Origin of the sequence: Mesorhizobium sp. CA14 (assembly GCF_020165195.1) — a bacterium.
GTDB lineage: Bacteria > Pseudomonadota > Alphaproteobacteria > Rhizobiales > Rhizobiaceae > Mesorhizobium.
This window is the reverse complement of record NZ_JAIUHR010000027.1, coordinates 53,904-94,894: the sequence shown is the minus strand read 5'-3', so window position 1 is coordinate 94,894 and position 40,991 is coordinate 53,904. Positions and strand designations below refer to the sequence as shown.

38 protein-coding genes (1 of these 38 only partly in view) are annotated in these 40,991 nt (G+C 64.1%); 20 read left to right on the top strand and 18 right to left on the bottom strand.

What is annotated here, in order from left to right:
• Nucleotides 1-114: 114 nt before the first annotated feature.
• Entirely contained in the window at nt 115-1,134 is a 1,020-nt protein-coding gene (locus tag LB565_RS23815; RefSeq protein WP_224588365.1) for an LLM class flavin-dependent oxidoreductase, read from the bottom strand.
• 250 nt (nt 1,135-1,384) lie between these two features.
• Between LB565_RS23815 and LB565_RS23810 the strand changes: the two genes are divergently transcribed.
• Together LB565_RS23810 and LB565_RS23805 are read left to right on the top strand one after the other, a co-directional pair.
• Nucleotides 1,385-2,140, top strand: coding sequence for a COG4280 domain-containing protein (locus LB565_RS23810; protein ID WP_224588364.1), 756 nt, complete (start codon nt 1,385-1,387; stop codon nt 2,138-2,140).
• Nucleotides 2,137-2,352 carry a hypothetical protein gene (locus LB565_RS23805; RefSeq protein WP_224588363.1) on the top strand — a complete coding sequence of 72 codons (216 nt, stop codon included), beginning with the start codon at nt 2,137-2,139 and terminating at the stop codon, nt 2,350-2,352. Before LB565_RS23810 ends, LB565_RS23805 begins: the two co-directional genes overlap by 4 nt.
• Nucleotides 2,353-2,511: 159 nt before the next feature.
• On the opposite strand, the gene LB565_RS23800 is transcribed toward LB565_RS23805, so the two are convergent.
• Nucleotides 2,512-3,144: a methyltransferase family protein gene (locus tag LB565_RS23800; RefSeq protein WP_224588362.1), complete on the bottom strand. Its 633-nt coding sequence runs from the start codon at nt 3,142-3,144 to the stop codon at nt 2,512-2,514.
• A gap of 201 nt (nt 3,145-3,345) precedes the next feature.
• Between LB565_RS23800 and LB565_RS23795 the strand changes: the two genes are divergently transcribed.
• The 5 genes from LB565_RS23795 (at nt 3,346) to LB565_RS23775 (ending at nt 7,377) form a co-directional block, all read left to right on the top strand.
• The gene (locus tag LB565_RS23795; RefSeq protein ID WP_224588361.1) at nt 3,346-4,131 is read left to right on the top strand and encodes a hypothetical protein; all 786 of its coding nucleotides are present in this window, start codon (nt 3,346-3,348) and stop codon (nt 4,129-4,131) included.
• Nucleotides 4,132-4,258: 127 nt separating this feature from the next.
• On the top strand, nt 4,259-4,618 hold the full coding sequence (locus tag LB565_RS23790) for an ArsR/SmtB family transcription factor (protein ID WP_224588360.1): 360 nt from the start codon (nt 4,259-4,261) through the stop codon (nt 4,616-4,618).
• Nucleotides 4,602-5,105 carry an SRPBCC domain-containing protein gene (locus tag LB565_RS23785; protein ID WP_224588359.1) on the top strand — a complete coding sequence of 168 codons (504 nt, stop codon included), beginning with the start codon at nt 4,602-4,604 and terminating at the stop codon, nt 5,103-5,105. Before LB565_RS23790 ends, LB565_RS23785 begins: the two co-directional genes overlap by 17 nt.
• 178 nt (nt 5,106-5,283) lie before the next feature.
• Nucleotides 5,284-5,961 (top strand): winged helix-turn-helix domain-containing protein, encoded by a 678-nt coding sequence (locus LB565_RS23780; protein WP_224588358.1) that lies wholly within the window; start codon nt 5,284-5,286, stop codon nt 5,959-5,961.
• Nucleotides 5,962-6,006: 45 nt separating this feature from the next.
• Entirely contained in the window at nt 6,007-7,377 is a 1,371-nt protein-coding gene (locus tag LB565_RS23775; RefSeq protein ID WP_224588357.1) for a sensor histidine kinase, read from the top strand.
• Between the two features lie 21 nt (nt 7,378-7,398).
• Here LB565_RS23775 and LB565_RS23770 read toward each other — a convergent pair whose 3' ends face one another.
• Complete coding sequence (locus LB565_RS23770) at nt 7,399-8,268, bottom strand: helix-turn-helix domain-containing protein (protein WP_224588356.1); 870 nt, start codon at nt 8,266-8,268, stop codon at nt 7,399-7,401.
• Between the two features lie 106 nt (nt 8,269-8,374).
• On the opposite strand from LB565_RS23770, the gene LB565_RS23765 reads away from it, so the two are divergent.
• From LB565_RS23765 to LB565_RS23745, 5 genes are all read left to right on the top strand, one after another.
• Nucleotides 8,375-9,643 (top strand): ABC transporter substrate-binding protein, encoded by a 1,269-nt coding sequence (locus LB565_RS23765; RefSeq protein WP_224588355.1) that lies wholly within the window; start codon nt 8,375-8,377, stop codon nt 9,641-9,643.
• 177 nt (nt 9,644-9,820) lie between these two features.
• On the top strand, nt 9,821-10,681 hold the full coding sequence (locus LB565_RS23760) for a carbohydrate ABC transporter permease (RefSeq protein WP_224588354.1): 861 nt from the start codon (nt 9,821-9,823) through the stop codon (nt 10,679-10,681).
• Nucleotides 10,678-11,514 carry a carbohydrate ABC transporter permease gene (locus tag LB565_RS23755; RefSeq protein ID WP_224588353.1) on the top strand — a complete coding sequence of 279 codons (837 nt, stop codon included), beginning with the start codon at nt 10,678-10,680 and terminating at the stop codon, nt 11,512-11,514. Before LB565_RS23760 ends, LB565_RS23755 begins: the two co-directional genes overlap by 4 nt.
• A gap of 66 nt (nt 11,515-11,580) precedes the next feature.
• Nucleotides 11,581-12,666 (top strand): ABC transporter ATP-binding protein, encoded by a 1,086-nt coding sequence (locus tag LB565_RS23750; protein ID WP_224588352.1) that lies wholly within the window; start codon nt 11,581-11,583, stop codon nt 12,664-12,666.
• Nucleotides 12,667-12,719: 53 nt separating this feature from the next.
• On the top strand, nt 12,720-14,753 hold the full coding sequence (locus LB565_RS23745) for an aldo/keto reductase (RefSeq protein WP_224588351.1): 2,034 nt from the start codon (nt 12,720-12,722) through the stop codon (nt 14,751-14,753).
• Between the two features lie 242 nt (nt 14,754-14,995).
• Here LB565_RS23745 and LB565_RS23740 read toward each other — a convergent pair whose 3' ends face one another.
• Nucleotides 14,996-15,424, bottom strand: coding sequence for an Lrp/AsnC family transcriptional regulator (locus LB565_RS23740; RefSeq protein WP_095769876.1), 429 nt, complete (start codon nt 15,422-15,424; stop codon nt 14,996-14,998).
• Between the two features lie 129 nt (nt 15,425-15,553).
• Between LB565_RS23740 and LB565_RS23735 the strand changes: the two genes are divergently transcribed.
• Nucleotides 15,554-16,657, top strand: coding sequence for a saccharopine dehydrogenase family protein (locus tag LB565_RS23735; protein ID WP_224588350.1), 1,104 nt, complete (start codon nt 15,554-15,556; stop codon nt 16,655-16,657).
• A 168-nt stretch (nt 16,658-16,825) separates the two neighbouring features.
• Here LB565_RS23735 and lpdA read toward each other — a convergent pair whose 3' ends face one another.
• The 4 genes from lpdA to LB565_RS23715 all read right to left on the bottom strand — a co-directional run bounded on the left by lpdA (nt 16,826) and on the right by LB565_RS23715 (nt 22,058).
• Complete coding sequence (gene lpdA / locus LB565_RS23730; protein WP_224588349.1) at nt 16,826-18,223, bottom strand: dihydrolipoyl dehydrogenase; 1,398 nt, start codon at nt 18,221-18,223, stop codon at nt 16,826-16,828.
• 196 nt (nt 18,224-18,419) lie between these two features.
• Nucleotides 18,420-19,808 (bottom strand): dihydrolipoamide acetyltransferase family protein, encoded by a 1,389-nt coding sequence (locus LB565_RS23725; protein WP_224588348.1) that lies wholly within the window; start codon nt 19,806-19,808, stop codon nt 18,420-18,422.
• Between the two features lies 1 nt (nt 19,809).
• Complete coding sequence (locus tag LB565_RS23720; protein ID WP_224588347.1) at nt 19,810-20,823, bottom strand: alpha-ketoacid dehydrogenase subunit beta; 1,014 nt, start codon at nt 20,821-20,823, stop codon at nt 19,810-19,812.
• A gap of 2 nt (nt 20,824-20,825) precedes the next feature.
• Nucleotides 20,826-22,058, bottom strand: a complete 1,233-nt coding sequence (locus LB565_RS23715) for a 3-methyl-2-oxobutanoate dehydrogenase (2-methylpropanoyl-transferring) subunit alpha (protein ID WP_224588346.1) — start codon at nt 22,056-22,058, stop codon at nt 20,826-20,828.
• A gap of 435 nt (nt 22,059-22,493) precedes the next feature.
• Here LB565_RS23715 and holA point away from each other — a divergent pair, with 435 nt between their 5' ends.
• Nucleotides 22,494-23,540 carry a DNA polymerase III subunit delta gene (gene holA, locus LB565_RS23710; RefSeq protein ID WP_224588345.1) on the top strand — a complete coding sequence of 349 codons (1,047 nt, stop codon included), beginning with the start codon at nt 22,494-22,496 and terminating at the stop codon, nt 23,538-23,540.
• Between the two features lie 98 nt (nt 23,541-23,638).
• Here the strand turns inward: holA and LB565_RS23705 are convergent, their stop codons facing one another.
• From LB565_RS23705 to mnmE, 7 genes are all read right to left on the bottom strand, one after another.
• A complete protein-coding gene (locus tag LB565_RS23705) occupies nt 23,639-24,424 on the bottom strand; it encodes a DUF2182 domain-containing protein (protein ID WP_224588344.1) in 786 nt (261 codons plus the stop codon).
• Between the two features lie 34 nt (nt 24,425-24,458).
• Nucleotides 24,459-25,091 carry a DUF1326 domain-containing protein gene (locus LB565_RS23700; RefSeq protein WP_411970687.1) on the bottom strand — a complete coding sequence of 211 codons (633 nt, stop codon included), beginning with the start codon at nt 25,089-25,091 and terminating at the stop codon, nt 24,459-24,461.
• Nucleotides 25,092-25,773: 682 nt separating this feature from the next.
• Entirely contained in the window at nt 25,774-26,667 is an 894-nt protein-coding gene (locus LB565_RS23695) for a ParB/RepB/Spo0J family partition protein (RefSeq protein ID WP_224588342.1), read from the bottom strand.
• 62 nt (nt 26,668-26,729) lie between these two features.
• Nucleotides 26,730-27,527, bottom strand: coding sequence for a ParA family protein (locus LB565_RS23690; protein ID WP_224588341.1), 798 nt, complete (start codon nt 27,525-27,527; stop codon nt 26,730-26,732).
• Nucleotides 27,528-27,531: 4 nt separating this feature from the next.
• Nucleotides 27,532-28,185, bottom strand: coding sequence for a 16S rRNA (guanine(527)-N(7))-methyltransferase RsmG (gene rsmG, locus LB565_RS23685; RefSeq protein WP_224588340.1), 654 nt, complete (start codon nt 28,183-28,185; stop codon nt 27,532-27,534).
• Nucleotides 28,182-30,056, bottom strand: a complete 1,875-nt coding sequence (mnmG, locus tag LB565_RS23680; protein WP_224588339.1) for a tRNA uridine-5-carboxymethylaminomethyl(34) synthesis enzyme MnmG — start codon at nt 30,054-30,056, stop codon at nt 28,182-28,184. Before mnmG ends, rsmG begins: the two co-directional genes overlap by 4 nt.
• Before the next feature lie 248 nt (nt 30,057-30,304).
• Nucleotides 30,305-31,612 carry a tRNA uridine-5-carboxymethylaminomethyl(34) synthesis GTPase MnmE gene (mnmE, locus tag LB565_RS23675; RefSeq protein WP_224588338.1) on the bottom strand — a complete coding sequence of 436 codons (1,308 nt, stop codon included), beginning with the start codon at nt 31,610-31,612 and terminating at the stop codon, nt 30,305-30,307.
• A gap of 138 nt (nt 31,613-31,750) precedes the next feature.
• On the opposite strand from mnmE, the gene LB565_RS23670 reads away from it, so the two are divergent.
• Nucleotides 31,751-33,766, top strand: coding sequence for a thioredoxin domain-containing protein (locus LB565_RS23670; protein WP_224588337.1), 2,016 nt, complete (start codon nt 31,751-31,753; stop codon nt 33,764-33,766).
• Nucleotides 33,767-33,917: 151 nt separating this feature from the next.
• On the opposite strand, the gene rho is transcribed toward LB565_RS23670, so the two are convergent.
• The 3 genes from rho to hemE all read right to left on the bottom strand — a co-directional run bounded on the left by rho (nt 33,918) and on the right by hemE (nt 37,007).
• Nucleotides 33,918-35,183 carry a transcription termination factor Rho gene (gene rho, locus LB565_RS23665; RefSeq protein ID WP_127230347.1) on the bottom strand — a complete coding sequence of 422 codons (1,266 nt, stop codon included), beginning with the start codon at nt 35,181-35,183 and terminating at the stop codon, nt 33,918-33,920.
• Nucleotides 35,184-35,436: 253 nt separating this feature from the next.
• Nucleotides 35,437-35,964, bottom strand: a complete 528-nt coding sequence (gene hemJ / locus LB565_RS23660; RefSeq protein WP_224588336.1) for a protoporphyrinogen oxidase HemJ — start codon at nt 35,962-35,964, stop codon at nt 35,437-35,439.
• Between the two features lie 14 nt (nt 35,965-35,978).
• On the bottom strand, nt 35,979-37,007 hold the full coding sequence (hemE, locus tag LB565_RS23655; RefSeq protein WP_224588335.1) for a uroporphyrinogen decarboxylase: 1,029 nt from the start codon (nt 37,005-37,007) through the stop codon (nt 35,979-35,981).
• A gap of 401 nt (nt 37,008-37,408) precedes the next feature.
• Here hemE and LB565_RS23650 point away from each other — a divergent pair, with 401 nt between their 5' ends.
• The 5 genes from LB565_RS23650 to dnaQ form a co-directional block, all read left to right on the top strand.
• The gene (locus LB565_RS23650) at nt 37,409-38,230 is read left to right on the top strand and encodes a pyruvate, water dikinase regulatory protein (RefSeq protein ID WP_224588334.1); all 822 of its coding nucleotides are present in this window, start codon (nt 37,409-37,411) and stop codon (nt 38,228-38,230) included.
• Between the two features lie 248 nt (nt 38,231-38,478).
• The gene (locus tag LB565_RS23645; RefSeq protein ID WP_224588333.1) at nt 38,479-39,078 is read left to right on the top strand and encodes a Maf-like protein; all 600 of its coding nucleotides are present in this window, start codon (nt 38,479-38,481) and stop codon (nt 39,076-39,078) included.
• Nucleotides 39,071-39,907 carry a shikimate dehydrogenase gene (locus LB565_RS23640; RefSeq protein ID WP_224588332.1) on the top strand — a complete coding sequence of 279 codons (837 nt, stop codon included), beginning with the start codon at nt 39,071-39,073 and terminating at the stop codon, nt 39,905-39,907. Before LB565_RS23645 ends, LB565_RS23640 begins: the two co-directional genes overlap by 8 nt.
• Nucleotides 39,904-40,497 carry a dephospho-CoA kinase gene (gene coaE, locus LB565_RS23635; RefSeq protein ID WP_224588331.1) on the top strand — a complete coding sequence of 198 codons (594 nt, stop codon included), beginning with the start codon at nt 39,904-39,906 and terminating at the stop codon, nt 40,495-40,497. Before LB565_RS23640 ends, coaE begins: the two co-directional genes overlap by 4 nt.
• An 86-nt stretch (nt 40,498-40,583) precedes the next feature.
• Nucleotides 40,584-40,991 carry the 5' portion of a DNA polymerase III subunit epsilon gene (gene dnaQ, locus LB565_RS23630; RefSeq protein WP_224588330.1) on the top strand. 297 nt of this gene lie beyond the right edge of the window, so 408 of the gene's 705 nt are visible here — the first part of the coding sequence; its start codon is at nt 40,584-40,586; its stop codon lies off the right edge, out of view.

Sequence of the window (40,991 nt, the reverse complement as noted above, 5' to 3'; positions counted from 1 at the left end):
TTGCGACATCGTTGGCGCGAGCCACCTCGAAAGCGCAAGTTTCAAGCCATGCCAAAGCTATCTTAGCGCATATGCCCTTGCGGGGGAGATTACGCGTTTTGCCGTTTCGCCACCTCACCGCCAGCCCAGAGCCGGCGCGACGTGCTTCAGGATCGACTCGATGACATGGGCATTATAGTCGACGCCCAACTGGTTGGGCACGGTGAGCAGCAGCGTGTCGGCCTCGGCGATCGCCTCGTCCGCCTTGAGCTGCTCCACCAGCTTGTCCGGTTCGGCGGCATAGGTGCGGCCGAAGACGGCGCGCTTCTCCGGCTCGATATAGCCAAAGTGGTCCTCGCCCTCGCTGCCGCCGAAATAGGCGCGGTCCATGTCGTTGACCAAGGCAAAAATGCTGCGGCTGACCGAGACGCGCGGCTCCCTGGCATGGCCTGCTTCCTTCCAGGCGGCGCGGTAGGCTCTTATCTGCTTGGCTTGCTGGACATGCAGCGGCTCGCCGGTCTCATCGAATTTCAGCGTCGAGCTTTGCAGATTCATGCCGAGCTTGGCCGCCCAAACCGCAGTGGCGTCGGTGGCCGCGCCCCACCAGATGCGCTCGCGCAGGCCCGCCGAGAAGGGTTCGAGCCTGAGCAGGCCGGGCGGGTTCGGGAACATCGGCCGCGGATTGGGCTGGGCAAAGCCTTCGCCGCGCAGCAGGTCGAGGAAAATCTCCGAATGCCGGCGCGCCATGTCGGCGTCGCTCTTGCCCTCTTCCGGCACGTAGCCGAAATAGCGCCAGCCATCGATCACCTGCTCGGGCGAGCCGCGGCTGATGCCGAGCTGCAAACGCCCGCCGGCGATGAGGTCGGCAGCACCCGCATCCTCGGCCATATAGAGCGGGTTCTCGTAGCGCATGTCGATGACGGCGGTGCCGAGCTCGATGCGCTTGGTCTTGGCGCCCGCGGCGGCAAGCAACGGAAACGGCGAGGCGAGCTGCCGGGCAAAATGGTGGACGCGGTAATAGGCGCCGTCGGCGCCGAGCTCCTCGGCCGCGACCGCGAGGTCGATCGATTGCAGCAGCGCGTCGGCGCCCGAGCGCGTGCCCGATTGCGGCGAGGGCGACCAATGCCCGAACGACAGAAATCCGATCTTCTTCATGGCTCCGTTCCTGCTGGAGCGGCCCATCGACCGCTTAAAACTTCTTTTGCTCCAGCAGATAGCCAGGGCAGTGCCGCGATACAACGGACACCGAACGGATACAGACCATCAATGAGTTCTCCAATAGTCCGCTGCCGCCGCCTCGCCTCACGCGGGACCAGATCGGATCATCTGCGGCGTTCTCGCCGGCGCCGGAGCGCTGTATCGTTCCCGCCGACCGGATGATTCCCGAGCATTGGACGAAGCCTGCATGCATGGTCTGACACCCATATTTTCCACCGTGACGGCCTCGTTCCTGGCCTCCTTCGTTGAAGTGGTCGAAGCCTTCACCATCGTGCTCGCCGTCGGCGTGACGCGCAGCTGGCGTCCGGCGCTGACCGGTGCGGCGCTGGCGCTCGCGCTGCTGGCGGCGCTGGTGCTTGTTTTCGGGCCGCTGCTGGCGCTCGTCCCCATCACCGTCCTGCAATTCGTGGTCGGCCTGCTTTTGATCCTGTTCGGCATGCGCTGGCTGAGAAAGGCAATCCTGCGCAGCGTCGGCGTCATAGCGCTGCATGACGAGGAGCAGGCCTTTTCCAAGGAGACGGCCGCCTTGCAGCGGCAGGCCGCGGACCGCCGCGCCGACTATCTGGCGGCCGTCGCGTCGTTCAAGGCGGTGCTGCTCGAGGGCGTCGAAGTGGTGTTCATCGTCATTGCCGTCGGCGCCGCGCATGGCCAGACGCTCTATGCCGGCCTCGGCGCGCTGGCGGCCTTTGTGCTGGTGATGCTGATCGGCCTTGCCGTGCACCGGCCGTTGGCACGTGTACCCGAGAACTCACTGAAATTCGTCGTCGGTCTGATGCTGACCAGCTTCGGCGTGTTCTGGACCGGCGAAGGCCTCGGCGCCGAATGGCCGGGCGCCGATCTCGCTCTGCTCGCCATCTTCGCCGTCATTGCCGTTGCATCCTTCGCCATCGTGCGCTGGTTGCGCGGCGCTCACCCGGCGCCTGCCGAAGGTGTAGTCCGATGACCGTGATCCGCCTCGTCTTCAAGGAACTCGTCGGCATGTTCGTCGACGACGGCAGCCTTGCGCTGCTGGCGCTGATCCTGATCGCGCTGATCGCTGCGGCGGTTAAATTGCTGGCGCTGCCGCCGCTCGTTGGCGGTTTCCTGCTTCTCGCCGGCTGCCTAGCAATTCTCCTGGAGAGCACCCGCCGCGCCGCGCGCGGCAGGGCGCGTTGATGAAACCAGACCGCTAAAGGTGTGTTGAGATTCAGGTCAGGCCGAGTCGAAAATGATGGCTTCCGAGAACCGGAGCGGGAGCGTACTTAGAGTACGCGAGCACCGGAAGCGCAGGGGGCCATCATTTGCAGGCCGGCCTCACCTGAAGATCAGCGCACCTTAATAGACCGTGAAAAGCGTTGGCAGGTCCCCGCTGAGGCGCAAATACTCGACCGCCTCGATCACCGGAAACAAAGCCAGGAAATAGAGCCCGTCGCGGAACGTGTTCCGCAGCGCGCCCGTCGAGAACAGCCACTGCGCCTCGTCGCGGTAAAGCAGCGGATTCGGCCAGAAGGACGGTGTGCGTTCGGCATAGGCCGCGTAAGCCGCACCGAATTTGCCGGCGAGATACTCGGCCTCCTTGCGCGCGGTGAAGCGGAAGACGAGGAAGCTCGCCAGGCCGAGCATGACAGCCGCCAGCACCGAACCGAACATCAGCCCGATGCCGGCTGTGCCGACGGTCGAGAAGAAATAGAGCGGGTTCCGGGTCATAGAGAACGGGCCGGACACGACCAGCTCGTCATTCTTCCTGCCGCCGACGAAGAGGATGCTCCACAGCCGGCCGAGGAAGCAGATCAGCACCATCACAAACCCGATCGTCTCCAAGGCTTCGTGTCCGTTCGATCCTTCGGCCAGCGCCGGCTTGCTGAACAGGAGCAGGATTACGGCAAGCACGGCGGCCACCTGCACGACGATCAGTCGCTTATGCTGGTCGAACGCTTTCGGCGCCGATTTGGGAGATGTGTAGGCCATTCCTTCTCACCGCTCCGGTGCCGGCAAGGGCACCGAGGCTTCTCTAGCTTCTCTGCCGCGTGATGGCGAGGCCCGGCGGATGTTTTTGGCGGATCTTACGAATTTGTAAGGGCGCGGACAGGCTGCGGTGAATTCGCCTGCCTAGTCTGACGATCGCTGCCGAACGCAATTTTTCGGGCGCGAATGGAGACGGACATTGCCATGACCGCGACAATCATCGAACACGACTCCGAATTGAACCGTGTCCCGGACGTCACCATCGATTTCTGGCTGATCAAGATCATGGCAGTCACCATGGGCGAGACCGCCGCCGATTATCTCGCCGTCAATCTCGGCCTCGGCCTTACCGTCACGTCGCTCATCATGGCCGGCATTCTGGTCGTCGCCCTCGCCCTGCAATTCGCGCAGAAGCGCTACGTGCCCTGGGCCTATTGGCTGGCGGTTGTCCTGATCAGCGTGGTCGGCACGTTGGTCACCGACAACCTGGTCGACAATTTCGGCGTCCGGCTGGAGACGACGACGATCGTCTTCTCGGTCGCCCTCGCACTGACTTTCGCGGTCTGGTACGCCAGCGAAAAGACGCTGTCGATCCACACCATCTTCACCACCAGGCGCGAGATCTTCTACTGGCTGGCGATCCTCTTCACCTTCTCGCTCGGAACGGCGGCCGGCGATCTCGTGGCCGAGCGCTTCGACCTGGGCTATCTCGCCACCGGCCTCATCTTTGGCGGCCTGATCGCGGTGATCACGCTTGCCTGGTTCTTCCTCGGCCTGAACGCCGTCCTGGCCTTCTGGCTTGCCTATATACTAACCCGGCCGTTCGGCGCCTCCTTCGGCGACCTGCTCTCGCAGCCGGTGGAATATGGCGGCATGGGCTTCGGCACCACCTTCACCAGCCTGACCTTTCTCGGCTGCATCGTCGCCATCGTTCTCCACATGACGCTGAGAAAACTGATCGACGAAGACGAGCAGGCGCTCCTCGACTAGGGCATGTCGAGATTCACCGTAAGTCACAGCAGCGAGACGGCCTTGGTTTGGGCGGAGACGGCCGGCAGCGCCCTACGCCCGCCATCCCCTTGCGCGCCGCTCATTCATGAGCTAGATACTGAACCAAATGGTTCAGTATTCGAAGCCCCGCCTCGATGTCTCGTTCGCCGCGCTCTCGGACGCCACACGGCGCGGCATTCTGGAGCAGCTCGGACGCGCGGAAGCCTCGATCACGGACCTTGCCGAGAAATTCCACATGACCCTCACGGGCATGAAGAAGCACATCGGCATCTTGGAACAGGCAGGGCTCGTCACCACCCGGAAAGCCGGGCGGGTGCGGACCTGCAAGCTCGGCCTGCGTGGACTGGAGGAAGAGGCGGCCTGGATCGAGAGCTACCGCCGGCTTTGGGACACACGCTTCGAAGCGCTGGACGAGGTTGTCGAGGAACTGAAACGGAAGGAGGAAGTCGATGGAAGAACGGAGTGAGCCCGCTCGCACGACGGTGGAACGGAGGTCCGACCGTGAGCTGGTCGTTACGCGAACGTTCGACGCCCCGGCGCGCATCGTGTTCGAGGCGTGGACCAAGCCCGAACTGTTCCGGCGGTGGTGGGCGCCGAACTCGATGGGCATGATCCTGCGTTCCTGCGAGATGGATGTTCGCGTCGGGGGCGGGTACCGTTTGGCGTTCGGCCATGATGCCTCGAACCCCGCCGAGTTCTTCGGCAGGTATATCGAAGTGGTGCCGTACTCGCGCCTCGCCTGGACCAATGACGAAGGCGGCGACGGTGGACCCGTCACCACGGTGACCTTCGAGGAAAAGGGCGGCAAGACGCTGCTGGTCATGCACGAGCTCTATCCCTCGAAAGAAGCTCTCGACGCTGCCGGCACCGGGGCGGCCGATGCGATGGACGAGACCTTCGGGCAACTGGACGAGCTTCTCCTCACCCTGGGCGCGAGCGCGGGACGACCATGAAATTGTCGCTCTCACGGCCGGCAGCCTGGTTCTTCGCCGTCGTCCGGTCGCGACGGATACCAGGTCGGTCTAGGGTGTGTTGAGATTCAGGTCAGCGTAAGCGCCCTCTCGCAAGAATGTGTAGCGGTGTTCGGTCTGAAAGTTCGTAAAAACAAGGTGGCAAGGACAGTACCGGGCGATGCGACTTCTGCTTGTTGAAGACGATCCGAGAACCGCCGACTATATCGTCAGGGGGCTGGCCGAGGCCGGCCATGTCTGCGATTTGCTGCGCGACGGCCATGACGGGCTCTTCGCCGCGACCCGCAACGCCTATGACGTGATCGTCGCCGACCGCATGGTGCCCGGCCTCGACGGCCTGTCGATGATCAAGGCGGTGCGCGCCGCCGGCATCCGCACGCCGGCTATTTTCCTGACCTCGATCGGCGGCGTCGACGACCGCGTCGAGGGCCTCGAAGCGGGTGGCGACGACTATCTGGTCAAGCCCTTCGCCTTTTCCGAGCTGCTTGCCCGCATCCATGCGCTCGGCCGCCGGCCGGCGGCGCAGGAGCAGAAGACCAACTTACGCGTCGCCGATCTCGAAATGGATCTGATCCAGCGCCGCGTAACCAGGCAGGGCCAGCCGATCGACCTGCAGCCGCGCGAGTTCAGCCTGCTCGAAGTGCTGATGCGCGGCGAGGGCCGCGTCATCACCCGCACCATGCTCCTGGAACGCGTCTGGGATTTTCACTTCGACCCCAAGACCAGCGTCGTCGAGACGCATATCAGCCGGCTCAGGGCCAAGGTCGACAGGCCCTTCGACGTGCCGCTGATCCACACCGTGCGCAACACCGGCTACAGCCTGCATGTTCCGGCCTGACATCGCATCCGCAATTGCGGGGCGGCCAATCCACTTCGCGGTCACATGAACGGGACGCGCTCCAGCCTGCTGCGCAGCACGCCGTTCAGGCTGGCGCTGACCTTCGCCTTCCTGTTCCTGCTGGCTTTCATCCTGTCCGGCGCGATCGTCTATCAACTGATGAGCGCCTCGCTCGCCAGGCAGCTCGATCAGTCGATCAAGGAGACCTATTCGCTCATCGCCGCGACCTATGCCGAGAGCGACAAGGAGGATCTCGTCGCCACCGTCAGGGACCATGCCCAGTTCAGCCAGGACAAGGACGAAATCTTTTCCCTGACCGACAAGGACGGCGACCGCCTCGCCGGGGATTTCACCGCCACCGGATTGCCGGACGGCTTTTCCATGTTCGCCGCCGACCTGCCGGGTGTGCCGCCCGATACCGAGTATCGCGCCTATTCGGGCACGGTCGGCGACAACAAGCTGACGGTCGCCTTCTCGCTAGCGGAAACCCAGGATCTCGAAACCATCATATTGATGAGCTTCGGCTGGGCCACGCTCTTCATCACCGTTCTGGCGATCGGCGGCGGCGCTGTGCTTGCCTCGCGCGTCCAGCGCCGCCTCGACGGCATCGCCAGCACCATGGTCGACGTCTCGCATGGGCGTCTCGATGCTCGCATCCCGCTGACCGGCAATGGCGACGACATCGACGCCGTCTCGGCCCAGGTGAATTCCGCGCTCGATCGCCTGTCGGCCCTGGTCGACGGCATGCGCGAAGTGAGCGCCAACATCGCCCATGATCTCAAGACGCCGCTCAACCGGCTGCAGATGATCCTGGAATCGGCCGCCGACAAGACGGTGTCGGGCGAGGATGTTTCGACCGAGCTGGCCGACGCGCGTGCCGAAAGCCAGCAGATCAACAGCACGTTCGATGCCTTGCTGCGCATCGCCCAGATTGAGGCCGGCGCCCGCAAGGCGCGCTTCGTCGACCTCGATGTCGGGCCGGTCGTCGAGACCATCGGCGATGTCTATGCCGATGTCGCCGAGGACGATGGCAAGTCCCTGTCCACGATCGTTCCGGATACGAAATGGTATGTGCACGGCGACCGCGACCTGCTGATGCAGATGCTGGCCAATCTGGTCGAGAACGCGCTCAGGCATTGCCCGCCGGGCACCGCGATCGAGCTCTCGGTGACCGGCGGAAGCGGCCATGTCCTCATCCACGTCCGCGACAATGGCCCGGGCATTCCCGCCGAGGAGCGCGAAAAAGTGTTCCGCCGGCTCTATCGGCTCGATGCCAGCCGCACGACGCCCGGCAGCGGCCTAGGCCTCAGCCTTGTCAAGGCGGTGGCCGACCTGCATGGCGCCGCGATAATGCTCGAGGACCGCAATCCGGGTCTCGGCGTCACCGTCAGCTTTCCGTCCGTCGCATCCGCCTGATGATCCCGCTAACGCGATCCGTTACCGCGCCCCGCCCGCCCGGCGGAAATCGGAAGGCGACATGCCGGCGAGCTTGCGGAACGACTTGTTGAAGGCGCTGAGCGAGCCGAAGCCCGAATCCATGGCGACCCTCAGCACATTGGCGTCCTCATGCATCAGGAGCGCCTGGGCGTAGCTCAACCGCAGCAGGTTGACATATTCGTTGAGCGTCATGCCGGTCGATTTCTTGAACAGGCTCATGGCGTATTTGGGATGGATGTCGGCAGCCGCGGCGATGGTCACGCAGTCGATGTCGTAGAGGAAATTCTCGGCGATGAAATCGCACATGCGCCCGACATTGCGCGAGGACTGCTGGTCGAAGGCATTGCCGGCGCCTTGCCCAGCCACCCTTTCCGGCACCAGCCGGTAAGGCTCGAAGCGCACCCGCTCGAGCCGAAGCAGCAGCTCGTTGACGGCGTGCTCGGCCCTGGCCGGATCGCCCGAGCGCGCATATTCGTTCCAGCGCTTGAAATTGTCGTTGTCGGACTGGTCGGTCGCATTGGTCACCAGCGTCGCGCCGGTCATCAGCCGATGGCGTATGTCGGCCGGCAGATGCAGGCGGAAGAAATGCACCAGCGGCAGATGCGCGCCGGCATAGACGGCGTCGTCGGAAAGGTCGTCCATCTGATGCGGCAGGCCGCCCCAGAACAGGCACATCTCGCCCGCCGAGAGCGAAATCTCGTGCTCGGCCATGCGGTAATGCACGCGGCCCTGCACGATGAAATTCACCTCCACCTGGGCGTGCCAGTGCGCCTTCAGCATCACCAACGGGTGGTTGTAAAACATCTGCAGCATGAGCGGCAGTCCTTCGACGCTGCTCGCGCCAGGCTGGTAGAACGGACGCTCCGGCATCTTACTTTCCGCCAACTTCTTATTCCCTCTGACGGCGACAAGCCTTCCGCGCCGCATAGTCTAGCCACGCTCACAGTGAGAGAGCAAATGAAATGGGAGGATTTCAATGCGCACTACACTGACCTGCGCCGCGCTTATGCTTGCCCTGGGTTCCGGCCCGGCCCTGGCGCAGTCCGGCGAGATCACCATCTGGAGCTGGAACATCGCTGCCTCGTCCCTGAAGGCGACGGTCGAGGGCTTCAACAAGAAATACCCCGACATCAAGGTCACGGTTCAGGACCTCGGCAACCAGCCCACCTATGACAAATCGATCGCCGGCTGCGCCGCCGGCGGCGTCGGCCTGCCCGATATCGTCTCGATCGAGAACGGCGAGGCGGAGAATTACTGGAGCCAGTTCCCGGACTGCTTCGTCGACCTGCATACGCTGGGTTACACGGCGGAAGACCAGAAGAAATTCCCCGATTTCAAGCGCACCGAGCTCGAAGTCGGCGACAAGGCCTATGCGATGCCCTGGGATTCCGGCCCGGTCGCCGTCTTCTACCGCCGCGACTTCTACGAGAAGGCAGGCGTCGACCCGGCCTCGATCAAGACCTGGGACGATTTCATCGCCGCCGGCAAGAAGATCCAGGACGCCAATCCGGGCGTGTCGATGACCAATGCCGATTTCAACGGCGACACCGAATTCTTCCGCATGATTTCCAACGAGCAGGGCTGTGCCTATTTCGCCGAGGATGGCCAGTCGATCACCGTGGCCGAGCCGAAATGCGTCGACGCCATGACCAAGGTCAAGGAAATGAAGGACGCCGGCGTCGTGTCGTCGGCCGACTGGTCGACCAAGATCACCAACAACACCGCCGGCACCGTCGCCAGCCAGGTCTATGGCGGCTGGTATGAAGGCACGATCCGCACCGAATCGCCGAAGGAAAGCGGCAAATGGGGCGTCTATCTGATGCCGAGCCTGACCGCCGACGGCCCGCGCGCCGCCAATCTCGGCGGCTCGTCCCTGGCCATCACCTCGGCCTCGAAGAACAAGGAAGCGGCCTACGCCTATCTGAAATACACGCTGGAAACCAATGAGGGCCAGATCACCATGCTGAAGGATTTCGGCCTGGTGCCGTCGCTGATCTCGGCGCTCGAGGATCCTTACGTCTCGCAGCCGCAGACCTATTGGGGCGGCCAGGCCGTGTGGAAAGATATTCTGGCCACGCTGCCCAAGGTGGTGCCGAGCCGCGGCACGCAATTCCAGAGCGACGCCGAGATCATCGTCCGCGCCGTGCAGACCAAATATCTGGCCAACGGCTATCCCGACGCCAAGGCCGCGCTCGACGATGCCGCCAAGCAGATCGCCGCGGCGACAGGTTTGCCGGTTAAATAGGCGCCGCTCCCCCTTCTCCTCTTGTGGGAGAAAGTGGATTGGCGCGCAGCGCCAAGACCGATGAGGGGTGTTCCAGCGGAGTGAGACGTTAGCGTTCCCTGGAACACCCTCATCCGGCCGCTTCGCGGCCACCGTCTCCCACAGGGGGAGAAGGAAAGACAGACGAAAGGAGGAAGAATGCGCACCCAGAACGCCACCGCGTACCGCTTCCTCACGCCTTACCTTCTGATCTTCGCCATCTTCTGGATCTGGCCGATCATCTCTTCCTTCATCATCTCCTTCCAGGCGACGCGCACCGTGCCGTGGCGCTTCGCGCCGGCCTTCAACTGGGGTCGCCTTATCGGTGACCCGGCCTTCTACAACGCGCTGAAGAACACGCTGCTGATCCTGGTCATCCAGGTGCCCGTAATGATTGCGCTGGCGATCGTCATGGCGGTGCTTTTGAACTCGCCGCTGCTCAAGGCGCGCGGTCTCTACCGCTTCGCCTTCTTCGCTCCGGTCGTGGTCGGCGAGGTCGCCTATTCCGCCGTCTTCCGGCTGATGTTCAGCCTCGATTTCGGCATCGTCAACAAGCTCCTGGAGAGCGTCGGCCTGGCCAAGATCGACTGGTTTTCCAACGTCACGCCGGCCATGGCGCTGATCATGATCGCGGTGACCTGGCGCTGGGCCGGCTACAACGCCATCATCATCCTGGCCGGCCTGCAATCGATACCCGAGGACGTCTATGAGGCGGCGACGCTCGATCGCGTCAGCCGGGTGAAACAGTTCTTCCACATCACCTTGCCGCTGCTGAAGCCGGTCATCGTCTTTTGCGCCGTGCTGTCGATCATCGGCACCATGCAGCTCTTCACCGAGCCATTCCTGATCACCGAGCGCGGCGGGCCGGGCGGCGGCACCGAGACGCTCGGGCTGCTGCTCTACCGCCAGGGTTTCCGCTCGCTCAATTTCGGCTACGCCTCGGCCGTCGCCTACACCATGGCGGGTTTGGCGATCGCCATCACCCTGGTGCAGCTCTGGTTGATGAGGGAGCCGAAATGACCTCGCGCTCGCGAGCAAGGCTCGGGCGCGTCATTGCGCTGCATCTTTTCCTGACGCCGCTGGCGCTGGTCTGGCTGTTCCCGCTGTGGATGATGGTGGTGTTCTCCACCATGCCCGACAACGGCATTTTCAGCCCCGGCATCGAGCTTTTGCCGCACGACAATTTCCTCGACAATGTCGCCAACCTGCAGCGCGACACCAATTTCATCGGCGCCATCGGCATCTCGGTTTCGGTGGCGGTGACCTACACGGTCCTTTCGGTTCTGCTCACCTCGATGGCCGGCTGGGCGCTGGCACGCTACGAGTTCCACGGCAAGGGCGCGGTTGTCGCCATCATCTTCGGCACCATCACGCTTCCCTATGCGGTGGTGCTGATCCCGCAATTCATCATGGTGGCGCGCGACTTCGCCTTGGCCAACACCTGGATCGCGCTGATCGTGCCGCCGCTGTTCAATTCGCTGGGCGTGCTCTTCATGCGCCAGGCCTTCTCGATGATGCCGGCCGAGCTGTTCGACGCCGCCCGCGTCGAAGGCGTCAAGGAATGGCGCATCTTCCTGTTCGTGGCGCTGCCGCTGGCCCGCCCGATGCTGGCGGCGCTTGCGATCATCCTCTTCCTCGCCTCGTGGAACAATTATCTCTGGCCGCTGCTGATCAACAGCCAGCCGGGCGCGATGACCGCGCCGGTGGCGCTCGGCACGCTGATCGGCCTGACCAAGGTTTCGTGGGGCGGCATCATGGCCGGCGCCGTCATGCTGACGGTGCCGATGCTCATCGTCTTCGTGCTGTTGCAGCGCCATTTCATCGCCGGCATCGCCGCCGGCGCGGTCAAATAGGAGAACGCGAGATGCCTCGCCGACTGGGACACAGAATGATCCAACCTAGCCACATCCCGCTCTGACATGGCGGCTGTCACCCTCACCAATGTCGTCAAACGCTTCGGCACTTTCGAAGTCGTCCATGGCGCCAACATCGACATCGCCGACGGCGAGTTCATCGTCTTCGTCGGGCCCTCCGGCTGCGGCAAGTCCACGCTTTTGAGGATGATCGCCGGGCTGGAGGACATCAGCGGCGGCGACATCGCCATTGCCGGCAAGGTGATGAACGATGTCGAGCCGGCCGACCGCGGCATCGCCATGGTGTTCCAGTCCTACGCGCTCTATCCGCATATGACGGTCGAGCAGAACCTCAGCTTCGGGCTGAGGATGAACGGCAATCCGAAGGCCGACACCGATCGCCGGGTGAAGCGAGCGGCGGAAATCCTGCGCATCGACGAATTGATGCAGCGCCGGCCGAAGCAATTGTCCGGCGGCCAGCGCCAGCGCGTTGCCATCGGCCGCGCCATCGTGCGCGAGCCGCAGGTCTTCCTCTTCGACGAGCCGCTGTCGAATCTCGACGCCGAGCTGAGAGTCCAGATGCGGGTCGAGATCTCGCGCCTGCACAAGGAACTCGGCGTCACCATGATCTATGTGACGCATGACCAGACCGAGGCGATGACGCTGGCCGACCGCATCGTTGTGCTCAAAGCCGGCAATGTCGAGCAGATCGGCGCGCCGCTCGACCTCTATGACGACCCGGCCAACCGTTTCGTAGCCGGCTTCATCGGCTCGCCGAAGATGAATTTCCTCAGCGCCAAGGTCGTCGAGACGACGAACAGCGCCGCGATCATCGAGCTCGCCCATCACGGCGGCACCAGATTGCGCAAGCCGCTTTGCGAGACTTTTCCCGCCCTTGGCGCCGAGGTGGTGCTCGGCGTCAGGCCGGAGCATTTCTTCGAGGCCGGCGAGGGCGATTGCGACATCCCGGTCAAGGCCGACGTCGCCGAGCATCTGGGCTCCGTGAGCTATGTCTATGCCAATGCCGGACCGGAGGAGCTGATCGTCGAGCGCGAGGCCTCGCGCCAGCGCGCCAGCGGCGACCATTTCACGGTCTCGATCAAGGCCGAGCGTTCGCTGCTCTTCGACAAGGCGGGCGCCAGAATCCGCTGAGTTTCTTATCCGCCCGACCCCAAGGCGTGACGGCGATCCATGGAGTATTTGATATGACATCCGCATCTGGAAAAATCCGCTGGGGCATCCTCGGGCCCGGCAGCATCGCCAAATCCTTTGCGGGCGGCGTGGCGGGGTCGCGCAACGGCGAGCTGGTCGCGCTCGGCGCCCGCAATCCCGCCAAGCCGGGCTTGGCCCAGACCTTTCCGGGCGCACGCATCCTCGACGGCTATGAGGCGCTGCTCGCCGACGAAAACGTCGACGCGGTCTACATTTCGATCCCGCATCCCGGCCATGCCGAATGGGCGATCAAGGCCGCCGAGGCCGGCAAGCATGTCTTGTGCGAAAAGCCGCTGGCACTGACCGCCTTCGAGGCCGACGCCATGATGCATGCGGCGCGCAAGGCCGGCACGTTTCTCGGCGAGGCCTTTATGTACCGGCTGCACCCGCAGACGTTGAAGCTGGTCGAGCTGATCAAATCGGGCGCCATCGGCGAGGTGCGCATGATCAAGTCGAGCTTCGGCTTCGCCATGCCGGGTTTCATGCCCGAGCACCGGCTCTATGCCAACGACATGGCCGGCGGCGGCATCCTCGATGTCGGCGGCTATCCGGTGTCGATGGCGCGCCTGATCGCGGGTGCGGCCGCGGGGCAGCCCTTCCTCGAGCCCGTCAAGGTGGTGGGCGCTGCCCATCTCGGCCAGTCCGGCGTCGACGAGTGGGCCTCCGCGCTGCTCACCTTCGCCGACGGCATCGTCGCCGAGATCTCCTGCAGCATTTCGCTCAACCAGGACAATGTGCTGCGCATCTTCGGCACCAAGGGTCAGATCGAGGTGCCCGATTTCTGGTTCGCCGGTGGCAACCGCGACGTCGGACCGGGCCGGATCGAGGTGATCCGGTCCGGGGCGGCTCGCGAAGTGATCAGCCTCGGCGAGACCCGCCATCTCTATTCCTTCGAGGTCGATGCCGCCGGCGAGGCGATCCTTGCCGGACGGCAGGAGTTCGCCTGGCCGGGCATGGCCTGGGCCGACAGCCTCGGCACGCTGCGTGTTCTCGACAAATGGCGCGCCGCGGTCGGGCTGGAATATGACATCGAAAAGCCGGCTAAGCGCGTCAACACGATTTCGGGCCGGCCGCTGCGCACCCTTGGCACCGCCATCGGCAAGCGCGCCATCCCAGGCCTGCCGCGCGCAGTGTCGCTTCTGGCGCTCGGCTTCGAGGATTTCCGCACCTTCTCCTCGGGCTCCATCCTGCTGGACGCCTATTTCGAGGCCGGCGGCAATCTGTTCGACACCGGTTATGTCTATGGCGCCGGCTACACCGAGACGCTGCTTGGCCAATGGCTCAGGAATCGCGGCGTGCGCGAGCAGTCGGTGATCATCGCCAAGGGCGCGCATTCGCCGCTCTGTTACCCCGACGTGATTGCGAAGCAGCTGGCGCAGTCGCTCGACCGGCTGCAGACCGACCATGTCGATATCTATTTCATGCATCGCGACAATCCGGACGTGCCGGTCGGCGAATTCGTCGACGCGATGGATCGCGAGGCGAAAGCCGGCCGCATCCGCGGCCTGTTCGGCGGCTCCAACTGGACGATGGAGCGCATGGACGAAGCGATCACCTATGCCGAAAAGAACGGCAAGCAGAAGCCCGGCGCGCTCTCCAACAATTTCTCGCTGGCCGAGATGCTGGAGCCGATCTGGCCCGGTTGCGTCACCTCTTCCACGGATGACTGGAAGGCCTGGCTGACGGCGAGGCAGATGCCCAACTTCGCCTGGTCGAGCCAGGGCCGCGGCTTCTTCACCGAGCGCGCCGGCCGCGACCGGACCGACAATGAAGAGCTGGTGCGGGTCTGGTATTCGGAAAAGAATTTCGGCCGCCGCGACCGCGCCATCGAACTGGCGCGAAAACTCGGCAAGAGCCCGATCCACGTCGCGCTCGCCTACGTGCTGGCGCAGCCCTTCCCCTCGGTCCCGCTGATCGGCCCGCGCACGCTGGACGAGCTGGAGGACAGTCTTAGGGCGCTGGATGTCAAGCTGACGCCGGAGGATGTGGCATGGCTGGACGAGGGGCCGGAGAGACGGAGGGCGTAGCGCCGACGCTGGAGATTAGCGAAACCCGCCGTGACGGCCAATCTCCCCCCTTGCGGGGGAGATGCCTGGCAAGGCAGAGGGGGTGCTGTCCCGCCAGCTTCTCCAACCGGCTTACAAGTCAAGCCGGCGTGACGACCTGGCCAAGGTAGCGTTCCGTCACACCCCCCTCTGGCCTGCCGGCCATCTCCCCCGCAAAGGGGGAGATCAGCAGCTTCGCCGCCCCGCCGACATCTCGGGCGGCGCTACCGATCCACCCGCGTCGACAAAATAATCGACGACGACGTCCGCTCGACCCCATCCATCGCCCCGATCCGATCAAGCAGCGCGTCGAGGTCGCGGATCGATGGCGCGTCGACGATGACGATCATGTCGAAATTGCCGCTCACCGAATGCACCGTGCGCACCGGCGGCATCGCCGCGAGGCTGCGCACCACCTTGTCGGCGAGCTTCGGCGTGACGGTGAGCAGGACATGCGCCTTGACCAGCCCTTGCTCATAATCGGGCGACAGCCTGACCCCATAGCCCGTGATGATCCCGCGCTGCTCCAGTCGCTCGATGCGGCTCTGCACCGTGGTGCGCGACACGCCGAGCTGGCGCGCGAGCTCGGCGGTCGAGGCGCGAGCATTGGCGCGCAACAAGGTAAGCAGGGCCTGTTCGGCTTCACTGATCATTTCGACGTAACCTCTCGGCATATCGCTCAAAGTTGGGCGTCATATTGCCAGATTTCACGCTTCCTTTCGACAGGCAAGCTGCGAAGATTCCCGCCACATCGCAATCAGGATTGGCAGGGGATATTGATCATGAAGAACATCGTTGTCGTCGGCGCCGGCAAGATCGGCTCGACCATCGCGGAAATGCTGAGCGCCACGGGCGACTACGACGTCACGCTGGTCGACCGCTCGGCGGCTCAGCTTGCCGCCGCCGAACTGCCGGCCGGCGTTGCGACGCAGGAGCTCGACGTCGTCGCCTCGGGTGAGCTCGAAAACGTGCTTGCCGGCAAGTTCGCCGTGCTGAGCGCAGCACCCTTCCACCTCACCACGCGCATCGCCGAGGCGGCCGCCGCCACCGGCGTGCACTATCTCGACCTCACCGAGGACGTCGTCTCGACCCGTCGCGTCAAGGAGCTGGCGCGTGACGCCAAGAGCGCCTTCATCCCGCAATGCGGCCTGGCGCCGGGCTTTATCTCGATCGTCGCCAACGACCTCGCCAGCCGCTTCGACACCCTGGAAAGCGTGCGCATGCGCGTCGGCGCGCTGCCGCAATATCCCTCCAACGCGCTGAACTACAACCTCACCTGGAGTACCGATGGCGTCATCAACGAATATTGCGAACCCTGCGAGGCGATCGTCGAGGGCGAGCTGATCGAGGTGCCGCCGCTGGAGGAGCGCGAGGAATTCTCGCTCGACGGCGTCACCTATGAGGCCTTCAACACGTCCGGCGGTCTCGGCACTTTGGCCGAGACGCTGAAGGGCAAGGTGCGCACGCTGAACTACCGCACCATCCGCTATCCCGGCCACGCCGCGATCATGAAGGCACTGCTCAACGACCTTGGGCTCCGCCACCGCCGCGACGTGCTGAAGGACATCTTCGAGAGCGCGCTGCCGGCGACCTTGCAGGACGTGGTCATCGTCTTCGTCACCGTCTCGGGCCGCAGGAACGGCCGCCTGCTGCAGGAGACCTACGCCAACAAGATCTATTCGCAGCGCGTCGGCAACCTCGTGCGCAGCGCCATCCAGATCACCACCGCCTCCGGCATCTGCGCCGTGCTCGACATGCTGGCCGACGGCTCGCTGCCGGCGAAGGGTTTCGTGCGCCAGGAGGATATCGCGCTCGACACCTTCCTCGCCAACCGCTTCGGCCGCGCCTATGCCCAGCACGAGATGGTAAGCCGGCTCGCGAGCTGAGCTGTGTAATCTCCCCCCTTGAGGGGGAGATGTCGCCGAAGGCGACAGAGGGGGTCCCCGCGCGTGGAGCGCTAACCTCCATCTGTCGCAAGGGAGGTCGCATCCAGTCGCACCGACCCCCTCTGGCCTGCCGGCCATCTCCCCCTCAAGGGGGGAGATTATACAGCCCTAAACATGCAGCGCGTGCCCCAGCGCCTTCAGCGCCGCTTCCTGGAAACCTTCGCCCTGCGTCGGATGCGCATGGATGGTGCCGGCGATGTCCTCCAGGCGAGCGCCCATCTCCAGCGCCAGGCCAAACGCCGCCGACAGTTCCGACACGCCCTGCCCGACCGCCTGGATGCCCAGCACCAGATGATTGTCGGCGCGAGCAACGACGCGCACGAAACCGTCCTCGCCCTGCTTCGTCATCGCGCGGCCGTTGGCGGCGAAGGGGAACTGGCCGATCTTTATCTCGCCGGCGAGCGCTTTCGCCTCTTCCGGCGTGAGACCGGTGGCGACCAGCTCCGGATCGGTGAAGCAGATCGCGGGAATGGCGCGCTTGTCCCAGCTTCTTTTGTGGCCGGCGACGATCTCGGCCACCATCTCGCCCTGCGCCATCGCCCGATGCGCCAGCATCGGCTCGCCGGTGACGTCGCCGATGGCAAAAATGCCGCGCATCGAGGTGCGGCACTGGTCGTCGATGCGGATGAATTTTCCTGCCATGTCGAGGTCGATCTGCTCCAGTCCCCAGCCTTCGGTCAGCGGCTTGCGGCCAACCGTGACCAGGATCCTGTCGGCGGCGACCTTGGCGTTCTTGCCCTCGGCGGTTTCGACCAGCAGCGCATCGCCCTTGGTTGATAATCCCTTGGCCTTGACGCCCAGCATCACCTCGACGCCGAGCTCGCCGAGCCGCTTAAGCACCGGTCGGGTGAGTTCCGCATCATATTGCGTGAGCACGCGCGGCAGGGCTTCGACCACGGTGACCTTGGCGCCCATCTTGGCGAAGGCCATGCCGAGCTCCAGCCCGATATAGCCGCCGCCGACGACCGCGAGCTTTTCCGGCACTTCGCTCAGCGCCAGCGCCTCGGTCGACGAAATGACCGGGCCGCCGAAAGGCAGGAACGGCAATTCGACCGGCACCGAGCCGGTGGCGATCACCACGGTCTCCGCGTGGATGACCTGCGTGCCGGTCTCGGTCTCGACCTCGACGGTCTTGCCGTCCCGAAACGTCGCCCAGCCTTGCACGGTTTTCACCTTGGCCTTTTTCAAAAGTCCGGCCACGCCGCTGTTGAGCCGGCTAACGATGCCGTCTTTCCATGCGATGGTCTTGGTCAGGTCGAGCGTCGGCGCACCGACCTTGATGCCCAGCGGATCCTTGCCGCCGGCCATATGCGCGATCTTCCCGAACTCTTCCGCGGCATGGATGAGCGCCTTGGACGGGATGCAGCCGACATTGAGGCAGGTGCCGCCCGGCTTGCCGAACTCGACGATGACCGTGTCGACGCCGAGCTGGCCGGCGCGGATGGCGCAGACATAGCCGCCCGGCCCGGCGCCGATGACAAGCAGCTTGCAGGAGATTTCTTTCATGAGGCCACGCCATTTTGGTTGGAGGAGACCCCCTCATCCGGCCGCTTCGCGGCCACCTTCTCCCCAAGGGGAGAAGAGGACAGTGGAGGCGCCGGCGACCTCCTCTCCCATCGGGGAGAGGTCGGATTGCCCCGAATTGCTCTTCGCAATTCGGCTGGCAATCCGGGTGAGGGGGTCTTTGCGACCATTGTCATTTTCAATCCACAAAGATCAGCGCCGGCGTCTCCAGCAGCGCCTTGATGCGCTGCACGAACACCGCGGCATCCCAGCCGTCGATGACGCGGTGGTCGAAGCTGGACGACAGGTTCATCATCTTGCGCGGGATGAATTGCGTGCCGTCCCACACCGGCCGCACCATCATCTTGTTGACGCCGATGATCGCCACTTCCGGGTAGTTGATGACCGGCGTCGTCGCCACGCCGCCCATGGCGCCGAGCGAGGTGATGGTGATGGTCGAGCCGGAAAGCTCCTCGCGGCTCGCCGTGCCGGCCTTGGCCGCATCGGCCAGCCGGTTGACCTCCGCCGCGCAATCCCACAGGTCGCGCGCCTCGGCATGTTTCACCACCGGCACCACCAGCCCGTTCGGCGTCTGCGCGGCGATGCCGATATGGATGCCTTCATGCTGGTGGATGATGCCGGCATCGTCGTCGAACAAGGCGTTGAGGTTCGGCTGCTCGCCAATTGCCCTGACCATCGCCCGCATCAGGAAAGGCAGCAGCGTCAGCTTGGGCCTTTCCGTCCCCTTGGCGCCGCGCTTCTCCTTGTTGAGGGTGGCGCGCAATTCTTCCAACGCGGTGACGTCGATCTCCTCGACATAGGTGATGTGCGGGATGCGCGATTTCGCCAGCGACATCTTTTCGGCGATCTTGCGCCGCAGCCCCACGATCTTGATGTCCTCGATGCCGTCCTTCCGGGCAAGCCCGGTGGCGCGGGCGACTTGCGGGCCGCGCGCGAGGAACGCATCGATGTCCTCATGGCTGATGCGCCCGGCCGGACCGCTGCCCGCAACCTGGCGCAGATCGATGCCGGCTTCCTTGGCGCGCAGGCGGACGGCCGGCGAGGCAAGCGGCTTCTCGCCTTCCGCGCGCGGCGCGCCCGAAAGGCTGGGCATGGCGCGATCCTTTTTAACGCCGTCATCCTCGGGCTTGTCCCGAGGATCTGCCGACCTGCGTGGATGCGACGCCGCCAGTTCCGGGGAACCAGCGGATCCTCGGGACGAGCCCGGGGATGACGGCGCTGCGTCTTGCGCAGGCTGGAGGGGAAGACGATCGCCATGGCTCGCCCCAGCTGGGATGCCGTCGGCACCATTCTCACCTGGCGACGTGTTTTTCACATTGCCTTCGCTGGCCACCTTCAGCCGCACGATCGGCGAGCCGATCGCCACCGTGTCGCCGATCTCGGCCCCGAGCCAGAGGATCTCACCGTCGACCGGCGAGGGGATCTCGACGGTTGCCTTGTCGGTCATGACGGCGGCGAGAACCGTGTCCTCGCGCACAAGGTCGCCGACCTTGACGTGCCATTCGACAAGCTCGGCTTCGGCGACGCCTTCGCCGACATCGGGCAGCTTGATGACGTGCTCCCCCATCTCAGGCCTCCATGGTTTCGACAAGGGCGCGCCCGACCCGCGCCGGACCGGGGAAATAATCCCACTCCTGCGCATGCGGATAGGGCGTGTCCCAGCCGGCGACCCGCGCCACCGGCGCTTCCAGATGGTAGAAGCAGTTCTCCTGCACCAGCGAGACCAGCTCGGCGCCGAAGCCGGAGGTCAGCGTCGCCTCATGCACGACGACGCAGCGGCCGGTCTTCTTCACCGAGGCGACGATCGCCTCGAGGTCGAGCGGCAGAAGCGTCCTGAGGTCGATCACCTCGGCGTCTATGCCGGTCTCCTCGGCCGCGGCCTGCGCGACATAGACCATCGTGCCGTAAGCAAGCACGGTGACCGCCGAGCCTTGCCTGCGGATCGCCGCCTTGCCGAGCGGGATCGTGTAATGACCGTCGGCGACCTCGCCCAGCTCATGCTTCGACCATGGCGTCACCGGCTTGTCGTGGTGGCCGTCGAACGGCCCGTTGTAGAGCCGCTTCGGCTCGAGGAAGATCACCGGATCCGGATCCTCGATCGCCGCGATCAGCAATCCCTTGGCGTCATGCGGATTGGAGGGGACGATCACCTTCAGGCCGGAGACATGGGTGAACAGCGCTTCCGGGCTCTGGCTATGCGTCTGGCCGCCGAAAATGCCGCCGCCGGTCGGCATGCGCACCACGATCGGGCAGGTGAAGTCGCCGTTCGAACGGTAACGCAACCGCGCCGCCTCCGATACGATCTGGTCGTAGGCCGGATAAACATAGTCGGCAAACTGCACCTCGACGCAGGGCCGCAGCCCGTAGGCGGCCATGCCGATGGCCGAACCGACGATGCCGGATTCACTGATCGGCGCGTCGAAACAACGGCTCTTGCCGTATTTGGCCTGCAGGCCTTGCGTGGCACGGAAGACGCCGCCGAAAAAGCCGACATCCTCGCCATAGACGATAACGCGCTCGTCGCGCCCCATCGATACGTCCATGGCGTCACGGATCGCCTCGATAATGGTACGCCTGGGCATGATCAGACCCCCGCCTGCTGGCGCTGGCGTCTCAGATGCGGCGGCATCTCGGCATAGACGCCCTCGAACATGTCCCGCGTCGACGGCTTGCCGCCGGCATGCAGGGTGCCGTGACCCTCGGCCTCCTTCTGCGCCGCAATCACCGTTTCGAGAATCTCGGCCTCCGCCTGGGTGTGGCGATCCTCCGACCAGACGCCTTTATGGATGAGATGGTTCTTCAGCCGGATCACCGGATCGCCGAGCGGCCAGGCGTCGGACTCGGCCTTCGGCCGGTAGGCCGACGGATCGTCGGAGGTCGAATGCGCCCCGGCGCGGTAGGTGACGTATTCGACCAGCGTCGGCCCGAGATTGGCGCGCGCCCGCTCGGCCGCCCATTTGGCCACGGCATGGACGGCGAGGTAGTCATTGCCGTCGACGCGCAGCGACGGGATCCCGAAGCCGAGCCCGCGCGCGGCAAACGTGCCGGAGCCGCCGCGCGCGATGCCCTGGAAGGTCGAGATCGCCCACTGGTTGTTGACGACGTTGAGCACGACAGGCGCCTTGTAGGTGGAAGCGAACACCAGCGCCGCATGGAAGTCGGACTCCGCCGTCGAGCCGTCGCCGATCCAGGCCGCGGCAATGCGCGAATCGTTGGAGATCGCCGAGGCCATCGCCCAGCCGACCGCCTGGATATACTGCGTCGCCAGATTGCCGGAGATCGAGAAGAAGCCGTGCTCCTTCGACGAATACATGATCGGCAGCTGCCGGCCCTTCAGCGGATCGGCCTCGTTGGAATAGATCTGGTTCATCATCGTGACCATCGGATAGCCGTCGGCGATCAGAAGGCCGGCCTGCCGGTAGGTCGGGAAATTCATGTCGCCGGGCTTTAGCGCCTTGCGGAAAGCGCAGCTCACCGCCTCTTCGCCCAGATGCTGCATGTAGAAGGAGGTCTTGCCCTGGCGCTGCGCCATCTGCATGCGCGCATCGAAGGTCCTGAGCGTCATCATATGGCGCAGGCCTTCGAGCAGCTCCTCGTCGCTGAGCAGACCGGCCCACGGCCCGACGGCCTCGCCGGCGCGGTTCAGCACGCGGATGATGGAGAAAGCCATGTCGCGGATGCTGCGCGGATCGACGTCGATCTCCGGACGCGGCACCGAGCCCGCCTTGGGAATGGTCACATTCGAGAAGTCGGGCGTGCCGCCGGGCCGCACCTCGGGCTCGGGCACATGGAAGCGCAACAATCCAGCGTCGGCCATGAGCTCACATCCTCCAATGTCGCCGGTGCGATCTTTGCACATCCGCGCTGTCATTTCATCGGGCGAGAAGGCGGTCGTCCTCCCGGTCGTCGGCCTCGCGGAACCGATGCGGCACGCAATCGCCAAGATGCAGATATGGCGACGAAATTTCTTGTCGATGTTGTAGGGCCGCGCGCAATTTGGCGGAAGTTTGCGGGGCGATTGCCGCCAGAAAATGCGATTGGGAAGTGGGACGCGGCCTTCCCCTTCTCCCCTTGTGGGAGAAGGTGGATCGGCGCGCAAGCGCCGAGACGGATGAGGGGTGTTCCAGCGGAGTGAGGCGTCGGCTTTCCCTGGAGCACCCCTCATCCGGCCGCTTCGCGGCCACCTTCTCCCACAAGGGGAGAAGGGGAAGACGCTGGTTCCCTTACCCCGCCCCGTGCTAACTCACCCGGCATGGCACAGAAGAAAGGATACGAGGTCGATTCGTGGCTGGCGAGGCCGGATCCGACCATGGCAATCGTCCTGCTTTACGGCCCCGACCGCGGCCTTGTCGCCGAGCGGGCGAAAACCTTTGCCGCGAAAACCGGCCTGCCGCTCGATGACCCGTTCTCCGTCGTCAGGCTGGACGGCGCCGAAGTCGACCGCGACGAGGGTCGGCTGCTCGACGAAGCGCGCACCGTGCCGATGTTTTCCGACCGGCGGCTGCTTTGGGTCCGCAACGCCAGCGGCCAGAAGGCGCTTGCCGACGACATCAAGGCGCTGACCGCCGAGCCCGCACGCGACGCCATCATCCTGATCGAGGCCGGCGACCTGAAGAAAGGGACCGGCCTCAGGGCCATCGTCGAGGCCGCGGGCAACGCGATCGCCTTGCCCTGCTACGCCGACGAGGCCCGCGACCTGGATACGGTGATCGACGACGAATTGCGCAAGGCCGGCATGTCGATGACGCTGGACGCGCGCCAGGCGCTGCGGCGCAATCTCGGCGGCGATCGGCTCGCCTCGCGCGGCGAGATCGAGAAGCTGGTGCTTTATGCGCACGGCCACAAGGAGATCGACGTCGACGACGTCAACGCGCTGTCCGGCGATGTCTCCGGCGCTTCCTTCGACGCCGCGGTTGACGCTATGCTGGACGGCAAGGTGGGCGACTTCGACATCGCCTTCAACCGCCACTGCCAATCGGGCGGCCATCCCTTCCTGGTGCTGTCCTCGGCGATGCGGCAATTGCAGGCGATCCAGCTGATGCGCGCCCAGATGGAGACCGGCGGCCGCAACGCCGCCTCGGTCGTCGCCGGCGCCCGGCCGCCCGTCTTCTTCTCGCGTCGCAAGCTGGTGGAAAAGACGCTGGAGCGCTGGAACAGCGAGGCGCTCGGCCGCGCGCTCGGCCGGTTGCAGACGGCGGTGCTGCAGACACGCAAACGACCCGATCTGTCGGAAGCGCTGGCACGGCAGGCGCTGCTCGGCATCGCCATCGAAAGCGCGAGACTGGGGCAACGCGGCTGATCGCCTCCCTTGAGGGGGAGATGTCGCCGCAGGCGACAGAGAGGGGGCCTCGCGCGTGAGGCGCCAACGCGTTCCTTTCGTCCGAGGGTCGCCTTCGATCAACTCATTATTATCGTGTCCGCCGGCTGGAAGGTTGGCAGCGCCTGCGGAAAGACCAGCACCGTCGCGCCGTAAAGAAGCAGGGCGACGCCCGATACCTTCGCTATTCGCTCTCCATGCGGGAGGGTCTTCTCCGCAAAGACCAGCAGCGTGACCACAGCCATTGCAGCGACGTTCATGATCCCGAGCGGGAAGAGGGCGAGAAACAACAGCCAGCAACAGCCCAGGCAAAAGAGCCCATGCTGCAGGCCCATGCGCACCGCGCCCCACCGCCCATCGCGCCATGAGGTCAGGATGAAACCGATCGGCGAGCGGCATTTGGCGAGGCACAGATCTTTCAACGGGGAGAGTTGATAGGCGCCCGCCACCATCAGCAACGCGCCGCCGATGCGCGCGGCTGTCGCTGCGGACAATCCCACATGCGCGGCAAGCATCTCCGCGCCCGCCGCGCCGGCAAAGGCGAGAACGCCCGTCGACGCCCAAACCAGCATGTAGCCGGCCACGAACACCCAGGTCGAGACAAACGCCTGGCCGCGCCCCCGTTTGCCGCTCTGGACCTGGTGAAAGGTCAGGATCATGGGCGCGACCGCGGGAAACATCATGGCAATCATCATGATCAACCAGACGGCGACAAACAGCGCGGCCGTCATGCCCATGGTGGGCGAGTACATGTCCAGGCGCATGCCCGCGTCCATGCCCGTCTGCTGCCGGACAAGCAGCGCCCACGCCGCCGCTGCGGCGGCGATCAGCAGCGCGAGGACAATGTTTCGCTGCAATGTCAGCATCGGTGATGCCCATCCCGACTATGCGCGGCAACGACTACTGCTGGCCGGACCAGTTGATCGGGGCGTAGTGTCCGTTCCGGCGGGAGTTGTCCCAACTCATGCCATGGTCGCTGAAAGTGTTGCCTTCCATTCCCATCGCCATACCGAGCCAGTCGGGGTTGACGGGATGGCCGGAGGCCACCCACATCTCGCCGTCCTCGCGCATTGTCGGCAACGGTTCGACGGCCAGCTGCATCACGCCGGCAATCTCCACCGACCGCCTCTTGCCGTCGATCTGGTATCTGATCGGCACCTTCTTCGCTCCGAAATTGGTGCTGATCATCGGCGCGAAGGCAGCCATCGGCCCGCCCGCCGCGCCGGTGAAGATGGCGCCCAGTGCTTCTGTTTGGCTGTCGTCCGCGCGTTCGTCGATATAGGCGGCGGCCGTCCAATTGCCGTCCGCCATCGGACCCGGCGTGTGCGCAACCATCGCGACGTTGAGCCCATCCAATTGGACGTCGCCGTAATTGCCCTTATCGACATGAAAGACCAGAGCGACGTCGCAAACGCCTTTCGTCGGCTTCGATGTCAGCTGCGCATTGGTGGACAGCAGGCAAGGACACACGACATCGCAGCTGCAGTTCTCGAAATAATTTCCAGACAATCGCCAACTGACCGCCATTTCCACCTCCCGTTTGCGTCAGGCGCGTCGGGCATATCGCTTTGGCAAGGCGGTGCCGTTTCCACGAACAGTAGCGAAGCGGCAGACAGCCCTCATCGCGAGTGATCGGCACGCTAGGGCGTAATTTAAGTTAGAACTAATGGAGGGTACGCCGTTGCCTTGGGGTGTCAAGCGGTGGTCGCCGGGGAGCCTGGAACGTTCAGGTGCTCAGCCGCCAGGTAGATTCCAAGTGGCTGTGATGCAGACGCGCAAAAAGCCGGGCATAGCGGTCGGAGCTTGGTGATGATAGTCTCTTGCCATGAGATATCTGATCCTTCGAAACCTTGCGACCTACGTGGGATTTTGCACGTGGTGTTTGTTTTTCTCTGCCGTCGCAACAACCCTCGTCTACTACACCTCGTCGCCAAATCCGAATGTGCACTGGTGGGGCAATTTTTGGGGCGGTACCTTCGGCTTGGCTATAAGCACGCTCGTCATTCCCGCCATCCCCCGCCGCATGGCAAGGCGGAGCGAAGCGCCCGATCCCTTGTAGAAACCCGATGGGTTCGCACCGCTGCAAGCGGCATCATGTCCGCTGCGTGGACTTGGCGAGACGGGCTTGCCTTTATGCCTATCACAGATATATCAGGCGTATCCAGCCTTAAGCCAAAACCTCAGATGCCGGCAAAAATCGTTACGCAGCAGCCGCCTACCGCTCGTCCTTCAGCCGCCGGCAGAGCTCGTCGAGCTGCTCCAGCGAGCGGTAACCCACCTTGAGCGTGCCGCCCTTGCCCTTGTGCTCGATGCTGACGATCATGCCGAGCGTGTCGGTCATCAGCTTCTCCAGCGCCAGCGTGTCGGGGTCTTTCTCGGGAGCGCTCGCGGCGGACTTCACCTTGGCCGGCGTCGGACCGGCGGGCATCTGGGCAAGCGCTTCCGCCTGGCGTACCGAAAGCCCCTCCTTGACGATGCGTTTGGCAAGTCCGGCCGGGTCCTCGGCGGTGACCAGCGTGCGGGCATGACCGGCCGACAGGTCGCCATCGACCAGCATGCTCTGGATGACATTGGGCAACTTCAGGAGCCTCAGCGTGTTGGCGACATGGCTGCGGCTCTTGCCGATCACCTGGCCGAGATCGGCCTGGGTGTAGCCGTGCTCGTCGATGAGCTGCTGATAGCCTTGCGCCTCCTCGACCGGATTGAGATCGGCGCGCTGCACGTTCTCGATGATCGCCAGCTCCAGCGCGGTGCGGTCGTTGACGTCGCGCACGATGATCGGGATCTCGGTCAGGCCGGCGCGCTGCGCCGCCCGCCAGCGCCGCTCGCCGGCGATGATTTCGTAGCGGCCGGGCAGCGAGGGCGAGGGGCGCGCCACCACCGGCTGCACCACGCCATGCTCGCGGATCGACTGGGCGAGGTCGGTTAGCTCGGCATCGCCGAAATGCCGGCGCGGGTTCTTCGGGTTCGGACTGACGAACTCGATCGGCACCTTGCCGTCGGCCGCCACCGCCGGGCTCGGCTTTTCCGGCGCCGCCGGACGGTCGATTTCGCCGATCAGCGCCGCGAGGCCCCGGCCCAGTCTTTTTCTCGATTGGTCTTCGCTCATTATACTGTCCAGATCGTTTCGGAATCGAATCGGCGGATTAACCAAGACCGCAGGGCGAGCCCTCAGGCCGCGCGCAGCTTGCGCTCGCGGCGGATCACCTCGGAGGCGAGCTGCAGATAGGCCTGGCTGCCCGAGCATTTCAGGTCATAGAGGATCGCCGGCTTGCCATAGGACGGCGCTTCGGAGACGCGCACATTGCGCGGGATGATCGTCTCATAGACCTTGTCGCCCATATGGGTGCGTACATCCTGCACCACCTGGTTGGCGAGGTTGTTGCGCCCGTCATACATGGTGAGCACGATGCCCTGGATGGTAAGGTCCGGATTGATCGTATGGCGCACCTGCTCGACCGTCTCCAGCAACTGGCTGAGACCTTCCAGCGCGAAGAACTCGCATTGCAGCGGCACGAGAACGGAATCGGCTGCCGCCATTGAATTCAAAGTCAAAAGATTGAGCGAGGGCGGGCAGTCGATCAGCACATAGCCGAACGGCGCCGAGCGTTCGGCCGCGGCGCGCAGCGCATTGCGCAGCCTGAGCACGCGATCGGGGGCCGAGGCGATCTCCATCTCGATGCCGAGCAGGTCGAGCGTCGAGGGCACGATGGACAGGCCCGGCACGGCCGTCGGCACGGCAGCCGCCTCCAGCTCGTGCTCACCGGTCAGCACATCATAGGAAGAGACTGTGCGGTCCTTGCGGTCGATGCCGAGCCCCGTGCTGGCATTGCCCTGCGGATCGAGATCGACGATCAGCACGCGCTCGCCGATCGCGGCCAGCGCCGTGGCCAGATTGATGGCCGTGGTCGTCTTGCCGACGCCGCCTTTCTGGTTGGCGACGGTAATGATACGCGGTGCTGTGCTCATGGGCTTATGCCAGTAATTCATTGCTGTTTCGCGGGCGCAAGTCAGTGATTTCGAGGATGACGCCGAGTGGGTCGGTCATGCTCGAATGTTCTACCAGATCGAAGGCCCAGCGGTGAGTGCTTTCTTCCACTTCAGCCCGGTAATCCCGGCCTTTGTGGAAAAGCGCGCGGGCGCCCTTTGTCAGCCAGGGCGCAGCCAGATTGAGTAGGTCCGGGAGCGCGGCGAGCGCCCGCGCTGTGACAATTTCCGGTGCGGAAACAAGCGCATAGCTGTCGTCGATACGCTTGGCCAGAACGCGTGCAGGAAGGTTGAACTGACCGATGACCGACTGCAGGAACGACGCTTTCTTGCGGTTGCTTTCGACCAGATCGATCGAGGCGCCGGGACGGTCGGCCAGCAGGAAGCCGAGCACCAATCCGGGAAACCCGCCGCCCGAGCCGAGATCGACCCAGCGTGTTGCGGTGGGCGCGATTCGCGCAAGCTGCGCGCTGTCGAGGATATGCCGGCGCCAGACATCGTCCAGCGTCGACGGCGCCGCCAGATTGATGCTGCGGTTCCATTTCAGGAACAGCTGCTCGAAGGCCTGCAGGCGCTCGAATGTTTCACGTGAAACCGGACCCGCTGCTTTCTGCAGATCCGCCCAGGCATCCGCGCTCACGCCACAGACCTTCGCGCGGCAAGCTCGGCATTGCGGACATGCGCGACAATGATGGCAAGCGCCGCCGGCGTCATGCCTTCCATGCGCTGCGCATCGGCAATCGAGCGCGGCTGGCGCGTCTTCATCTTCTGCTTCAGCTCGTTCGACAGGCCCGGCACGTCGGAGAAGTCGATCGCCTCCGGGATGAGCCGCGATTCCTCGTGCCTGATCTGCGCGACATCGGCCTGCTGGCGATCGAGGTAAACCGAATATTTCGCTTCCGTTTCGAGCCGCTCGGCGGTGTTGGCGTCGAGATTTGTAAAGCGCGGCTCGACGCTGGCGAGCCAGGCCATGTCGACGCCCGGATGCGCCAAAAGCTCATAGGCTGAGCGGCGCACGCCGTCTTTGTTGATCTCAAGCCCATGCCGCGCCGCCTCGTTCGGCGTCCAGGTGACCGACTTGGCCAAGGCCCGGGCCTCGTTGAGCTTCTGTGCCATCCCGCCAAAACGCTGCAGCCGTTCCGCCGAGGCGATGCCGAGCTTATCGGCCAGCGGCGTCAGCCGCTCGTCGGCATTGTCGGCCCGCAGCGAAAGCCTGAACTCGGCGCGCGAGGTGAACATGCGATAGGGCTCGGCGATACCGCGGCTGGTCAGGTCATCGACCATCACGCCGATATAGGCCTCGGTGCGGCTGAGCACGACCGGCTGGTCGCCAGATGCCATCCGCGCCGCGTTGATGCCGGCAAGCAAGCCTTGGGCGCCGGCCTCTTCATAACCGGTCGTGCCGTTGATCTGCCCGGCCAGGAACAGGCCGGCGACCCGCTTCGTCTCCAGCGTCGTCTTCAGCTCGCGCGGATCGACATGGTCATATTCGATAGCGTAGCCCGGCTGCAGCATGGTTGCCTTTTCCAGCCCGGGAATTGTCTTCAGGACCTCGAGTTGCACATCCTCCGGTAACGAAGTCGAGATGCCGTTCGGATAGACCGTATCGTCGTCGAGCCCCTCCGGCTCGAGGAAAATCTGATGGCCTTCGCGGTCGCCGAACTTGACGATCTTGTCCTCGATCGACGGGCAGTAGCGGGGCCCGACGCCTTCGATAGAGCCGGAATACATCGCCGAGCGGCCGAGATTGGCGCGGATCAGCTCATGCGTCTCCGGCATGGTGCGGGTGATGCCGCAATGGATCTGCGGATTGGCGATTTTGTCCGTCATCAGTGAGAACGGTACCGGATCCTCGTCGGCCGCTTGGGCGTCTAGCGCCGCCCAGTCGATGGTGCGGCCGTCGAGGCGAGGGGGCGTTCCCGTCTTCAGCCTTCCAAGCTGAAAACCAGCGCGCGTCATCGTCGCCGACAGGCCCATGCTTGCCTGCTCGTTCATGCGGCCGGCGACGATCTTCTTTTCGCCGATATGGATCAGACCGCGCAGGAAAGTGCCGGTGGTCAGCACGACGGCGCCACAAGCCAGCCGCCGGTCGCCCGAAACCAGCACCGCCGCGACGCGACCGTCCTGGATCTCGAGGTCAAGGACTTCGCCCTCGACGACGTCGAGATTGGCTTGCTCGCGAATCGCTGCCTGCATTGCAAGCCGATAGAGCTTGCGGTCGGCCTGGGTGCGCGGACCACGGACCGCGGGGCCCTTGCGGCGGTTGAGCAGGCGGAACTGGATGCCGGCGGCGTCGGCGATGCGCCCCATCAGCCCGTCCATGGCGTCGATCTCGCGCACGAGATGTCCCTTGCCGAGACCGCCGATCGCCGGATTGCAGGACATGACGCCGATCGTCTCGAAGCGCAGCGTCACCAGCGCGGTCCTGGCGCCGGCGCGCGCGGCAGCACCCGCCGCCTCGCATCCGGCATGGCCGCCGCCCACCACCACCACGTCATAGTGATCGGTCATTTTTACAAGAATCCGCTTTCAGAGATTGGGTTGACAGATGTCCCTGCTCTGTCCCGCTGTCAAGCAGGACAATCGCATAGGATGACGCCAATCAAGGCATGCCGATTCAGCCGAAATCCCGAAGCCACATGCCATGCGCTTCAAGGATAAGGGCAGGACTCGTTTCACGTGAAACATCGATCCGGTAAATCGCTTCAGTGTTTCACGTGAGTCGCTGCCGGGCAGGGGCGCGCAGTGTTTCACGTGAATCACTTACCGATGCAGAACTGCGAAAAGATGACGTCGAGCAAATCTTCCACATCGACCGCACCGACGATGCGCCCAAGGCGCTCGGCCGCCAGGCGCAACTCCTCGGCGCGCAGCTCCTGGCTTTGGCCCGACAGCGCCGCCCGCAGGAAATCCATTGCCTCTTTGAGCAACTCGACATGGCGCAGCCTGGATGGCAGGACATCGGCCGCCTCGCCAACCGCGGCGGCGGCGCGGGCCCCGATCTCGTTCAGAAGCCGGTCCAGTCCCGTACCGTCCCTGGAAGAAACCACCAGGTCGTAGGCACCGCTGTGGGTCTCGGCAATATCCGACTTCGTCCCGATCCTCAGCAACGAGGCCCCACCCGGGATACCCCCAACAGGCGCTGGATCGGCCATATCCTCCAACAGCAGGACGAGATCCGCCACGTCCGCTTTAGCCCGCGCTCTTTCGATGCCGATCGACTCGACCTTGCCCGCCGCCTCACGCAGCCCGGCCGTATCGACAAGCCGCACCTTCAGCCCATTGAGGTCCATGACGACCTCGAGCAGATCGCGCGTCGTGCCCGGCTCGTCGGTGACGATCGCAGCCTCCCGCCGCGCCAAGGCGTTGAATAGGCTGGACTTGCCGGCATTCGGCGCGCCGATGATCACGACTTCGAAACCGTCGCGAATGATCTCCGCGGCCTTGAACCCTTCGATGTGAGCCTCGATTTCTCCGATCATTGCCAACACGTCGGACCAGACCGCGTCCGAAACGGAGCCGGGCACATCCTCTTCGTCGGCGAAATCGATCTCCGCTTCGATCATGGCCCGCGCATGGATCAGCCGGCGGCGCCAATTCGAGTAGAGCTCGCTTTGCGCGCCTTCGGCACTGCGCAGGGCGAAGCGGCGCTGCGCTTCCGTCTCGGCGTTGACCAGATCGGCCAATGCCTCCGTCTCGACCAGATCCAGCTTGCCGTTGAGAAAGGCGCGCCGGGTGAATTCGCCCGGCTCGGCGTGCCTGACACCCTCGAAGCCGGTGATCGTCTCCAACATCTTGGCCGAGACGGCGCGGCTGCCATGGACCTGGAATTCGGCGACGTCCTCGCCTGTGAAGCTGCCGGGCCCGGGAAAGAACAGGACAAGCCCGTGGTCGATCGTCGAGCCGTCAGCCGCCCTGAGGGTCCGCAAATTGGTAAACCGATCCTTAATAGGACCGGCGATCGTTTCGACCACGAATCGAGTCGCTGGGCCAGAAATACGGATGACCGCGATGCCGGCGGGCAAGCGGCCGCTGGATAGAGCTACGATCGAATCCTTCGAAGCCATTGAGGAAATCATTTGCCGGACCTGCCGAACCGCCTAGATTAAAAGGTAGAGCATGATGCGGCCGAAAACCGCTTCGCACTTCTGGTCATCATGTTCCAGCCTTTGCCGGCACCAAACCCGAACGCGGAGCCGACCATCGTGACCTTGCCCGCGCGAAATCTGCTTGCCGACGAAGCCAGCCCCTATCTGCGGCAGCACAGCGACAATCCCGTCCATTGGCGCGGCTGGTCGCCCGCCGCCCTTGCCGAAGCCAAGGAGCTTGGGCGGCCAATCCTGCTCTCCATCGGCTACGCCGCCTGCCATTGGTGCCATGTCATGGCGCATGAAAGTTTTGAGAACGACGCCGTGGCGGCCGTCATGAACCGGCTCTACGTGAATATCAAGGTCGATCGCGAGGAGCGGCCGGACATCGACCAGATCTATATGGCGGCGCTGCACGCCATGGGCGAGCAGGGCGGCTGGCCGCTCACTATGTTCCTGACGCCCGACGGCAAGCCTTTCTGGGGCGGCACCTATTTTCCACGCGAGGCGCGTTACGGAAGGCCGGGCTTCATCCAGGTGCTGGAAGCGGTCGACAAGGCCTGGCGCGAAAAGCAGCAGAGCCTCGCCGGAAGCGCCGACGGCTTGATCGCCCATATCGAGCAGCAACTGGCTGGCGCCAAAGGCAAGGCGGTGCTCGACCGGGATACGCTGGCCGATCTCGCCGGCCGCATCGACGGCATGATCGACCGCGATCTCGGCGGCTTGAAAGGCGCGCCGAAATTCCCGAATGCGCCCTTCATGCACACGCTCTGGCTATCCTGGCTACGCGACGGCCAGGCGAACCATCGCGACGCCGTGCTCATCAGCCTCGAAAAAATGCTCGCCGGCGGCATTTACGATCACGTCGGCGGCGGCCTCAGCCGTTATTCGACCGATGCCGAATGGCTGGTGCCGCATTTCGAGAAGATGCTTTACGACAACGCCCAGCTCATCCGCCTGTGCAACTGGGCCTATGCCGGGACCCGCAACGACTTGTTCCGGATACGAATCGAAGAGACCGTCGACTGGCTGCTGCGCGAGATGCGGGTCGACGGCGGCGCCTTCGCCGCCAGTCTCGATGCCGACAGCGACGGCGAGGAGGGGCTTTTCTACACCTGGAACCGCGACGAAGTCGAAGCCGCGCTCGGCGACGATGCGTCGACCTTTTCCCGGTATTTCGAACTCGCAGCTCCGCCTGGCTGGGAAGGCAAGCCGATCATCCGACAGAGCGAGGCGCAGCAAGCTCAAGGCATTGGCGACTACGCGCAACTTGCACCCTTGAAAGCGAAGCTGTTGGGCGTCCGCGAAAAACGCGTCAGGCCGGGCCGCGACGGCAAGGCGCTCACCGACTGGAACGGGCTGATGATCGCCGCACTTGCCGAAGCGGGCCGCTCCCTTAAGCGGCCTGACTGGATCGAGGCGGCAGCCAAGACCTTCGGCCATATCGTCGGGGCCAGCCAGGACGGCCGCCTTCCGCATTCCATGCTTGGCGCGAAAAAACTCTTTCCGGCGCTGTCCAGCGATTGCGCCGCCATGACCAACGCGGCGATCGCGCTGTTCGAGGCGACCGGCGATCCCGCCTATTCCGATCGCGCCAGGCAGTTTGTCGGCGAGCTCGACCGCTGGCATCCGGATGGCGATAAGACCGGGTATTGGCTGACGGCGTCCGACAGCGGCGACGTTCCGATCCGCATCCGCGGCGACGTGGATGAAGCAATCCCCTCGGCCACCAGCCAGATCGTCGAAGCGCTGGTGCGGCTTTCCTCGCTCACCGGCGATCCCGATCTTTGGGAAAAGGCTTGGATGACCGCCGAACACGCCATGGGCCGCGCATCCCAGCAGGCCTATGGCCAAGCCAGCATCGTCAACGCCTGCGCACTGGCGCTCGAACCATTGAAGCTCGTCATCATAGACAAGCCGGATTCTTCAAGCCTTGTTCCGGTTGCGAATCGGAATCCAGACCCACGCCGGGTCGACATCGTTGTGCCGATTGGTTTGCAAGCGAATCGACCATCGCTGCCGGGCGGCGTTTTGCCGCCGACGGACAAGACGGGCGCCTGGTTCTGCAGCGGACAGGTGTGTCTGCCGGTGGTGACGGATGCGGGTGAGTTGGAGAAGTTGCTGCGGCGATAGCTTGTGGGAGAAGGTCGCCGAAGGCGACGGATGAGGGGTGCTCCAGGGAAAGCCAGCGTCTCATTCCGCCGGAACACCCCTCATCCGTCTCGGCGCTACGCGCCGATCCACCTTCTCCCACAAGGGAGAAGGAGGAAGAGCCTCAGCCCGATCACGTATTCATCGAATCGAAGAAGTCCGCATTGGTCTTGGTCTGCTTGAGCTTGTCGATGAGGAACTCGATCGCGTCGGTCGTGCCCATCGGCGCGAGGATGCGGCGCAGCACGAAGATCTTTTGCAGGTCCGCGCGCGGCACAAGCAGGTCTTCCTTGCGGGTGCCGGACTTGAGGATGTCCATCGCCGGGTAGATGCGCTTGTCGGCCACCTTGCGGTCGAGCTGGATTTCGCAGTTGCCGGTGCCCTTGAACTCTTCGAAGATGACTTCGTCCATGCGGCTGCCGGTATCGATCAGCGCGGTCGCGATGATGGTCAGCGACCCGCCTTCCTCGATATTGCGGGCGGCGCCGAAGAAGCGCTTCGGGCGCTGCAGCGCGTTGGCGTCGACACCGCCGGTCAGCACCTTGCCGGATGACGGCACCACGGTGTTGTAGGCGCGGCCGAGGCGCGTGATCGAATCCAGAAGGATGACGACGTCGCGGCCGTGCTCGACCAGGCGCTTGGCCTTCTCGATCACCATTTCGGCGACCTGCACGTGGCGCGCCGCCGGCTCGTCGAAGGTCGAGGAGATCACCTCACCCTTCACCGAACGCTGCATGTCGGTCACTTCCTCCGGACGCTCGTCGATCAGAAGCACGATCAGATAGCATTCGGGATGGTTGGCGGTGATCGAATGGGCGATGTTCTGCATCAGCACCGTCTTGCCGGTGCGCGGCTGCGCGTTGATCAGCGCGCGCTGGCCCTTGCCGATCGGCGCGACCAGATCGATCACGCGTGGCGAGATGTCCTTGGAGGTCGGATTGTCGACCTCCATCTTCAGCCGCTTGGTCGGATAGAGCGGCGTCAGATTGTCGAAATGGATCTTGTGCCGGATCTTTTCGGGATCGTCGAAATTGATGGTGTTGACCTTGAGCAGCGCGAAATAGCGCTCGCCCTCCTTCGGGCTCCGGATCGGTCCTTCGACCGTATCGCCGGTCTTGAGCGAAAAGCGCCTGATCTGCGATGGCGAGATATAGATGTCGTCGGGGCCCGGCAGGTAGTTGGCATTGGCCGAGCGCAGGAAGCCGAAACCGTCCTGCAGGACCTCGACCACGCCGTCGCCGATGATCTCGATGTCCTGGGCGGCGAGCTTCTTCAGGATCGCGAACATCAGCTCCTGCTTGCGCATGACGCTGGCGTTCTCCACCTCGAGCGATTCGGCATAAGCGATCAGCTCTGGCGGCTTCTTGTTCTTGAACTCTGCGAGTTTCATTTCTTGCATTAGATAGACTCTGGGTAGGCTTTGGGGAGAAAAATCGGCTGAATACGACAAATGCCGGGCGCGGCCGAAGCGAGTGAAAGGGGCGGCGCATGACGGGAAGGAAGACCCGTCTTTTATCGTCGGTCGCCTGAAAGAGCAAGCCGCCTTTTGCGGATCCTGGCTGGGCCGGGGGAAGCTAAAGCATGACCCCGAACCGGGGTCAGCGTGAGCTAAAAAGTGGGAACCGGCTCTCGGAAAAAACCATGCTCCTGATCTAGAACGGCTTCACGATCACCAGGATGACGATGACGATCATCAATAATGTGGGGATCTCATTGACGATCCGCCAGTGGCGCGCCGGTTTTTCGTTCTTGTCCTCGGCGAATTTCCGGACCGCGCCGGCGAGATAGCCATGCAGGCCCGACAGGACGAGCACCAGCGCGATCTTGGCGTGGAGCCAGCCGCCCTGGAATGCAAAGCCTTTCCAGGCCAGCCAAAGCCCGAACACCCAGGTCACGATCATCGCCGGATTGATGATGGCCCTGAGCAGCCGGCGTTCCATCACCTTGAAGGTCTCGGATTGGACCGAGCCTTTCTCGGCATCGACGTGATAGACGAACAGCCTGGGCAGATAGAGCATGCCGGCCATCCAGGAGATGACCGCGATCACATGGATCGCCTTCGCCCAGAGATAGAAGCCGTCGCCAGCCACGACATAGAGAAGCGCCGTTGCCACGACGAGCGCGGCAATACCGATCACCATGCGCTTCATCGCCTGGCCAGTGCTGTTCCCGCTGCTCATGCTGCTTTCGTTGCTCATCGCTGGCCCCTCACCATCTTGACCATCGCCTCGACATGCGCCACCGGCGTTTCCGGCGTGATGCCGTGGCCGAGATTGAAGATCAGCGGCCCGCCACCCAAAGTCCTCAAAATGGCATCGACTCCGTCGGCCAGCGCCTTGCCGCCGGCGACCAGGCGCAGCGGATCGAGATTGCCTTGCACCGCGCCGTCGCGCTGCAAGTCCTTCGCCATCGACAAAGGCACGGTCCAGTCGAGACCGAGGCCGGCAATGCCGGTCTTCCTCCTGTAGTCGCGATAGCGTTCGCCGGCACCCTTCGGAAAGCCGATCACCGGCACATCGGGGTAGACCGCCTTCACCTGACGGACGATCTCCGCCACCGGTTCGACGCAGAAAGCCTCGAAAGACGGTTCATCCAGCACGCCCGACCAGGAATCGAAAATCTGCACCGCATCGGCGCCGGCTTCGATCTGGCGGATGAGATAGGCGGCCGAATGATCGGCCAGTGTCTTCAAAAGCATCGCGAAGGTCTCGGGCTCGCGATAGGCGAAAAGCCGGGCAGGGCCCTGGTCGGGCGTGCCGTGCCCCGCAATCATATAGGTCGCCACCGTCCAGGGCGCGCCGCAGAAACCGAGCAGCGTCGTCTCGTCGGGTAGCTTCGCGCGCAGCCGGCGCACGGTCTCGTAGACCGGTTCGAGATTCACGTGAAACACATCGCCGTTCAGCGAGGCAATCTCGGCAGCCGAGATCGGCTTCAGGACCGGCCCGCGGCCTTCCTCGAAGCGAACCTCGCGTCCCAGGGCATTGGGCACGACGAGAATGTCGGAGAACAGGATCGAGGCGTCGAAGCCGAAGCGCTCGATCGGCTGCAGCGTCACCTCGACGGCGAGGTCCGGATCGTAGCAGAGATCGAGGAAGGATCCCGCTCGCTTCCTGGTCTCGCGATACTCCGGAAGATAGCGGCCCGCCTGACGCATCATCCAGAGCGGCGGCGGTGAAACCGTCTCGCCCTTGAGGACGTCGAGCACGATCCGTTTCCCAGCCATCCTGCGCTGCCCTCTCCGGTCCTCTTAAATCAAATATCTATTTTAAAAGAGTCTTCTGATTCTAAGAGTCTGTTGGTTGTGATGGTTGCGACCTGTCCAGCCTGCGGCTCGAAAAGGCCAGTCAGCATATTGTCGCGTACTCGCTTTCGCAATTTGGAGGGTTTTGGGGACAAAGCGGATTCAGGCTTTGGAGTCAAATGCTTGGGCTCTGCGTTCCGAACTCCATGCTGTGGACGAAATCGGCCGACAAAAATTGATCCCCGGTTTTGTCCCCAGCGCCGCGACAAAGCCTACAGCGGGTCGAATTGTGGACAAGCGGCCATCTGATACAGTCGCTTCCTTACCCGAGGCCTGCCCATCCAGCCTTGTCCACAATTGCCCACAGCCTGGACCCATCCCCTGTGAACAAACCTCAGAGCTTCTTCCACCTGCACCTGATCTCCGACGCCACCGGCGAGACGCTGCTGGCGGCCGGCCGCGCAGCGTCCGCGCAATACAAGGACGCGCGCGCCATCGAGCATATCTATCCGCTGATCCGTACCGAGAAGCAGGTCGCCAAGGTCTTCGACGACATCGAGGAGGAGCCCGGCATCATCCTCTATACGGTCGTCGACCAGAAGCTCGCCCGCTCGATCGACGAGCGCTGCGCGGCGATGGGCCTGCCTTGCGTCTCGGTGCTGGAACCGGTGCTCACCGTCTTCCAGTCCTATCTCGGCACGCCGGCCGGCCGCCGCGTCGGTGCCCAGCACGTGCTCGACGCCGAATATTTCCGCCGCATCGATGCCTTGAACTTCACCATGGAGCATGATGACGGCCAGCTCCCGGCCAATATGGACGATGCCGATGTCGTGCTGATCGGCATCTCGCGCACCTCGAAGACGCCGACCAGCATCTATCTCGCCAATCGCGGCATCAAGACCGCCAACATCCCGATCGTGCTCGGTGTGCCGCTGCCCGAAAGCCTGATCGACGCCAAGACGCCTTTGGTCGTCGGGCTAGTCGCCACGGCCGAGCGTATCTCGCATGTGAGGCAGAACCGCATCCTAGGCAACAGCGCCGCCTTCGTGCCGACGGACTATGTCGACCGCGCCGCCATCAACGAGGAGCTCGCTTATGCCCGCCAGCTCTGCACGAGGCATGGCTGGCCGATGATCGATGTCAGCCGTCGCTCCATCGAGGAAACGGCGGCCGCGATCGTTGCCCTGCGGGGCAAGACGCGCTAGGGGCAAGCGAAATAGTGAGCACTCCGTCCAACACCCCTCATCCGTCCGAGCTTCGCTCGGCCACCTTCTCCCACAAGGGGAGAAGGAAGAGCGCGGCGCCAGCGTCCCGCGAGCACCGCCAGGCGGCGATTTGCGGCGACGTTGATGCAGGACTTACCTTCTCCCCTTGTGGGAGAAGGTGGATCGGCGCGACAGCGCCGAGACGGATGAGGGGTGCTGGACGGATCGCAACCGTTGGATGAGCCATCATGCCCGAAAAGATCATCCTCGCCTCCGGCAGCCCATACCGCAAGGCGATGCTCGTCAATGCCGGCCTCGACGTCGAGGCGGTGCCGGCAAATGTCGACGAGCGCGCGCTCGAGGCTCCGCTGAGGGACAGCGGCGTTTCGCCGGAGGATGTCGCCTCGATCCTGGCCGAGGCCAAGGCGACCGAGGTCAGCGAGCGCAGGCCAGGTTCCCTGGTGCTCGGCTGCGACCAGACCCTGTCACTGGGCGACGAGATTTTTCATAAGCCCGCCGACATGGAAGGCGCTCGCCGCCACCTGCTCGCGCTCGCCGGCAAGACGCATCAATTGAACAGCGCCGTCGTGCTTTGCCGCGACGGCGAGGTGCTGTGGCGCCATGTCGGCATCGCCAGCCTGACCATGCGCAGGCTCGACCCTGCCTTCATCGGCCGGCACCTGGCCCGCGTCGGCGCCAAGGCGCTCTCCAGCGTCGGCGCCTATCAGATCGAGGGCGAAGGCATCCAGCTGTTCGAGAAGATCGAGGGTGACTATTTCACCATCGTCGGCCTGCCGCTCTTGCCGGTGCTGAAGGAACTGCGCGCCTTGGGAGCCATCGATGGCTGAGGCAAAAGCTTTTGTCACCGGACATCCGATCGCCCATTCGCGCTCGCCGAAGATCCATGGTTATTGGCTGGCGCAATACGGCATCGACGGCAGCTACCAGGCGATCGACGTCGCGCCGGCGGATTTCGCCGCCTTCCTGAAATCCCTCGGCGAGAGCGGCTACCGCGGCGGCAATGTCACCATTCCGCACAAGGAAGCCGCTTTCGCCGGAGTGGCCCGCCGAGACCATGCGGCCGACGCGATCGGCGCCGTCAACACACTGTGGTTCGAGGATGGCCTTCTCTGGGGCGGCAACACGGACGGCTACGGTTTCGCCGCCAACCTCGACGACCATGCGCCGGGCTGGGCGGTCAATGGGCCGGCCGTGGTTCTGGGCGCCGGCGGCGCCTCCCGCGCGGTCATCCACGCACTGAAAGAGCGTGGCATCAAGGATATCCGCATCGTCAATCGGACGCTCGCAAGAGCCGAGGAACTCACCCGCCACTTCGGCGCCGCTGTCTCGGCGCATGGCGCGGGCGCGGTCGGCGAGCTGCTTGCCGATGCCGGCCTGCTCGTCAACACCACGGCGCTTGGCATGCATGGCAACGAAGCCCTCGCCGCCGATCCGAGCGCGTTGCCCGGTCACGCCATCGTCACCGACATCGTCTATGTGCCGCTGGAGACGCCGCTTCTGGCAGCTGCCAGGGCGCGCGGCCTGAGGACTGTCGATGGGCTCGGCATGCTGCTGCATCAGGCGGTGCCCGGCTTCGAACGCTGGTTCGGCCGGAAGCCGGACGTCACGCCCGAATTGCGGCGCATGATCGTCGCCGACATCGAGGGCCATCGATGATCGTGCTTGGCCTCACCGGATCGATCGGCATGGGCAAGTCCACCACGGCGAAAATGTTCGCCGAGGCCGGCGTGCCGGTGCATGATTCCGACGAGACCGTGCATCGCCTTTATTCCGGCAAGGCAGCCCCCCTGGTCGAGAAGGCTTTTCCGGGCACGACGCAGGCGGGCGCGGTCGATCGGGTCAAGCTCGCCGGAAAAGTGCTCAGCGATCCGGCCGCGCTGAAGCAGCTCGAGGCAATCATTCACCCGCTGGTGCGCGCCGACGCCGATGCGTTTCTCGCAACGCATCGCGCCGCCGGCGCGCCGCTTGTAGTGCTCGACATCCCGCTGCTGTTCGAAACCGGCGGCCGCAGCCGCGTCGACAAGGTCGTGGTCGTCACCGCGTCGCCCGAAATCCAGCGCGAGCGCGTGCTCGCCAGGCCGGGCATGAGCGAGGAGAGGTTTTCATCTATCCTCGCCAAGCAGGTGCCCGACGCCGAAAAGCGCCGCCAGGCCGATTTCATCATCGACACCGGAAATGGCTTCGACGCGGCGCGGAAGGCGGTTGACGCCATCATCGGCGAATTGACGGGGGATAAGTCGGACTAGGATGGTTCCTGACATCCGCTGACAGCAGTCCCCATTGCCATTTTGTTCTGGTTTGTGATTCTGCTCCTTGGAGTGGATTGATTCGAATGCGTGAGATCATCTTCGATACGGAAACCACCGGCCTCGATTTGCGCGACGACCGCATCATCGAGCTCGGCGGCGTCGAGCTGGTCAACCGTTTCCCGACCGGCCGCACCTTCCACAAATTCATCAATCCGCAAGGCCGCGCCATCCACTCCGAGGCGCAGGCCGTGCATGGCATCAGCGCCGCCGACCTGGTCGGCAAGCCGACCTTCGCCGAAATCGTCGATGAGTGGCTGGCCTTCACCGACGGCGCCAAGCTGATCGCGCACAACGCCACCTTCGACCTCGGCTTCCTCAATCTCGAATACAGCCGGCTCGACCATCCGGCCATCGATCCCGGCCGCATCGTCGACACGCTCGCTTTGGCCCGCCGCAAGCATCCGATGGGCCCGAACTCGCTCGATGCGCTC

Bases quoted from the DNA above. Each gene is read 5' to 3' on its own strand.
- holA (WP_224588345.1), top strand. From the start codon at position 22,494: ATGGCACAGAAGAAAGGATACGAGGTCGATTCGTGGCTGGCGAGGCCG.
- LB565_RS23705 (WP_224588344.1), bottom strand. From the start codon at position 24,424: ATGCTGACATTGCAGCGAAACATTGTCCTCGCGCTGCTGATCGCCGCC.
- LB565_RS23780 (WP_224588358.1), top strand. From the start codon at position 5,284: ATGCGACTTCTGCTTGTTGAAGACGATCCGAGAACCGCCGACTATATC.
- hemE (WP_224588335.1), bottom strand. From the start codon at position 37,007: ATGGCTGGGAAACGGATCGTGCTCGACGTCCTCAAGGGCGAGACGGTT.
- LB565_RS23795 (WP_224588361.1), top strand. From the start codon at position 3,346: ATGACCGCGACAATCATCGAACACGACTCCGAATTGAACCGTGTCCCG.
- LB565_RS23775 (WP_224588357.1), top strand. From the start codon at position 6,007: ATGAACGGGACGCGCTCCAGCCTGCTGCGCAGCACGCCGTTCAGGCTG.
- LB565_RS23770 (WP_224588356.1), bottom strand. From the start codon at position 8,268: ATGCCGGAGCGTCCGTTCTACCAGCCTGGCGCGAGCAGCGTCGAAGGA.
- coaE (WP_224588331.1), top strand. From the start codon at position 39,904: ATGATCGTGCTTGGCCTCACCGGATCGATCGGCATGGGCAAGTCCACC.
- LB565_RS23755 (WP_224588353.1), top strand. From the start codon at position 10,678: ATGACCTCGCGCTCGCGAGCAAGGCTCGGGCGCGTCATTGCGCTGCAT.
- LB565_RS23645 (WP_224588333.1), top strand. From the start codon at position 38,479: ATGCCCGAAAAGATCATCCTCGCCTCCGGCAGCCCATACCGCAAGGCG.
- LB565_RS23640 (WP_224588332.1), top strand. From the start codon at position 39,071: ATGGCTGAGGCAAAAGCTTTTGTCACCGGACATCCGATCGCCCATTCG.
- hemJ (WP_224588336.1), bottom strand. From the start codon at position 35,964: ATGAGCAGCGGGAACAGCACTGGCCAGGCGATGAAGCGCATGGTGATC.
- LB565_RS23790 (WP_224588360.1), top strand. From the start codon at position 4,259: ATGGTTCAGTATTCGAAGCCCCGCCTCGATGTCTCGTTCGCCGCGCTC.
- LB565_RS23750 (WP_224588352.1), top strand. From the start codon at position 11,581: ATGGCGGCTGTCACCCTCACCAATGTCGTCAAACGCTTCGGCACTTTC.
- lpdA (WP_224588349.1), bottom strand. From the start codon at position 18,223: ATGAAAGAAATCTCCTGCAAGCTGCTTGTCATCGGCGCCGGGCCGGGC.
- LB565_RS23760 (WP_224588354.1), top strand. From the start codon at position 9,821: ATGCGCACCCAGAACGCCACCGCGTACCGCTTCCTCACGCCTTACCTT.
- LB565_RS23740 (WP_095769876.1), bottom strand. From the start codon at position 15,424: ATGATCAGTGAAGCCGAACAGGCCCTGCTTACCTTGTTGCGCGCCAAT.
- LB565_RS23690 (WP_224588341.1), bottom strand. From the start codon at position 27,527: ATGAGCACAGCACCGCGTATCATTACCGTCGCCAACCAGAAAGGCGGC.
- LB565_RS23725 (WP_224588348.1), bottom strand. From the start codon at position 19,808: ATGGGGGAGCACGTCATCAAGCTGCCCGATGTCGGCGAAGGCGTCGCC.
- LB565_RS23765 (WP_224588355.1), top strand. From the start codon at position 8,375: ATGCGCACTACACTGACCTGCGCCGCGCTTATGCTTGCCCTGGGTTCC.
- LB565_RS23785 (WP_224588359.1), top strand. From the start codon at position 4,602: ATGGAAGAACGGAGTGAGCCCGCTCGCACGACGGTGGAACGGAGGTCC.
- mnmE (WP_224588338.1), bottom strand. From the start codon at position 31,612: ATGGCTTCGAAGGATTCGATCGTAGCTCTATCCAGCGGCCGCTTGCCC.
- LB565_RS23720 (WP_224588347.1), bottom strand. From the start codon at position 20,823: ATGCCCAGGCGTACCATTATCGAGGCGATCCGTGACGCCATGGACGTA.
- rho (WP_127230347.1), bottom strand. From the start codon at position 35,183: ATGCAAGAAATGAAACTCGCAGAGTTCAAGAACAAGAAGCCGCCAGAG.
- LB565_RS23805 (WP_224588363.1), top strand. From the start codon at position 2,137: ATGACCGTGATCCGCCTCGTCTTCAAGGAACTCGTCGGCATGTTCGTC.
- LB565_RS23715 (WP_224588346.1), bottom strand. From the start codon at position 22,058: ATGGCCGACGCTGGATTGTTGCGCTTCCATGTGCCCGAGCCCGAGGTG.
- LB565_RS23735 (WP_224588350.1), top strand. From the start codon at position 15,554: ATGAAGAACATCGTTGTCGTCGGCGCCGGCAAGATCGGCTCGACCATC.
- LB565_RS23810 (WP_224588364.1), top strand. From the start codon at position 1,385: ATGCATGGTCTGACACCCATATTTTCCACCGTGACGGCCTCGTTCCTG.
- LB565_RS23745 (WP_224588351.1), top strand. From the start codon at position 12,720: ATGACATCCGCATCTGGAAAAATCCGCTGGGGCATCCTCGGGCCCGGC.
- LB565_RS23800 (WP_224588362.1), bottom strand. From the start codon at position 3,144: ATGGCCTACACATCTCCCAAATCGGCGCCGAAAGCGTTCGACCAGCAT.
- mnmG (WP_224588339.1), bottom strand. From the start codon at position 30,056: ATGACCGATCACTATGACGTGGTGGTGGTGGGCGGCGGCCATGCCGGA.
- LB565_RS23695 (WP_224588342.1), bottom strand. From the start codon at position 26,667: ATGAGCGAAGACCAATCGAGAAAAAGACTGGGCCGGGGCCTCGCGGCG.
- LB565_RS23815 (WP_224588365.1), bottom strand. From the start codon at position 1,134: ATGAAGAAGATCGGATTTCTGTCGTTCGGGCATTGGTCGCCCTCGCCG.